At 56.2% G+C, this 57,671-nt stretch carries 46 protein-coding genes and 1 tRNA gene (1 of these 47 running past the window's edge); 24 read left to right on the forward strand and 23 right to left on the reverse strand.

Annotated elements, in window-relative coordinates:
• Positions 1 to 145: 145 nt before the first annotated feature.
• Together IGS16_RS12105 and IGS16_RS12110 are read right to left on the reverse strand one after the other, a co-directional pair.
• Positions 146 to 1,150, reverse strand: coding sequence for an HNH endonuclease (locus tag IGS16_RS12105; protein WP_297085753.1), 1,005 nt, complete (start codon positions 1,148 to 1,150; stop codon positions 146 to 148).
• A gap of 18 nt (positions 1,151 to 1,168) precedes the next feature.
• On the reverse strand, positions 1,169 to 2,107 hold the full coding sequence (locus tag IGS16_RS12110) for a site-specific DNA-methyltransferase (protein ID WP_297085755.1): 939 nt from the start codon (positions 2,105 to 2,107) through the stop codon (positions 1,169 to 1,171).
• 453 nt (positions 2,108 to 2,560) lie between these two features.
• On the opposite strand from IGS16_RS12110, the gene IGS16_RS12115 reads away from it, so the two are divergent.
• Complete coding sequence (locus IGS16_RS12115) at positions 2,561 to 3,448, forward strand: alpha/beta fold hydrolase (protein WP_297085757.1); 888 nt, start codon at positions 2,561 to 2,563, stop codon at positions 3,446 to 3,448.
• Between the two features lie 42 nt (positions 3,449 to 3,490).
• On the opposite strand, the gene IGS16_RS12120 is transcribed toward IGS16_RS12115, so the two are convergent.
• A complete protein-coding gene (locus IGS16_RS12120; protein ID WP_297085758.1) occupies positions 3,491 to 4,480 on the reverse strand; it encodes a heme o synthase in 990 nt (329 codons plus the stop codon).
• Positions 4,481 to 4,700: 220 nt separating this feature from the next.
• Positions 4,701 to 5,702 carry a heme A synthase gene (locus tag IGS16_RS12125; protein WP_297085760.1) on the reverse strand — a complete coding sequence of 334 codons (1,002 nt, stop codon included), beginning with the start codon at positions 5,700 to 5,702 and terminating at the stop codon, positions 4,701 to 4,703.
• A 357-nt stretch (positions 5,703 to 6,059) separates the two neighbouring features.
• Between IGS16_RS12125 and larE the strand changes: the two genes are divergently transcribed.
• From larE to IGS16_RS12155, 6 genes are all read left to right on the forward strand, one after another.
• Positions 6,060 to 6,878 carry an ATP-dependent sacrificial sulfur transferase LarE gene (gene larE, locus IGS16_RS12130; protein ID WP_297085761.1) on the forward strand — a complete coding sequence of 273 codons (819 nt, stop codon included), beginning with the start codon at positions 6,060 to 6,062 and terminating at the stop codon, positions 6,876 to 6,878.
• Between the two features lie 187 nt (positions 6,879 to 7,065).
• Entirely contained in the window at positions 7,066 to 8,142 is a 1,077-nt protein-coding gene (gene acsF, locus IGS16_RS12135) for a magnesium-protoporphyrin IX monomethyl ester (oxidative) cyclase (RefSeq protein WP_297085763.1), read from the forward strand.
• 250 nt (positions 8,143 to 8,392) lie between these two features.
• Positions 8,393 to 8,737 carry an NAD(P)H-quinone oxidoreductase subunit M gene (locus tag IGS16_RS12140; protein WP_297085765.1) on the forward strand — a complete coding sequence of 115 codons (345 nt, stop codon included), beginning with the start codon at positions 8,393 to 8,395 and terminating at the stop codon, positions 8,735 to 8,737.
• Between the two features lie 229 nt (positions 8,738 to 8,966).
• The gene (locus tag IGS16_RS12145) at positions 8,967 to 11,591 is read left to right on the forward strand and encodes a protein phosphatase 2C domain-containing protein (protein ID WP_297085767.1); all 2,625 of its coding nucleotides are present in this window, start codon (positions 8,967 to 8,969) and stop codon (positions 11,589 to 11,591) included.
• Positions 11,592 to 11,966: 375 nt separating this feature from the next.
• Positions 11,967 to 13,583 carry a CHAT domain-containing protein gene (locus tag IGS16_RS12150; RefSeq protein ID WP_297085769.1) on the forward strand — a complete coding sequence of 539 codons (1,617 nt, stop codon included), beginning with the start codon at positions 11,967 to 11,969 and terminating at the stop codon, positions 13,581 to 13,583.
• Positions 13,584 to 13,834: 251 nt separating this feature from the next.
• Complete coding sequence (locus tag IGS16_RS12155; RefSeq protein WP_297085772.1) at positions 13,835 to 14,455, forward strand: hypothetical protein; 621 nt, start codon at positions 13,835 to 13,837, stop codon at positions 14,453 to 14,455.
• Between the two features lie 80 nt (positions 14,456 to 14,535).
• Here IGS16_RS12155 and IGS16_RS12160 read toward each other — a convergent pair whose 3' ends face one another.
• The 3 genes from IGS16_RS12160 to def form a co-directional block, all read right to left on the reverse strand.
• Positions 14,536 to 15,921: a PrsW family glutamic-type intramembrane protease gene (locus tag IGS16_RS12160; RefSeq protein ID WP_297085774.1), complete on the reverse strand. Its 1,386-nt coding sequence runs from the start codon at positions 15,919 to 15,921 to the stop codon at positions 14,536 to 14,538.
• A complete protein-coding gene (locus tag IGS16_RS12165; RefSeq protein WP_068516784.1) occupies positions 15,918 to 16,112 on the reverse strand; it encodes a hypothetical protein in 195 nt (64 codons plus the stop codon). Before IGS16_RS12165 ends, IGS16_RS12160 begins: the two co-directional genes overlap by 4 nt.
• 67 nt (positions 16,113 to 16,179) lie before the next feature.
• Entirely contained in the window at positions 16,180 to 16,755 is a 576-nt protein-coding gene (def, locus tag IGS16_RS12170) for a peptide deformylase (protein WP_297085776.1), read from the reverse strand.
• 418 nt (positions 16,756 to 17,173) lie between these two features.
• Here def and IGS16_RS12175 point away from each other — a divergent pair, with 418 nt between their 5' ends.
• The gene (locus IGS16_RS12175) at positions 17,174 to 17,362 is read left to right on the forward strand and encodes a hypothetical protein (RefSeq protein WP_297085778.1); all 189 of its coding nucleotides are present in this window, start codon (positions 17,174 to 17,176) and stop codon (positions 17,360 to 17,362) included.
• A 104-nt stretch (positions 17,363 to 17,466) separates the two neighbouring features.
• On the opposite strand, the gene pth is transcribed toward IGS16_RS12175, so the two are convergent.
• Both pth and IGS16_RS12185 read right to left on the reverse strand, forming a co-directional pair.
• Positions 17,467 to 18,096, reverse strand: a complete 630-nt coding sequence (pth, locus tag IGS16_RS12180; protein ID WP_297085780.1) for an aminoacyl-tRNA hydrolase — start codon at positions 18,094 to 18,096, stop codon at positions 17,467 to 17,469.
• Positions 18,097 to 18,099: 3 nt separating this feature from the next.
• Positions 18,100 to 18,423 carry a TatA/E family twin arginine-targeting protein translocase gene (locus IGS16_RS12185; protein ID WP_297085781.1) on the reverse strand — a complete coding sequence of 108 codons (324 nt, stop codon included), beginning with the start codon at positions 18,421 to 18,423 and terminating at the stop codon, positions 18,100 to 18,102.
• A 590-nt stretch (positions 18,424 to 19,013) separates the two neighbouring features.
• Here IGS16_RS12185 and IGS16_RS12190 point away from each other — a divergent pair.
• On the forward strand, positions 19,014 to 20,243 hold the full coding sequence (locus IGS16_RS12190; protein WP_297085783.1) for a hypothetical protein: 1,230 nt from the start codon (positions 19,014 to 19,016) through the stop codon (positions 20,241 to 20,243).
• A 170-nt stretch (positions 20,244 to 20,413) separates the two neighbouring features.
• Here the strand turns inward: IGS16_RS12190 and IGS16_RS12195 are convergent, their stop codons facing one another.
• Positions 20,414 to 21,832, reverse strand: coding sequence for an NADP-dependent isocitrate dehydrogenase (locus IGS16_RS12195; protein ID WP_297085785.1), 1,419 nt, complete (start codon positions 21,830 to 21,832; stop codon positions 20,414 to 20,416).
• A 698-nt stretch (positions 21,833 to 22,530) separates the two neighbouring features.
• On the opposite strand from IGS16_RS12195, the gene IGS16_RS12200 reads away from it, so the two are divergent.
• Positions 22,531 to 23,199, forward strand: a complete 669-nt coding sequence (locus IGS16_RS12200; protein ID WP_297085788.1) for a response regulator transcription factor — start codon at positions 22,531 to 22,533, stop codon at positions 23,197 to 23,199.
• A gap of 70 nt (positions 23,200 to 23,269) precedes the next feature.
• Here the strand turns inward: IGS16_RS12200 and IGS16_RS12205 are convergent, their stop codons facing one another.
• A complete protein-coding gene (locus IGS16_RS12205) occupies positions 23,270 to 24,124 on the reverse strand; it encodes an LPS biosynthesis glycosyltransferase (RefSeq protein ID WP_297085790.1) in 855 nt (284 codons plus the stop codon).
• 196 nt (positions 24,125 to 24,320) lie between these two features.
• Between IGS16_RS12205 and IGS16_RS12210 the strand changes: the two genes are divergently transcribed.
• On the forward strand, positions 24,321 to 25,631 hold the full coding sequence (locus tag IGS16_RS12210; protein WP_297085791.1) for an FAD-binding oxidoreductase: 1,311 nt from the start codon (positions 24,321 to 24,323) through the stop codon (positions 25,629 to 25,631).
• A 12-nt stretch (positions 25,632 to 25,643) separates the two neighbouring features.
• On the opposite strand, the gene IGS16_RS12215 is transcribed toward IGS16_RS12210, so the two are convergent.
• Complete coding sequence (locus tag IGS16_RS12215) at positions 25,644 to 27,851, reverse strand: CHASE2 domain-containing protein (RefSeq protein ID WP_297085793.1); 2,208 nt, start codon at positions 27,849 to 27,851, stop codon at positions 25,644 to 25,646.
• A gap of 607 nt (positions 27,852 to 28,458) precedes the next feature.
• On the opposite strand from IGS16_RS12215, the gene IGS16_RS12220 reads away from it, so the two are divergent.
• Together IGS16_RS12220 and IGS16_RS12225 are read left to right on the forward strand one after the other, a co-directional pair.
• Positions 28,459 to 31,131 carry a M1 family metallopeptidase gene (locus IGS16_RS12220; RefSeq protein WP_297085795.1) on the forward strand — a complete coding sequence of 891 codons (2,673 nt, stop codon included), beginning with the start codon at positions 28,459 to 28,461 and terminating at the stop codon, positions 31,129 to 31,131.
• A gap of 144 nt (positions 31,132 to 31,275) precedes the next feature.
• Positions 31,276 to 31,422 carry a hypothetical protein gene (locus IGS16_RS12225; protein ID WP_297085796.1) on the forward strand — a complete coding sequence of 49 codons (147 nt, stop codon included), beginning with the start codon at positions 31,276 to 31,278 and terminating at the stop codon, positions 31,420 to 31,422.
• A gap of 166 nt (positions 31,423 to 31,588) precedes the next feature.
• Here the strand turns inward: IGS16_RS12225 and IGS16_RS12230 are convergent, their stop codons facing one another.
• From IGS16_RS12230 to IGS16_RS12240, 3 genes are all read right to left on the reverse strand, one after another.
• Positions 31,589 to 33,352 (reverse strand): ribonuclease J, encoded by a 1,764-nt coding sequence (locus IGS16_RS12230; RefSeq protein WP_297085797.1) that lies wholly within the window; start codon positions 33,350 to 33,352, stop codon positions 31,589 to 31,591.
• An 818-nt stretch (positions 33,353 to 34,170) separates the two neighbouring features.
• Positions 34,171 to 35,064, reverse strand: coding sequence for a 4-hydroxy-tetrahydrodipicolinate synthase (dapA, locus tag IGS16_RS12235; protein WP_297085799.1), 894 nt, complete (start codon positions 35,062 to 35,064; stop codon positions 34,171 to 34,173).
• 32 nt (positions 35,065 to 35,096) lie between these two features.
• A complete protein-coding gene (locus IGS16_RS12240; RefSeq protein WP_297085883.1) occupies positions 35,097 to 36,149 on the reverse strand; it encodes an aspartate-semialdehyde dehydrogenase in 1,053 nt (350 codons plus the stop codon).
• A gap of 362 nt (positions 36,150 to 36,511) precedes the next feature.
• On the opposite strand from IGS16_RS12240, the gene tig reads away from it, so the two are divergent.
• From tig to IGS16_RS12260, 4 genes are all read left to right on the forward strand, one after another.
• On the forward strand, positions 36,512 to 38,200 hold the full coding sequence (gene tig, locus IGS16_RS12245; protein ID WP_297085801.1) for a trigger factor: 1,689 nt from the start codon (positions 36,512 to 36,514) through the stop codon (positions 38,198 to 38,200).
• Between the two features lie 653 nt (positions 38,201 to 38,853).
• Positions 38,854 to 39,561 carry an ATP-dependent Clp endopeptidase proteolytic subunit ClpP gene (gene clpP, locus IGS16_RS12250; protein ID WP_172354756.1) on the forward strand — a complete coding sequence of 236 codons (708 nt, stop codon included), beginning with the start codon at positions 38,854 to 38,856 and terminating at the stop codon, positions 39,559 to 39,561.
• Positions 39,562 to 39,570: 9 nt separating this feature from the next.
• The gene (clpX, locus tag IGS16_RS12255) at positions 39,571 to 40,917 is read left to right on the forward strand and encodes an ATP-dependent protease ATP-binding subunit ClpX (RefSeq protein WP_297085803.1); all 1,347 of its coding nucleotides are present in this window, start codon (positions 39,571 to 39,573) and stop codon (positions 40,915 to 40,917) included.
• A 40-nt stretch (positions 40,918 to 40,957) separates the two neighbouring features.
• A complete protein-coding gene (locus tag IGS16_RS12260) occupies positions 40,958 to 41,830 on the forward strand; it encodes an alpha/beta hydrolase (RefSeq protein WP_297085805.1) in 873 nt (290 codons plus the stop codon).
• A 22-nt stretch (positions 41,831 to 41,852) separates the two neighbouring features.
• Here the strand turns inward: IGS16_RS12260 and IGS16_RS12265 are convergent, their stop codons facing one another.
• Entirely contained in the window at positions 41,853 to 42,695 is an 843-nt protein-coding gene (locus IGS16_RS12265; protein WP_068513183.1) for an SWIM zinc finger family protein, read from the reverse strand.
• Positions 42,696 to 42,797: 102 nt separating this feature from the next.
• On the opposite strand from IGS16_RS12265, the gene IGS16_RS12270 reads away from it, so the two are divergent.
• Complete coding sequence (locus tag IGS16_RS12270) at positions 42,798 to 43,163, forward strand: DUF760 domain-containing protein (RefSeq protein WP_297085885.1); 366 nt, start codon at positions 42,798 to 42,800, stop codon at positions 43,161 to 43,163.
• Positions 43,164 to 43,197: 34 nt separating this feature from the next.
• Here the strand turns inward: IGS16_RS12270 and IGS16_RS12275 are convergent, their stop codons facing one another.
• Positions 43,198 to 44,442 carry an HhoA/HhoB/HtrA family serine endopeptidase gene (locus tag IGS16_RS12275; RefSeq protein WP_297085808.1) on the reverse strand — a complete coding sequence of 415 codons (1,245 nt, stop codon included), beginning with the start codon at positions 44,440 to 44,442 and terminating at the stop codon, positions 43,198 to 43,200.
• A 393-nt stretch (positions 44,443 to 44,835) separates the two neighbouring features.
• On the opposite strand from IGS16_RS12275, the gene IGS16_RS12280 reads away from it, so the two are divergent.
• The 3 genes from IGS16_RS12280 (at position 44,836) to IGS16_RS12290 (ending at position 47,864) form a co-directional block, all read left to right on the forward strand.
• Entirely contained in the window at positions 44,836 to 45,852 is a 1,017-nt protein-coding gene (locus tag IGS16_RS12280) for a M23 family metallopeptidase (RefSeq protein ID WP_297085810.1), read from the forward strand.
• Between the two features lie 148 nt (positions 45,853 to 46,000).
• On the forward strand, positions 46,001 to 46,999 hold the full coding sequence (locus IGS16_RS12285) for a Sll0314/Alr1548 family TPR repeat-containing protein (protein ID WP_297085812.1): 999 nt from the start codon (positions 46,001 to 46,003) through the stop codon (positions 46,997 to 46,999).
• A 109-nt stretch (positions 47,000 to 47,108) separates the two neighbouring features.
• Positions 47,109 to 47,864 (forward strand): class I SAM-dependent methyltransferase, encoded by a 756-nt coding sequence (locus tag IGS16_RS12290; RefSeq protein ID WP_297085814.1) that lies wholly within the window; start codon positions 47,109 to 47,111, stop codon positions 47,862 to 47,864.
• 89 nt (positions 47,865 to 47,953) lie between these two features.
• Here IGS16_RS12290 and IGS16_RS12295 read toward each other — a convergent pair whose 3' ends face one another.
• From IGS16_RS12295 to moaC, 3 genes are all read right to left on the reverse strand, one after another.
• Positions 47,954 to 48,262, reverse strand: coding sequence for a DUF3181 family protein (locus IGS16_RS12295; RefSeq protein WP_297085816.1), 309 nt, complete (start codon positions 48,260 to 48,262; stop codon positions 47,954 to 47,956).
• 81 nt (positions 48,263 to 48,343) lie between these two features.
• On the reverse strand, positions 48,344 to 48,613 hold the full coding sequence (locus IGS16_RS12300; RefSeq protein WP_297085817.1) for a 2TM domain-containing protein: 270 nt from the start codon (positions 48,611 to 48,613) through the stop codon (positions 48,344 to 48,346).
• A gap of 160 nt (positions 48,614 to 48,773) precedes the next feature.
• Positions 48,774 to 49,280: a cyclic pyranopterin monophosphate synthase MoaC gene (moaC, locus tag IGS16_RS12305; protein WP_297085819.1), complete on the reverse strand. Its 507-nt coding sequence runs from the start codon at positions 49,278 to 49,280 to the stop codon at positions 48,774 to 48,776.
• A 47-nt stretch (positions 49,281 to 49,327) separates the two neighbouring features.
• Between moaC and IGS16_RS12310 the strand changes: the two genes are divergently transcribed.
• A tRNA-Arg gene (locus tag IGS16_RS12310) sits at positions 49,328 to 49,401 on the forward strand.
• Between the two features lie 162 nt (positions 49,402 to 49,563).
• On the opposite strand, the gene IGS16_RS12315 is transcribed toward IGS16_RS12310, so the two are convergent.
• The 3 genes from IGS16_RS12315 to IGS16_RS12325 form a co-directional block, all read right to left on the reverse strand.
• Positions 49,564 to 51,240 (reverse strand): hypothetical protein, encoded by a 1,677-nt coding sequence (locus tag IGS16_RS12315; RefSeq protein ID WP_297085822.1) that lies wholly within the window; start codon positions 51,238 to 51,240, stop codon positions 49,564 to 49,566.
• A gap of 167 nt (positions 51,241 to 51,407) precedes the next feature.
• Positions 51,408 to 52,652 (reverse strand): HetZ-related protein 2, encoded by a 1,245-nt coding sequence (locus IGS16_RS12320; protein WP_297085823.1) that lies wholly within the window; start codon positions 52,650 to 52,652, stop codon positions 51,408 to 51,410.
• A gap of 293 nt (positions 52,653 to 52,945) precedes the next feature.
• Entirely contained in the window at positions 52,946 to 53,215 is a 270-nt protein-coding gene (locus tag IGS16_RS12325; protein WP_084782807.1) for a hypothetical protein, read from the reverse strand.
• Positions 53,216 to 53,595: 380 nt separating this feature from the next.
• On the opposite strand from IGS16_RS12325, the gene gatB reads away from it, so the two are divergent.
• Entirely contained in the window at positions 53,596 to 55,074 is a 1,479-nt protein-coding gene (gene gatB, locus IGS16_RS12330) for an Asp-tRNA(Asn)/Glu-tRNA(Gln) amidotransferase subunit GatB (protein WP_297085827.1), read from the forward strand.
• A gap of 52 nt (positions 55,075 to 55,126) precedes the next feature.
• Positions 55,127 to 57,671 carry the 5' portion of a chloride channel protein gene (locus IGS16_RS12335; protein WP_297085829.1) on the forward strand. It continues 65 nt past the right edge of the window, so 2,545 of the gene's 2,610 nt are visible here — the first part of the coding sequence; its start codon is at positions 55,127 to 55,129; its stop codon lies beyond the right edge, outside the window.

Below are 57,671 nucleotides of genomic sequence, written 5' to 3' on the forward strand. Positions count from 1 at the left end.
CTACATTCTGCCCCCATTTTTTGTATGTTGAGCTATCTTTCAACACCTCTGCCTCGAACCCTTACTGATAATCTTTACTCTATCCCCCTCAAGGCAGAGGATTAGCCGGCCGACTGACATCAGATTTATGAACTTAAATTTTGTGCTACGAGGCTGCAAGACGTAAAAAATTAGCAATAGATAAATAATCTCTATGCGGACGATCTGAAGTAGCTGGAGGTAGAAGAATTATGGCTCTTAAAGCTTCAGTAAACTCTTCTAGTCCTTCATCGCGGGATATTACTCGAAGCTTATCGAGCTTACTTTGATTAAGTTCAATTGAGTAATCTTCATCTACGAATACAAGACCACGATCATAAGCATAGTGATGCAATGCACATAAAGCTATTCCGTTAGAGGTTTCATCAGTTCCATTCTCATGGCTTACGGGTACAATATGCGCTGCCTGTACTAGATCGAGCTGTACGCCGCACATAGCACATCGGTAGTTATAAGCGGTTAAAACTCGATCTTGGAAACTAGAATCCCTTAATCTCTTTTTGACAGACTGAATCACCGTTTGACGAGTCCAGCTTGTTGACTCAATCTCTCCATCGTTTACTGCATAAGGATTCTCAGCCACAGTTTCAAGCACACTAAGATCATATTCAGATTCACCAAAACCATGTAAAGATTCCAAGTTTTTGATATATTCAATGAAGAAACTAGGCTTGAAAGCGATCGCTATTTCCTCATTGCCTTTGTCGCAAGCAGAAAACCCGTTAATGTGAGCATTTCGAAGAAATTGCTCGCGAATTTGAATCGAAGGCGAAGAGCCTAATGTTCCAGAATGCTTGTTATAATCAAAGCCCGCAAAAACGCCGACTTCATCCCACCAGCCAAGAATTAGAGTTTTGCCCCCAATCTCAGGCTCAAAATAGCTGGTGGATAAACCCGTGATTTGAATACGGTATTCGCTTCTGGGTCTTGCTGACCCTCCCCCGTGAGTCAAATTCCAAATGTAAATGCGAACCCGATAGCTTTCATCATCCCTATAGACCTGCAACCTAAATGGATGATTATCTGGGCTTTCTAAATAAAGAACGTTCCACCTGCACTCCAAAATGGAGCGTGTTACAAGGTCGAGAAGGGCACGTTTACGCAGAACCACAATTCAAGTGCGTCCAGGTTATTCCTCAAAACGATACTGGCTTCCGATCAAGTATTCCTCGTTCAACTCAAAGGCTATCCACCTTCTATGTAAATTCTCTGCGACAAAACCCGTCGTGTTGGAACCAGCGAAAGGATCTAGTACAAGATCATTTTCATCCGTCAAAAAATTGATGAAAAAATCAGCAAAAGAAGCGGGAAACCGTGCCGGATGAGGTTTCTTTCCTGCTTCCTTGCACCTCCGCAAATAGGAACTGTTTGATTCTGTGTTGGCTGCTTCTATGAGATTTGGTGGAATTGCCCCTGCATTATCCTTTTGAAATTTAGTAGAAATATCATGTCCGCTAGGACGTAATTTAGCTTTGTATCCATTCTTTAGAAGCTGTTTCATGCTTTCGCTATAAGGCTTCAAAACCTTTTTATTATCAGCCTTTGGATGTTCAGTTTTGGACAACCACCAAACTACATTGACTGAATCTTTTACTCGAATACGTCTAACAGTAACCCATTCGGCAGGGGTTGGGAGCCTAGCAGGATTATAGTGAAAGAAATCTTGAGCCAAGAAAAATCCGACTTCTTTGCATAATCGAACAAGCAATTCATATTGATAGATGCTCCGCACTGGATTTCCAGGAAGATAGGCACCCCCTAAATCAATTACAAATGACCCATCTTCAGTGAGTACCCTCTTAAATTCATGTGCGAAGGGAAGGAACCAACTAACATAAGTTTCTGCACTTTCATTCCCGTATTCTTTTTTGCGGGTAAGTGCAAAGGGAGGTGATGTCAAAATCAGGTTAACGCTGCAATCCTTCAGATCTTGTATAAGCTCAAGACTATCTCCCAAGTATGCTGCTCCATATCCCTGAGTGTAATAAGGCTGCCTATTGACTTCTGATTGCTTAGTTATTTTTTTCTTTTGAAACAATCCTAGTTGCTTAGAGCCTGCTTGAGCCATACTCAGTTAATAGTAAACGCGTACTCTTTTTTCGCCTTAGGAGCCAAGGATAGCACGGATCGAGCTTTTTTCTCATTTAGTGCTATCCAAAAGAAACTCTCTTAACTCCCTTAGTCCAGAAACTCAAGCTCTTCTTGCCACGTTACCTAATGCCTTGCTTGGCCAACAACCCTTTAGCTACCAATCCTAACCAGGAGTTAAAGCAAGCTATACGAGAGCTTTCGGGGTTCCCAATCTTCCTGGCCCCTCTTCAACTGATATATGATCAGGACAGCATTTACAAAAATTCACAGTCCGCCGCCTCAAACAAAGCCAACGCTCAACCCTACGGCCACAACACAACCGCAAGCCTACCCCAGAGCATTTCTTCCCTCTTCGTTCTTCCCTCTTCATTCCTCCCCCTTCGTTCTTCCCCCTTCGTTCTTCCCCCTTCATTCCTCCCCCTTCCCCACCATGCCCCTCACCCAAACCCACCCTATCTCCATCCACACCTGGCACTGGCGCGGCTTCCCGATCCGCTATCAGCAAGCGGGCAAAATGGGTGTCCCGATGCTGCTGGTGCATGGCTTTGGCGCGTCCAGCGACCACTGGCGCAAAAATCTCCCGGTTCTGGCTGACACGAACCGGGTGTTTGCCATCGACCTGATTGGCTTTGGCTATTCTGCCAAGCCCGCGCCGGGAGAGACCATTCAATACACCTTTGACACCTGGGGACAGCAGTTGCTCGATTTTTGCCGCGAGGTGATTGGGGAACCCGTGCTGCTGGTGGGCAATTCGATTGGCTGTGTGGCGGCGCTTCAGGCGGCTGTGCTGGAGCCAGAATGGGTGCGCGGCGTGGCCATGCTCGACTGTTCGCTGCGGATGCTGCACGACCGCAAGCGGGCGACCCTGCCCTGGTATCGGCGGTTTGGCTCGGTGTGGCTTCAGCAAGTGCTGGCCAACCGGGCGATCGGGCAGTTCTTCTTTTCGCAAATTGCCCAGCCCAAGACGGTTCGCAAGGTGTTGCTGCAAGCCTATGGCCGCAAGGATGCCGTGACCGATGAACTGGTGGACTTGCTGCTGAAGCCAGCCTTTGAACCAGGTGCAGTGGATGTGTTCCTGGCGTTTATCCGCTATTCTCAGGGGCCGCTGGCGGAAGATTTGCTTCCCCAAGTGACCTGCCCAGTGCTGGTGCTGTGGGGCACTGAAGACCCGTGGGAGCCGATCGCTCTCGGTCGCGAATTTGCCAACTACCCCTGCGTCCAGGATTTTATTCCTCTGGAAGGGTTGGGACATTGCCCCCAGGATGAAGCTCCGGAGATGGTAAACCCGATTTTGCAGCGGTGGGCAGCGGTTTTTTAGAAACCCGGTTCAAGGGGATGAACCGGGCTAAGCGACTCGTCGCTATAGCGGCACAATCTCGCTTAGAAACGAGGCGTGCTGGGCGATCGCCCCTGAAATTTGCCCAGTAATCTGGTGTGTAATCGGCAGGCTGTCTACTGCCATGCCCGCGCAGAGCAGCATCATATAAAAGATGGAGTACTTAAAGAGCGATCGCGCAGAGTCATAGTCCATCGGGTTTTTGAGCAGGGCCCAGGCTTTTTTCAGGAAAACCGCAGCCAGTCCCAGCGCCGCCACCAGATACACTACCCCCATCACGCCGAGGGGAAACACCAGCAGCAGCGTCACCGGAATCATAATTAGCGTGTAGATCCAAATTTGCTTGGCGGTAGCCACCTGTCCGGCGACCACGGGCAGCATCGGCACGCCGACCTTTTCGTAATCCTTTTGAATCATCATCGCCAACGCCCAGAAGTGGGGCGGTGTCCAGAAAAAGATGATGGCAAAGAATACCCAGGCGGCCCAGCTTAGCTCACCTGTCACTGCTGCCCAGCCCACTAGCGGCGGAATTGCGCCCGCTGCACCACCGATGACGATGTTCTGTGTGCTGTGGCGCTTGAGCCAGTGCGTGTAGACCAGGACATAGGTCACAATGCCCGACATGGCCAGGCAAGCGCTCAGCAGGTTGGCAAACACCGTCAGCAGCGTGAAGGAGAGGAGCGCGAGGGCGATCGCAAAAATCAGGGCATCTCGCGGCTGGATGCGGCCCGACGGCAGTGGTCGATGGCGGGTGCGCTCCATGTCGTAGTCAATATCGCGGTCGTAGAGACAGTTAATCGTATTGGCAGAGGCGGCGGCCAGGGCCCCGCTGAGCAGCGTCACCAGCGCCAGCACAGGGTCTACTTCACCGTGGGCGGCGATCCACATGCTGCCTGCGGTGGTGATTAGCAGCAGGATGATGATGCGGGGCTTGGTGAGTTGCCAGTAGCTCTGAACGACTTGCCAAACATTTTGATGATGGCGGATGGAATTGGTGCAAACGGTATCTTGCATTAGCAGCATCCTAAAAAAGCAGCGGGTCTAACCTGACCAGAGCGAATATCGCGGGAAGTATTAAGTGCAGAAATTAAATTTGCGGAATTTGCGAAATCTGCGGACGAAATCTGCGGAAAAATGAGTTGCTTTGTCGCAAAGCCCCAGCTACGTTAGACGCTTTGAGGCAAGCCAGACCAAAATCGGAAATCCAAAATCTAAAGTCGAACGGCAGTCCTCCCTACACGGGCACTGCGCCAGACGGCGGTGGCTCAGGGGAATCGGTCGAAGCCTGAGCAGCCACACTCTTGACCTCAGAGACGGGGCGATCGCGCCATCCCAAGGCTGTAAAGCAAACTAGCGTTCCCAGCAGACACGCGCCAATCATCTGGTGTGCTACCGTCAGCGGCTCGACCTGTAAGTGCAGGCGATAAGTAGCCACACCCAGCAGCACTTGCAGCCCCAAAAAAACCAGCGCCAAGTTTGCCAGCCGCCGCAGGCTGGGATGCAGCGCCGGAGTGCGCCAGGCCAGCCCCACGAGAATCAACACCGACAGACTAGCCGGAACCACCCCTAGCAGGTGTGTATTCATCACGACACAAAGCTGCGACCCGCCCAGACATTGGTGCAGCGCCCAGCGCGATCCCACCAGCGCCCCAGAAAGGCTCTGAGCATAAACCAGCAGCGCAGCGGCCAGGCTAAACCAGGGCAACTTGCCAACGGTTCCCGTCCCCTCGTGCGGCAAGAGCGCTACGCCCATCACCAGCAGCGTCACGAAAAACGCCAGCGCCGTGCCCAGGTGCGCGGTCACGATGTCGAATCGCAACAGTTCAATAACTGTCAGCCCACCCAGCACGCCCTGAAACACCACGAGGAACAGAGCGAACGCCGAGGCCCAGGGCACCCAGCGGGGAATCGAGCGACGATACCACAGGCTCATGCCCACCAGCAGCATGGTCAACAGCCCAATCAGCGAGGCATCCAGCCGATGAAACCATTCCAGAAATACCTGCAAATTCATCTGCTGGGTGGGCACTAGCGTGCCGTAGCAGAGGGGCCAATCGGGACAGGCCAGTCCTGCATTCATGACGCGGGTGGCGCTGCCGATTGCCATGAGGATCAGCGTGGCGATCGCCAATTTCCACACCAACCGCCGAATCCGCTGCACCGCCAAGGGATGACGGAGGTTGGGTTTCAGTTCCTCCAAATCACTCGACGCTACGGGCAAAGCCGCATCTGCCATGTTCATCCCTCCCGAAGTTCCAGAAGCCAGTTTGAGTGGCACAGATTTTCGACATTCGACACCTGTTTTCGACACCTGTTTTTGACGAATGGCTTTCAACCCATCTCGACAACCGTTCGACCAGTGCCAATCGCAACTAGGGGTTACGCATAGGTACTACTTTAGAGACTGCTTCCCGAAATCGAGGGTAGCTTTAGGCATTTCTTTGGAATCCAGATGACATCTGCCTTTCCACCCGCTGTAAATGTTGTCCAAACTACACTTTCCGCTCCCGCCATCCCCCTATCCCCCATGACTCCCCCTCAAATTCGCTAGTCTGGAAACAGACGACAGCGTTGGGAGGATAACGCGAGATTCATGCTGGCAGAAAAGCTGGAACAGTTGCGATCGCTCTTTGCAGAGATGGATCGAGCGCTAATTGCCTACTCAGGCGGCATCGATAGTACGCTGGTGGCCAAGGTGGCGTGGGACGTGTTGGGCGATCGCGCCCTAGCCATCACCGCCGAGTCGCCCTCGCTCTTGCCCGAAGACCTAGAAGACGCACGGGTGCAGGCGGCGGAAATCGGCATCGCCCATGAAGTGGTGCAAACCCACGAAATGGACAACCCCAACTACACTGCCAACCCGGTCAACCGCTGCTACTTTTGCAAGAGCGAACTGCACGACACGCTGAAGCCCCTCGCCCTAGAGCGCGGCTATCCCTACGTGGTCGATGGTGTGAATGCCGATGATTTGCAGGACTATCGACCGGGCATTCAGGCGGCAAAAGAACGAGGAGCGCGATCGCCCCTCGCCGAAGTCGGCATCACCAAGCTAGAAGTCCGCGAACTCTCCCGAATGCTAGGTCTGCCCTGGTGGGACAAACCCGCCCAGCCCTGCCTTAGCTCCCGCTTTCCCTACGGCGAAGAAATCACCGTCGCCAAGCTCCAGCGCGTCGGCCGCGCCGAACGCTATCTGCGAAGCTTGGGGCTAAAAACCCTGCGCGTCCGATCCGAAGGCGACACCGCCCGCATCGAACTCCCCGCCGAAGACATCAAAACCTTCATTAGCACCCTCGACCTGCCCACTCTGGTTGCAGAGTTCCAGCGCTACGGTTTTGTCTACGTGACGCTGGATCTGGAAGGCTTCCGCAGCGGCAAGCTAAATCAGATCTTGGGCGTGGGGGCGTTGGGATAATGGCTCCCCACACTCCAACATCTTCTGTTGCAACTCTTAACACGCTCTCCGCATTTCCGTTACGTCGTCCTGATAGACTGAAAGACACGCAGCACAATGCGTTGCACTGTTTGCGTACCGTTCGCGTACCGTCATTCGTGCCGTCATTATTAAAGCTTCGAGTTATCCAATCTGATAAGACCTGGCAATGGTAGATTCCCTCAAGAAACCTGGCTTTGAAGAACTTCGTCCGGGCGTGAAAGTCCCGGCGAAAGAGACGATTCTCACCCCCCGTTTCTATACCACCGACTTCGACGAGATGGCTAAGATGGACATCTCCGTGAACGAGGATGAACTGAGGGCAATCCTGGAAGAGTTCCGCACAGACTACAACCGTCACCACTTTGTGCGGAGCGAAGAATTTAATCAGTCCTGGGATCACATCGACGGCGAGAGTCGTCAACTGTTTATCGAGTTTTTGGAGCGCTCTTGCACAGCGGAATTCTCTGGCTTTTTGCTTTACAAAGAGTTGGGCCGCCGCCTCAAGGACAAGAACCCAGTGCTGGCAGAGTGCTTTACGCTGATGTCGCGGGATGAAGCGCGGCACGCAGGCTTTTTGAACAAAGCCCTGTCAGACTTTAATATGTCGCTGGATCTGGGCTTTTTGACCAAGAGCCGCAGCTACACCTTCTTTAAGCCCAAGTTCATTTTCTACGCCACCTACCTGTCAGAGAAAATTGGCTACTGGCGGTACATCAAGATTTTCCGCCACCTGCAAGCCCACCCCGAAAATCGCATCTACCCGATCTTCAGCTTCTTTGAAAACTGGTGCCAAGACGAGAATCGCCACGGCGACTTCTTTGACGCGATTATGAAGGCGCAGCCCAGCATTCTGAATGACTGGAAAGCGCGGCTGTGGTGTCGCTTCTTCCTGCTGTCGGTGTTTGCGACGATGTATCTCAACGACTTGCAGCGGGCTGACTTTTACAAGGCGCTGGGCATCAACGCGCGGGACTACGACATCGACGTAATCCGCGAGACGAACGCCACGGCTGGCCGCGTGTTTCCGCTGGTGCTGAATGTGGATCATCCCGACTTCTTCCGGCTGATGGACGAAGCCGCCGCCAGCTACCTGAAGATTGTCAACGCGCCCGCATCGAACGAGCCGAAGCCGCTGAAAACGCTGAAGCGCTTGCCTCACATCCTATCCATTGGCGTGAAGATGCTCCAGCTTTATCTAATGAAGCCGATTGATACGGCTCACCTGGAAGGGACGGTGCGCTAGCGCCCGGCTTGATGTTGGTTTGACAAATTGACAGGTTGCGCCGGGTTTTCGTACCCCCTCAGCAAGCGGTTCTGCAATTTGCGGGGCCGCTTGCTGCGTTGGAGTATGGCAGGCGAATTTACGAATCTCAATTGAGCCTATCGAGAATTTAAAAGTGAGAGCGCTAGGGAAACCTGCTTTGGCTGGGGTGCGACCTGTACAATGTCTGAAGACCTTTGAGTAGCGAACTTTTTGGGGCGGCGATCGCACTATGTTAATCAAGTCCACCACGCGGCACATTCGGATTTTCTCAGCAGAGGTTCAAGACAACGAGCTGGTTCCCAGCACCGACAAGCTGACGCTGGACGTTGACCCAGACAACGAACTGAACTGGAACGACGAAGCTCTGCAAGCCGTGTATAAGAAATTTGAAGAACTGACCGCGCAGTATGACGGAGCAGATCTAACGGACTACAACGTGCGGCGGATTGGTTCAGATCTGGAGCATTTCGTGCGATCGCTCCTCTACGACGGCAAGATATCCTACAACCTGCAAAGCCGCGTGCGGAACTATAGCCTGGGTTTGCCCAGAGTTTCTGCTGATATCAACGTCTAGGTGACTCAGTTTAGATGGCTTAGGCGTTCTCAGCAGGTTTGCAATCGATACGGCTGGTCTGACCTGAGTTGACTTAAATCCTGATGGAAATTGGTTTGCTGGGTCGATGCTTGCGACAGGGCGTTAGGCGGAGCGTTGGGCGGCGAAATGATGTGTTCGGCTGGGGTCTACGTTATCCTAGTAAAGCCGAATCTTGTTTTTCATTGGCTGCTGGTGGCACACTCCGCGAATGCTCTACTGCTCCAACTATTCCTGTCAGGCTCCCAATTCAGAGCGCAGCAAGTTTTGCCAGAAGTGTAGAACGCCGCTGACCAAGCGATACCTCTGGGCGATTGGCCCAGGGGCGGAGTCTTGTCGGAGTGGTGAACTGTTGGCTAATCGCTACTTAGTCAAGGGCGGGCGGGTGCTGCTAGATACCAAGCCAGGGCTATTGCCAGGAATCTCGACCGAGCAAGTTCCCGATGATCTGCTGCCCTACCTGCGGCTGTCGCCCTACGCGCTGCATGTGCCCCAGGTGTATGACTGGGTGCGGCTGGAATCGGCGGGCGGCCCAGAAAAGCTGGCGCTACTGGAGCGATCGCCCCTTTACCTGCCCAACACGCCGTCCGATGCTGACCCTGCTGCCAGCGACCCCCAGCTTTTCCCCTCGCTGACAGACCTCTGGCCCCGATCCTCTGCGCTGCGCCAGCTCAACTGGCTCTGGCAAATCGCGCACCTGTGGCAGCCCTTCGCCACAGAACAAGTCGTCTCCTCTTTGCTGATGCCGGATCTGCTGCGCGTGGAAGGGGCACTGGTGCGCCTGATGGAACTTCAACTGGATGCATCGGGCATTGAACCGACGCTGGCAGACCTGGGCAGCCTGTGGCAGCAGTGGTTGCCCTCTGCCCATGCGAAAGTGTCGCCCCATCTCGATGCGCTCTGCCAGGAGATGGTTCGGGGGCAACTTCATGCTTCAGAACAGGTAATCGAACGACTGGACAAAGCGCTGTGGACAGTGGCCCAAGAGTCCCCCCGCCAGGTATCGCTGGCTACCCGCACCGACCAAGGCCCCAGCCGCCAGCGCAATGAAGATGCGTGCTATCCCCCCAGCGGCACGGCCCAGACGCTTGCTTTGACCCCAACGGTCACCCCGCTGCTGATTGTGTGCGACGGCATTGGCGGGCATCAGGGGGGAGATGTGGCCTCTAATCTGGCGATCGCCGCCGTGCAGCAACACCTCCAGTCCAGCGACCTCAGCCGCCTCAGTCCCTTGGCTTTGATGCAGGAACTAGAAGCTGCCGCATGCGCCGCCAATGACCTGATTAGCCAGCGCAATGACGAAGAGCATCGCCAGGATCGGCAGCGCATGGGCACCACGCTGGTCATGGCGCTGGTGCGCGGGCACGAGCTATATCTGGCCCACGTGGGGGACAGTCGCGCCTACTGGATTACCCCGTGGAACTGTCACCAGATTACGCAGGATGACGACGTGGCCTCGCGCGAAGTCCGCATGGGCTATAGCTTCTATCGGGAGGCGCTGCAACACGCCAGTTCTGGCTCTCTGGTGCAGGCGCTGGGCATGAGCAGTTCGTCTTTGCTCCATGCCAACGTGCAGCGGTTTGTGCTGGATGACGACAGCCTGTTTTTGCTGTGTTCTGACGGGCTGAGCGACAATGATCGGGTGGAACAGTATTGGGATTTGGAACTGCTCCCGGTGCTGGGCGGACGTGCCAATTTGGAAATCGTCACCCAGCGACTCGTCGATCTGGCGAACTCCCAAAATGGTCATGACAATGTAACCGTTGGCATTGTTCATGTCCAGCTTCCCAGCCTGTCGCCTACCAAGCTTGCACCGACGCAGCTTCCTGGTGCAGAGGTCGCCCCAGTCCCGACGGCGATCGCCTCTACTGCCGTCGTTTCTCCCGTCGGCTCTCCCTCCGCCCAAGCCGCGCAAGCCTCCAACCCATTCCCCAATCTCTCACCGCAGCCCAGCGAACCCGCTTTGCCCAAAACGCAGGTCGTGTCGCCCGTTGCCGCCAAGCCAAGAACCCTACCGCTGTTGCTGACCCTCCTGGCGCTGCTGGGGGCGGGGGCGCTGGGCTACTGGCTGATGCGCGATCGCCTGGCCAGTTTGACGGGGTTTCCCCCTGCGCCTACCCTATCCCCCCCTGCCGAAGAAGACCCAGCGATCGCCCTTCAGCCCGGCGCGTTTATTCTGATTGGACGAGCAGCTGATGGCGCACCCAGCGAAGCCTCTGGGCTAGTGCTGCTGTCCTCACCCCCCACAGTCGAGGGCAGTCCCACGGCATCCCCCTCCCCTGCAACCCCTGCAACGACAGGTCTGGCGATCGCCCCTGGTAGCGTGTTGATGGTGCTGGAGCGCCGGCCGCCCGATAACCCCACCGAGATCAAACTCAGGGTTTGTTCTATGGAGCAAGCCGTAGCCCCTACACCAGCGGCTTCGACGACTTCCAGTTCCCCTGCCCCGCCCATCGCGCCCGACAATGGCTCCGCTTCGAGTGCAAACCCGGCGCTCTCGGCATCCCCCGCTGGCGAGTTGCCAGCCCCACCTCCGGTGGATACGCCCAATGCCCTGCCGCCTGAGCAAAGCGCGATCGCCACTCCGGGCAAAGAAGGCTGGGTAGCGCTAAGCGATCTCCGTCCGCTGATGATGCCCAACCCCACGCCGACCAATGCCCAGCGCGGGGTCTGCAATCCTGCTTCGACTACACCACCTGCAACTCTAACGCCTGCAACCCCAACGCCTGCGACCCCAACGCCCGATTTGCCCGCTCCACCCCCAGCCCTGCCGCCTGTGGGGCCTGCAACGCCTCCCAGCGCCCCACCCGGCGCATCTCCTCGTGGCGTTGGTTAGCGTCTGAGCTTTAGCCTCCTAAGATTGAGCCAGACTTAGGCTCTATTGAGCCTCTAAAGATCTAGCCTTCTGGAGGCAAAGAGGAAAAACCCGGTGAATTACTCGATACACTGGATAAGCGTCGGCAGTGTGACGATCGATCATGCAGGATAGCAATGACTGAATGGGGATCGCATAGTGTTAGAGGCGCAGAAGACTGGAACAGGTTTGGGAATACTATATTCGAGAGATTCGAGAGTACTTGTTTGAGGTCTGAGTTTCGCTTCAGGCTTCAGCCCATTCACAGTTCACGTTCACACGCACAGTGCTGGGTTGGGTGCATTTCGATTTCGAGCCATGAATTTTGTTGAATTAGCCGTTTAAACTCCCGGTTTCATGCTTTCGTCTGATCATCCCTGCCTGCGGCTTGCGATTCGCCGCCTTACCGCTGCTGACGCAGACCACTATGCGATTTGGGTGCTACAGGCCCCATCGCAGGCAGGCTACGTGCATCACGACCGAGCTTGGCCAGCGGAGCTAACCGAAATTTGGCAAGCATGGCAGTCGATGTTTTCCTTGCGGGATTTGCCCGCAGTTCCCCGGATTCCGGCAGTAGTGTTGCCACCGCCCCAGCCCGACGACCCAACACCGGGCTACGCGGGCCGCCTGATGCAGCATTTGGGCGTGAGCCTCTGGCAGTGGTTGTTTGACGGTTCCATCCAAAATAGCCTGGCCCAGAGCCAGGGCATTGCTCAGGGCCAGGGGCGATCGCTCCGACTGCGACTAGAGATTCGTGACCCTGAGCTAATGGCGCTGCCCTGGGAAATCATGCAGCCCCAGCCCGGACGACAGGCGATCGCCCTCAGTCAGCAGCTTTTGTTTAGCCGCACCACCAACGAAGTCGATCCGCTGCCGGCCTTGCGCGAAGAAAACTCCCTGCGGATCTTGCTAGTGCAGGGACAGGACGCTGAACCCGATCGCAGCCTCTCCACCAGCGACTTTCGACTCCAGTTGCAGCAAGAGGCCGACGCGCTGACGGCGCTGCTTCAGGACGTGTCTCAGGGAGAAGCGTTTCATCGCTTTGTGCCGCCTGTGCCCTGCGAGGTGACGACGCTGGTGCAGCCGACTGCCGCCGAACTCACGTCTCACCTAGAAACCAAGCAGTACAACGTGCTGTTTTACTCTGGCCACGGGATGCCTGGCCCAGACGGCGGGATGCTCTTCCTCCGTCCTGATGCAACGATGAATGGGACGGAACTGGCGCAGGTGCTGACCCGCTGCCGCATCAAGCTGGCCGTGTTTAACGCCTGCTGGGGCGCACAGCCCGAAATGCAGGGCGATCGCCCCATTCCCCGCAGCAGCCTGGCCGAAGTGCTGATTCATCACGGCGTACCGGCGGTGCTGGGGATGCGCGATCGCATTGCCGAACACGAAGCCCACAGCTTTATCCAGCGGTTTGCGCGGGCCCTGGCCGAGCGATCGCCCATCGACGAGGCGGTGGCGATCGCCCGCCAGCATTTGCTAACGCTCTATCGCTTCAACCAGATCGCCTGGACCCTGCCCGTCCTCTACATGCATCCAGAATTTGACGGCGAATTGGTCAAACCGCTGACAGAAGGGGTTACCGAAATTCCCGAAAATCCCTCTAGCTGGGGTGAGGTGCCGTTTCCCTCTGCCTGCCTCCGCGCCGTCGAGCCACCCCACCAAACCTGGCCCATCTACGGCGGCATGGTGCGGGTTGGCTTTTTGGAGGGCAATGACCTGGTGATTAAATCTCCTGGCGTTTCTCGTCGCCACGCTGAGATTTTCTATCGCGGGTCGGTCGGGGCAGCCAGCGCAGAGCAGGTTTATGTCCTGCGCGACTTTTCTCGCTTTGGCACGTTTCTGCTGGAGCCGCAAGGCCAGTGGCGCAAGGTGCATCAAGAAGAGGTCGCCCTCAAGCCCCACAGCCGCCTCCGATTTGGCACATTTCAGCTAGAATTTGTGCCCAATGACCTCACCCCGCCCCTGTGATGCTTGGCTTCTGGCTGCGCTTTGGCCGGAGCAGGTACGGTTTTCTGGGTTTATTGTGCTTATATTTGTCTGGATAATACTCTTTCAAAATTTCCACTTTACCCCGCTGCCAAAATTTTCAAATTCCTTATCAGCCAATTACGGAACTGACCCATCCGAGTCTGTAGCTAGTCCTATCGAACCCATTCGATACCCAGTTAACACAAGTAACCCTAGACAACACTCGTCCGGCGCATTCAGGAGCAAGAACCATGGCAAGCGATTCAACCCGTCCCTGCTTTTCTGCCTTTCGGTCTCAGGCTGAGCTAGAACTCCTCCAGGTCGTATTAGATGATGCGGATGCATCTTACCCCTGGAATCCGGCAGATCCCGCCGCATCTAGCTATTTTGAACAGCTTGAGCAGGAAGTAGCAGCGGGTTGGCCGACTGACATGCTCGATTCCTATGCCCAGTCCCTTTCCACACAATTTGACCAACTGTGGGCCACGGTGGATTCTGCTCAAGATGCGGCTCAACCCGTGCTGACGACCGCTTCCTTCGGCGGCCTATTTCAGCGGTTTGCTGACCGGATGCCGCAAGGACTGCTGGAGCGGCTGGTGCAGCAGGCGCAGATGGCGATCGCCTCTTCCAATTCTCTGGCCGATCAGCTGGTTGCCAGCGTCCGCGACGTGCTGCCCGAGTGGGGCGACGATGACCTATACGTGCTGGCGCGTCCCTTCGCCTATGCCATGCGCGACCAAGGCGAAACCGACCTGCTAGAGGGAGCGCTGCGCTCCGTGCGCTCCGAAGCCTGGGAAGACCTCTCCAGCATTGAGCAGGCTCGCCTCAGTTTGGCGATCGCCCGCCATATTATTGACCAATCCAAGGCTTGATCCATCCAAAGCGGAGGGTGGGTCGGAGTAGCAGAGCGACGGGGGTAGCCCGCTCCAGCGCCCCAACCCGCAAACTCCTCCTACCCCCGCCGCCTCAGTTGCGTGGCAAAGTTCTCATGGCGCGTGGGCGAGAGTTTGCGGGCTTTGAGAATGGCTGCCATCAGAAATGCATAGGACACGCTGCCGACAATGGCCAGCGCCGACAAATTCAAAATGCCGCAGACGTTCCAGAGCGCATGCAGCACAGAAGCCGTCAGATAGCCCGTTCCTAGAGTCCGCCAGCGGTGGGCCGGCTTCAACATGCTGAGGCCGATGAAATAGCCCAAATAACCGCTATAGGCGATGTGTCCGGCGATCGACCCCAGCACGCGGGCAATTAAAATTTGCAGCCCCGATACTTCCCCTAGCCCGATTCCTCCCTGCATGTTCACGTTCTGAATCACGCTGGGCACGTATTGTCCAAGCGTTTCCAGCAGCGTGAAGCCGACGGCCGAAGCAGTGCCCAGCAGGATACCGTCCAGCGGCTCCCACACGCCCAGTCGCTCTCGCCAGGGCGATCGCAGCGCCAGCCCCACCGCGCAGGCCACCAACACTGGAATCGCCTTCAGCAGTTCCTCCATCAGCCCCGCCCCGATAAACATCTGCCCCAGCAGCACCAACAAGTTGCCAGAAAACTGAGTGGGAATGTCTCCGGGCAGCAGGTCTTGGAACACATAAATAAACAGGTTCAGCACCGGGCTGAGCAGCAGCACCACCATCATCAGCGCCGCCCCCAGCAGCCACCACAAGGGCTTGGGCTTGCCGCAAAGCTGATAGACCACGTAATAGGCGGCGATCGCCAGATAGGTCGCCAGCGTGACATTAAACACGGGGGGATTGCCCACTGCAATAAACAGCAGCACTACAAAGCTGATGGTGATGATTCCTGGCACCAGGTAAGCCCGCTGGAGCAGATCGGTTCCAGTGGAAAGAATGGGAAACAACTGGCTGACGGTGATGCCTTCATCGGTAAGCCCTGCATCTTCCGGCGGGTCTAGCAAATCGGCCTCTGCCTGCAAATCGCTCGACACGGTGGGAATTAGGCGGGCATCGGTGATCGAAGCATCATCCGCCGACTGAACCGGGCGCAGCTCAAACACAAACTGCGGCCCGCGCTGGCCCAAGGAGAGGCGATCGCCCGCCCGCAGCCGCTCTGCCTGATGCAGGAGTCGCCCATTCAGGTAAGTCCCGTTCGTGCTTTCCAGGTCGCGGAGTTGCCAGCCCACTCGGTCAGGCGTGGCTTCGATACAGGCATGAAACCGGGAAACCCCGCTGTAGGCCGCCGAATCCACCACAATTTGGCAGTCTGGATCGCGCCCCAGCCGCACCTCTCGCGTCAGCGGGAGAGGATACACCACATCTGCCGGGGCTGCGCCCGTCGGGGCACATAGCCGCAGATAGGCGACCTGGGGCACAAAGTCCGTCACTGGTTTGCTCGGGCATCGCGGACGGCCGCCAAAAACAGCAGCACCGTTAGGGGAATGCTAAGCGCCAGAATAATGCCCGTGGGCGCTGTCCCCAGTTGGGGCGTTTGGGAGGTTAGCTCAAAGATAGAGCCGATGGCGGCGATCGCCGCAATGCAGGAGCCTGCCAGAAACAGGCCGCTTTTGGGAGTCATCATAGGGCGGAGGGATGGGCGGACGGTTGCAGCGGTCAATAGAGAAAGGACTCAGGCGAGAAAGGACTCAGGCAATAGGCTTCACAGCCTGCACCGAAAAGCCATTCTTGCTTAGCTCTTGGTTCAGCGCCAGGGCGTTGTCCACCCGGTCTACAAACATCACGCCATTCAGGTGATCCATTTCGTGCAAAATGACCCGCGCCAATAGATCATTTGCTACCAGCTTTTGCGGGCGGCCCACCTCGTCTTTGTAAGACACCTCAATCTCTTCTGGGCGCGTCACGTCCAGAAATACACCCGGAATGCTCAGACAGCCCTCCTGAATCACGCAGGTTTTGCTGCTCTGGCGCGTGATACTTGGGTTGATCAGCACCAGCGGCGGGGTCTTGGGTTCATCCAGGTGAATGTCAATCACAATGAGCTGCTTGTGAACCCCGACTTGGGGAGCCGCCAGCCCAATGCCGTCTTCGCTGTACATGGTTTGCAGCATTTGCCGCGCCAGTTGGCGCACCTCGTCGTCCACTTTGGTAATGCGCTTGGCAGGCTGCCTCAGCACGCGATCGCCCAGGTAGTGTAGCTCCAGCGGCGGCTTCGACAGCTTTTTCTTTTCGACAAAAATAGACGAGGTGGTTTGAGAAGGCATGGCAGAGAATGACGAGGCGGCATCGGCATAAATTTATCTTTCTCTATATTAGACCCCCTGTGCCAGTCGTTAAACGGCACAGATAACGAGCATGGTTGACAGACGCAAGCTGAATCGACCAGTCAAACCACAAGCACACCACCGTCTGGGTGAACCTCCCTGGGTGATTTTCCCTAAAAGCATTGTTTTGTATCTAAGGACACAGTATTATTTTCTCAGTGAAATCAGTTGGCTAGCACCTGTGGGGCGATCGCCTCTTCCCTAAGGGTGATTTGCCAACGGGTTAGTTTTTGCTTTGGTTGGGTTCTTTGCCCATTGCGGGTGCAACCTGCGCCTGTCCAGACGCAACGCTGCCCCTTCACCCACGCTGCATCTTGATTTCATAATCCGTTTTTGATTTCCGAAGGACTGCTGTTTCATGAACATTAAATGGACTGCGCCCAGCGCTGAATCCCTCGCCTCGCTCCAACCCCGCGTCTGGCAAGACTGCGATCGCACCACCCAAAAGGTGCAGTGGCACGTCTATGACCCGATTTCTGGCGAAGCAGGTTCCCTAGAGTCTCAAGCTGACGTGGAAGAATGGCTGGCCCACCGCGCCTACTCATAGCGGAATGCAGAGGTCAGGTTTCGGGACGTAGCGCGTCTTGCGTGAGCGTTTTGCGTGAGCGTCTTGCATCTAGTCCCATCCCCTGATCTCTGCTGTCCTCAACGCTAGCTACCCGCAACCCGGTTGTTATAAAGGCTCATGGCTTTTTCGGTGCTTTGCTTGAGACTGAGGGCGATCGCCTCTTCGCACAGCCGCAGCACTTCGTTCAGAACCGCTGTTTCCGATTTAGAAAACTGCCCTAACACATGAGAAACCGTGTCTTGGTCTGCGGGGGTCGCTGTTTTGGGCTTGCCAATGCCGATGCGGAGGCGCGGAAAATTCTGCGTGCCCAGGTGCGAAATGGTGGACTTCATGCCGTTGTGTCCGCCTGCGGAACCCGATAGCCGCAGGCGAAGGCGGCCCAGCGGCAGATCCATATCGTCATATACCACCAGCACCGACTCAGGCGAGAGCTTGTACCAATCCACCACCGCACGAATCGACTGCCCCGACAGGTTCATATAGGTCTGGGGCTTGAGCAGACGAATCTTGTCGCGGTGCGGGCCAAGGCCTTCCCCAAAAATGCCCTGAAATTTTTTGTGGTCTGCCAGGCTGATCTGCCAAGAGCGGGCTAGCTCGTCCACCAGCATAAATCCGACGTTGTGCCGGGTGCGGTCATACTTAGCGCCCGGATTGCCCAGACCCACGATGAGCTGAGGCGTAGGGGCGATCGCCACATCACGAGACTCCCCCATCGTCTAGCCGGGTTGGGAGGGGCTAGCAGCGTCTTCTTCGACGGGCGTGATCACTTCAGCATCCGTCGGCTCAGCCGTCTCCGTTGCCGAGAGAACCTTTTGTGCGGGCGGCTCTAGCTTGGCTTCCATCGGTTGGCTGATGGTTTTCTCGATTTGCTCTGCTTCTTTCTTAAACTCTTCCTGAAACTCGCGAGACGCATCCTGAAAGCCCTTGATCGCCTTGCCCAAGCTGCGCCCAATCTCTGGCAGTTTTTTCGGGCCAAAGATCAGCAGCGCTAGAATCATAATCACCGCCATTTCTGGCAGACCAATCCCAAAGATGTTCACAGCCGTTTCTCCTGTCGGTCAGCGCTGGATGCCTTAGATAGCCTGTAGACAGCCTGTAGATAGCCACGTTGCGCCTTTGCATGGCAGCAATCAGACGGCTTCAAACACTTGACTTTCGTCTGACTTTAGAGACTGCCGCAATGTCCACAGATCCTACGAATACTTCCTACAGATACTAAGGATATATGTTCACGTCTTTTAAGAATAGCGCTTCCAGAAAGTGCTGCCTTCTTCCCATAGGCATTCTGGAATGACTGGGCACGGGTCACAATTCACCGATTCTTTGCAAAACCCGTAAATTTTTTAAGGAAATGATTTTCAGGATGCCTTATGTGAAGGAACTACAAAGCTCTGGTTAAGTTTATGGCGGTTTTGGGGGGCGTTGATAGAATCGGAGGGTCTTTTATGACTTTTACGGGTGGTTTTGCTTGGTTCTCTAGCCTATGTGATGTCACACCGATCGGACAATCTGCTGGCATATTTTTATCTTCAGAATTTTAAGCTTCCGACTTGTGGGAACATCAGCCTCCGTTAAAGCCCACCGTTAAATTGAGCCATTTCTCATTGCCGTTTTTATTGTCTTTTGGGTTATGCCTTCGCCCATTCGGTTTTCTCGAACCCATCGCTACTCTCGTAGCCGAGTACGCTTGCTCCTGCGCCCCAGAGTTTGGCTGTCGGCAGCAGTGCCGGTGTTGGCGCTGGCGTTGGCTTGGGCCTATTGGCAACGTCCTGCGCTGTTGACAGGTTGGTTAGGCGATCGCCCGCTAGAATTCGGTGCTGACTCGTCTGGAGACAGTGCCCTGCCGCCAGGTCTCTTTGAGTCAAACCCAACGGGGCAAGGTCGATCCCTGGGCGATCGCGCTCAAATCGACATTGACAACCTGCCCGTGCTGGGAGCGCGTCGATTTCCAACGGGAGCGCCTCTAGTGCTAGAGGCGCCGCTCGTTTCTCCTAGCAGCCTGCCCGATGCGCTCAAGTCGCCGAGCCAAGCAGGTTCCTCCTCTAGTCTGCCTGCATCGTCGGCGATCGCCCCCACAGACCTTCTGTTGCTGAACCCTGCCCCTACAGCCAGCCGCTCGTCCAGCGGTTCAGCCAAGCCAGACCCAATCCTGAACACAATCACTGTTGCGCCCACGACCAGTCCTATTACGGCCAGTCCTATATTGCCCAGTCCGGCGATCGCCCCTGCTGGCACAGTGGGTACAGTGGGCAGCCCTATTCCCGGCTCTACGCCATCTCAACCAGTTCTCCCCGTTAGCCCACTGGAATCAGCGCTCCAGCGTCAGACAAGCTCCAGCAGCCCACCTTCTACGGTCGAGCCGTCTCCAGCAGGTTCATCTGGCACTCTCCCCAGAGTTCCCAGCGCAGTTCCCAGCGGTTCTGTCCTGCAACCTATTCCTGGAGAACCCGCCCAACCTCTCAGCCAACCCTCCCTCACTCCTGCCTTTTCTACGCCCACGCTACCGGGCCCCTATCTGCCCCGCACCTCGCCGCCACCGGGCAGCACAGGCTACCTGCCGCCATTAGGGGTTCAGCCCCTGCCGACGGGCACACTGGGTCAGCCGATGGGTGCGCCTGCGTCCCTTCCCTCCGGTTTGCCCGTGCCTGATTCCTCTATTTCAGGCTCAGGGATTTCAGGGGCAGGAGCAACGGGCTTACCAGGAGGCAACTCTGCGGTCTCGCCACAACCCCAGTTTGACGGGCGCGACTTCTACACGGCTCCCACGCAGTCTGCTCAGCCCACCACGGTTGAGGCGGCTCCGTTTTCGGCTCCGCCTCGTCCCCGAAATGGCGAGTTCAACACGTTCTCAAATCCGTAAGTGCCCATACTAGCAGCGATTTTCAAGTCTCCCAAACTATCGACGCTGTTTAACCTGTTCATCAAACTGAGTGGAAATGGTGTGTGGCAAACGGACAGCTACACACCATTTCGTTGCGTTAGTCGGCAGTTCCTGGCGAAGCAGTTGTAAAAGCACGCTCATGAACGCTGTTAGAAATGGCGGATGATGGCATCGGCAAACTCAGAACACTTTAGCGGTTCGACAGGTGGCTCCATCAGTCGGGCCAGGTCGTAAGTGACTTCGCCGGCCGAAATCGCGCCGCCGATGCCTTGCTTAATCAGGTCGGCCGCTTCCTGCCAGCCCATATACTCCAGCATCATTACGCCGGAGAGGATGACGGAGCCGGGGTTGATGCGGTCTAGCCCTGCGTGCTTGGGCGCAGTGCCGTGGGTCGCCTCGAAGATGGCAGCAGAGTCGCCAATGTTTGCGCCAGGGCCCATGCCCAGCCCGCCAACGACAGCCGCTGCCGCGTCAGAGAGATAGTCGCCGTTCAGGTTCATCGTCGCCAGGATGGAATATTCATCGGGGCGCGTCTGGATTTGCTGAAAGATGCTGTCGGCGATGCGGTCGTTGACCATAATTTTGTCTTTCCACTGGCCGCTGCCGTGGGTGTCCCAGATGGCATCGAGGACGGATTGTACCTCGTCGCAGATTTGCGCTTTTTTCTCCGCCGTCAGCGCGTCATAGCCCGGATCGATCATGCGGGCGTTGTCTTCGATGCTGAGGTCGGGATTTTTCTCCTTATTGCCCAAAATCCAGGATTCGCGTTCTGTAATGCACTCGGCCCGAAACTCGCTGGTCGCCAGTTCATAGCCCCAGTCGCGGAATGCGCCTTCGGTGTATTTCATGATGTTGCCCTTGTGAACCAGCGTCACCATCTGCTTATTTTTGGGCAGGCGCAGGGCGTGGCGAATAGCGCGGCGCACGAGTCGCTGGGAACCCGTTTTGCTGATGGGCTTGATGCCAATGCCCGAATCCAGGGGGATGCGTTTTTTGCCGTGTTCGGGGGTGGCGGGAATCAGGTCTTCATTGAGGATTTTGATAAGGCGATCGCCCACCTCACTGCCCTGCTTCCATTCAATGCCCAGGTAGATATCTTCGGTGTTTTCCCGATAGATAATCACATCCAGCTTTTCCGGCGTTTTGTGGGGCGAGGGCGTGCCCGCATAGTATTTACACGGGCGAATGCAGGCATACAGGTCAAAAATTTGTCGCAGGGCGACGTTTAGCGAACGAATGCCGCCGCCGACGGGCGTAGTCAGCGGCCCCTTGATCGCCACGCCATATTCTCGAATTGCCGCCAGCGTGTCTTCTGGCAGGTATTGATACGTGCCGTAGAGTTCGCAAGCTTCGTCGCCTGCATACACCTTGAACCAGACGATCTGGCGCTGCCCACCATAGGCTTTTGCCACGGCCGCGTCAAATACCTTCTGAGCCGCAGGCCAAATGTCTACGCCTGTGCCGTCGCCTCGAATAAAGGGAATGATAGGGTTGTCAGGAACCTGTGGCTCACCGTTCTCAAACGTGATGCGTGAACCCTCGGTTGGGGGAATAATCTTTTCATACATAGAGCGTTGCCGACTCCTAAGTGATAAATCAACGATTCTTGGCTAGTTTAGTGGAGGAGAGAAGAGCCAGAATGCCCAAGAGTGAGCAGCTTTCGGATCAGTTTCTCCAAAGTTTCTCGACAAGAGTGCTTCCTTGAGGCAGCGTGCCAGGTTTTTTGAGCCAGGGGCATGATATCTCAAACTTGCAATTGCTCAATTTCTCAAAGATGAATCGGAGGAACTGTTCATTTAAGACAATCAACGGTGGGGCAACTGCAAAAAAAGGCGAAAAAATCCTAAAGATGAGGATGTCTTTGGGTGATGTCACTGTTTTGTCAGATTTATCTGATAATTTTGCTGAATGTCCGCTGATTTGAAAAATGATTTGGAAAACTTAGGAAACTCGACCGTCCCCAAAACTCATCCTTAACTCGTCCTTAAAGGTTTATTCCGTTGAACGGGATTGCTTAAGAAGATAGGGCTTACGCAGTTGGACAATTTCTCGAGGCACAGCCCGCGAGAAATTGTCCAAAATCCAAAGGGCTTATCGCAAGTGCGTCAGTTCTGGAAGAATTAGCAGGTTAGTTCGGGAGCTAGGGAGTGCGATCGCACCCTGTCTCAATTCAAGTCTCAGCCGCTATGATGGCTCGATAGAAGATCTCGATGTATGCAAAAGGAACCTGTGATGCTGTTGGCAGGGTTGGAACTGGGTAGCTGATATGAAACGCATTTTGATCGTAGATGACGACGCAACGTTGCGGACAGCACTCACCCGATACTTGCAAAATCAGGGCTACTTGGTGCAAGAAGCCCGATCTGGGCTGGAAGGGTTAACCTTGTTTGAGCAACATCCGCCCGATCTGGTGGTGTCCGATGTGCTAATGCCAGAAATGGACGGGCTGGAGTTTTGCCGCCGCTTGCGGGCCAGCCGCACGGGTCAACTTGTTCCTTTTATCTTTCTCTCTAGCCGCAAGGAAGTGGACGACCGGGTGCAGGGTCACCAGATGGGCGCAGACGACTATCTGGCAAAACCCTTTGAGCCGAAGGAGCTAGTCGCAAAGATTGAGGCGCAACTGGAGCGATCGCGCCGGATTCACTCCGAAATTGTGCGGCTGATGCAGCAGTCGGTCAGTGTTAGCGCTGCGGGGGGCGATCGCCCTGCCACGCCGACCCCCCTTCCCCTCACGCCAGCGGAGGAAAAGGTGTTTGCCGAAGTGATCCAGGGCTATACCAACAAGCAAATTGGCGAGCGCCTCTTTGTCAGCCCGCGCACGGTGCAAACTCATCTCAGCAATATTCTCAGCAAGCTGGAGCTAGAAAACCGTTCGCAGCTCATCCGCTATGCCTACGAGCGGGGGTATCGGCCGCCGGAGTCCGCAGAGGAGTGATGGAGTTAGTCCTGAGAGCCATCCTGCGAAGCCAGTTGCTCTATCGCCTCATTCCTGAATCACGTCTTGCTCACAGCCGTAACACGATTTGACGGGCGATCGCCCATTGCAGCATTCGCCTGGGAGTGCTGGCTTTGCGGAGGATCTTGGGTCGGAGGAAGCGTCCCAGTAGGAGTCGCCCAATCCCTTTGAGGCGGGCCTTGAGGCGAATCCCAAAATAGCGCGATCGCCAGAGGTGTCCGGTTCTCGCGTAGAGGGGGCGAAAGGCCAGGGGCCCCGCCAGCACATCGGCGCGGTGGATGCCGCTGATACCGTGCTGGCGATGCTCTGGGTTGGGGATACCGCCGTGTTCGCCGTAGTTGCGAAAGCTGATGTAGTTTTTGAAGCCGTGCGATCGCAGGTATTTATCCACCTCAGAGTCGAAATTGAAATAGCCCGTGCCGTGATGCTTGTGCACCCAGTCAGCCAGGCCACAAAGGCAGCGGGCGGCAGCAGGCGTGACGACGTAGGCCACTAGCGAGGTCGAAAATCCCTCGGCAAAGCCGTCAGGACTGAGGCTATAGATTTGTGCCGCGCAGGTGTAAAGCCAGCAGAGTCCGGTGGAGGGCTGAGACAGATCCATCGGCAGCGGCAGAGACGACATCCCAACCACGGGCACAAAATCTGCTTCCACAATCAAGGTCGGGTGGGGTTCCGCTGCTGCCTGCACCCACGCCCGACGGTGGTTCATCATGCAGCAATAGATGGCGGCACAGGAGGAGTCGGGCGATCGCTCATTGCGAAATAGCTTGACCTGCCAGCCTTCATTGGCCAGCGCTTGCTCTAGCAGCTCAGTCTCTTCCCGATACGCAATAATAAAAGCTTGCTGAATCTCATCTTTGAGCAGGGGCGGCTGAGTCACTGGGCTGGCAACATCATGAGTCATGGCACGAGTCATAGTCAGAATTACGCTCTCAGTCCTGGATGGCAAACCTGTAGACGCAATTCATGAGAAAAGGAGCGGGGTTAGAGTTGCCCTAAAAAACCAACGCTGCAAAAACGACCCCTCATGGGAGGATGGTCAGCGGGTCGTTTGCATGGCCTGATCATGAAGCATTTCCTGGATCTGTTACCTGGATTTTATGAGCAAATTTGTCCCCAGTCTCCAATCTCTGGTCGGCGCTGAGCAACTCTCGGTTTGGGAAACGGTCGCGCCAGCACTGAAGGCGCAACTGTCTCAGGCGATCGCCCCTGGTAGCATACCCGAATGCATTGTGGAGCCAGATTCGCCCGCCCAGCTTGCCGCTGTGGTGAAAGCATTGCACGCGCAAAAAGGGCGATCGCTCCCCTTCGGCGCGGGCACCAAGCTGCACTGGGGCGGCGTATCAGATAGCATACAGGTCGGCATCAGCACGGCCCGGATGAGCCAGCTCATCGACCACGCCGCCGGAGATCTCACCGTCACTGCACAGGCTGGAATGCGGCTGTCCGACTTGCAGGCGCACCTGGCGCAGCAAAATCAGTTTTTGCCACTCAACCCGTCTTACAGCGACGCAGCCACCCTCGGCGGCATCATCGCTACTGCCGACAGCGGCTCCCTGCGCCATCGCTACGGCGGCGTGCGAGATTTGCTAATCGGCGTGACCTTTGTGCGGGCGGATGGCGAAATCGCCAGGGCCGGCGGGCGCGTGGTCAAAAACGTGGCGGGCTATGACCTGATGAAGCTGTTTACCGGTTCCTGGGGCACGCTGGGCATCCTTACAGAAGTCACCTTTCGCGTCTATCCCTTGCCCGAAGCCTCGAAAACGCTGGTGCTGACCGGAGAACGAGAGGCGATCGCTCGCGTTGCCCAGGCGCTCCTCTCCTCAGCGCTTGCCCCAGTTGCGGTGGAACTGGTCGCCCCAGCCACGATGCAGCACCTGGGTCACACCGGGCTGGGACTGGTCGTGCAGTTTCAGGGACTCGCTGTTTCGCTGGATGCTCAGGCCGCGCAACTGCGACAGTTTGCCCAGGCGGCTGGCCTCGTCGAGTCCACCTACACTGACTCCGCCGAAGCGTCCCTATGGCAAAAATTGCAAGACCTGTGGGAGGCGATCGCCCCAGACCCTTACCTCACCTGCAAAATCGGAGTCTTACCCAACCAGGCCGCTGCAACCCTGGCAAAAATTGCCGACCAATTCCCCTCGCTAACCTCCGGCACGATTCATGCAGGCAGCGGACTGGGGCTGCTGCGGTTCGCCGACCCACCCAGCACCGGCCACCTGCTCGACCTGCGCCGCCTCTGTGAGGCTCAGGGCGGCTTCTTCTCCCTCCTGGCCGCCCCCGTTGACCTGAAACAGCAGATCGACGGGTGGGGCTATCCCGGCAACGCCCTTGGGCTGATGCGCGGCATTAAGCAGCAGTTCGATCCAGACAGGCTGCTGAGTCCGGGGCGGTTTGTCGGCGGTATTTGATTTCTCACAACCTTACGACGCTCTCTTCTCCACCTCTACAGGCAGCGCATACTGCCGCTTGCCAGCCTGTTTAGCCTGATACATAGCCAGGTCTGCTTGCTTGAGCAGGGTTTCGGGGTCGTCGCCGTGGGTGGGATAGAGGCTGATGCCAATGCTCGTGGTGACTGGAATTGACTCGCCTTCTAGCGCAAAGCTTTGGGATAGCGTATCGAGAATCTTTTCGGCAACGCGGGTCACGTCTTGCACATGGGGAATGGCCGGTAGCAGCACCACAAATTCGTCGCCGCCAAACCGGGCTACGGTGTCGCTATTTCGCAGGCAGCGAGAGAGGCGCTGAGCGACGGCTTTGAGCAGCAGATTGCCCATTGCGTGGCCGTAGGTGTCGTTGATGTGTTTGAAGCCATCCAGATCCAGGAACAGAACTGCCACAAGCTGGTCATGTTCTTGGGCCCAGAGGAGCGATTGTAAGAGGCGATCGCACAGTAGTTGGCGATTGGGCAATCCTGTCAGGCTATCGTGGTAAGCCAGATGTTGCAGGTGATATTGCGCCTGCTTTAGCTCGGCGTTGGAGCGCACCAATTCCGCAGCGGTGCGGCGCAGTTCCTCTTCCATCTGCTTGCGCTGGGTGATATCGCGAATTACACCCACCAGGAAGGTATTGCCCGCAGCGTCTTTGTGGAGCGATCGCTTCGTCGCTGTCAGATAATGCGCCCCGTCAGCGCTGGTAAATTCTTCCTCGCTCTCGCTGTCCATGCCCGTTTCAAATACCCGCTCATCGTGCTGCCGCAGGAAATTGGCCTGGTGGGGCGGAAAAATATCGTGGTCGGTTTTGTCGAGCAGCGTCTCAAGCGGATAGCCCACAAAGCGGCAGAAGGCCTCGTTTAGCACAATCCACCGCCCTTGGCGATCTTTGACAAACACCGGGTCGGGAATCGTGTGGATAACAGAACTGAGAAACTCTTTGGATTTTTTGAGTTCCTCTTTGAGGTAGGCAATGTAGCTGGTCATCACACTGCCAGACCCGACCAGCGCCAGCAGCGGCGGCACCAGCGGAATCCACCAGCCCTGAAGAAATGCAAGGTAGCAGCTGCCTAATAGAAGGCTGCTTGCGCCCAGTAAGGAAATGGCTAGCTTTGCCGGGTGGCGAAATCGCCAGCTCACTACCGCACCCACCAGCGACCAGCCCAAAATCCAGAGCCATTCCACTGGGGAGATCCAGACCTGCAAGGGCGATCGCCCATACAGCGCCGCATCCAGCAGTTGGCTGATGAAGTTGGCGTGGAGCGCTACTCCAGGAATACGCTGCACGGTGCCGTTCATTTCCCGGCTGTAGGAGTTGAAAAAGAAATCATTCAGGCTTTCGGCGGTGGAGCCAATCAAAACGATGCGATCGCGCATCAGCGCCGGATCGACCTCGCCATTTAGCACTTCAGTCAGCGACACCGTGCGGTAGCTAGAGCTGCGCGTGTTCGCCAGAATTTGATAACCGCCATCGTCTGCCCGCACATAGCCCCCATCGTTGCGCCCCAGCCGCCGCAACACCGACTGCCCCAACTTCACCTCGGCAGGATTGTCGGGCGCAGGCTGGGTGCTGATGCCCCAGTCTTGCAGATACAAAAGCGCCAGCTTCAGCGCAAAGCTGCGGCGCAGTTCACCGTTCACGCCCCAATACAAAATCACCCGCCGCACCCGGTTGTCGCTGTCGGTTACGACATTGTTAAACCCTACTTGCCCCGCTTGCTTTAGCAGTTTGGGCGGCTCTACACCCGGACTCGTCGAGTCAGCGATTTTCTCGATGCCGATGAGATTTGGCGTGGTGCGAAACACCGCCTTGAGTTCGTCGCCGCCTTCGCCAACCGAAAATTCGCGGTAGATGTCCAGCCCAATGGCGCGGGGCTGGTAAGACTGAATTTGCCGCAGCAGATTGGCCATGACTCGATCGGAAATGGGCCAGTCGCGCAGGTTTTGAATGTCGATGTCATTAATACCGACGATGACGATGCGCTCATCCACGGGATCGGCTGGACGCAGGCGAAAGGCGCGATCCAGCGCTGCCAGTTCCAAAAATTGCAGCCCACCCAGCCAGCGCAGCCCCAATACGCCACCTGCCACGGCGATCGCCGTCAGCCAGATACGCCGCTCTCGCCACAGCCGATGGCTGCCCCGCTGGAGGTTAGACAACGATTTTGACTTCAGACGGTTTGCTTGACGCAGCAACATTGCACTTAGATCAGCAGATGGGGCAGAATGCAGGCTGATTGCGGGGGATGCACCATTCCAGACTTTAAAGTGCCCTGCGATCCCCTGGAAATCGCCAGAATTTTGGTAAAAAATTTGTCAGCATTCGCAGAAAAATGTGAAGGAGTAATGAAGGGCGATCGCCCCCTTGACAAACGAACGGCGACATTCTGTGGCAAGAAACAATCTCATCACTGGTTTCCCGCGTTAATCTAAGCAATAGACTGGATTAAGCCTGCTGAGATGTGGGGTCAGGGCTAGCGCGTGGAAACCACTGACGCTGTGGGCTGCCAGCCTTTGCCGCTGGCGTTCGCCGATTTCCGTATCCACACTTACAGACTCCACGTCTGCGTAGGGTTGGTGTGCAGGCTCTGTCTTCCAGATTGGTTCTCAGGGCTGCGATCGCTCGTCTCGGTGGCAGAGCGTCAGCAGAGGGCTAGCAGAGGGCTGCAAGATGGAGCGATCCCAAGCGCTTCTGCTCCTCCCATTGCCGCCTCAGATGCCATCCCGATGGTCTGTCTCAAATTTGCCCTGTCCTTGCCCAGTCCTGATTCCCTCACACCCTCGTTGCATTTTCCAGGTTGATTGCATGTCTCAGTCCTTTCGCCGCACAGTCCATCAGTCTGTCTACCAATCTGTCTACGCTACCGCTCTAGATAATAATGGCTACCGCTCTTTCGAGTTGCCCGGTGCCCGACCCCACTACAACCCCGATCGCCCTGGTCAGGTCGAGCATATTGCGCTAGATCTGGATCTCGATCTCGCCCACCAGCGCTACAGCGGCACCTGCGCCATTCGGCTCAACCCAGTGCGAAACGGCATTGAGCGGCTGACGCTGGATGCGGTCAAGCTAGACATTCATTCCGTCAAAGCAGGCAAGCACAAGCTGCACTTTGATTACGATGGCGAACAACTCCAAGTCTCCCTCAAAGACTCCACTCGCTCCGGCAAACCCATCACGCTAGAAATCACCTACAGCAACGACCACCCCCAGCGTGGACTCTACTTCATCGCACCCGACCAGCACTACCCCCAAAAGCCTGTGCAGGTGTGGACTCAGGGCGAAGACGAAGACTCACGCTTCTGGTTTCCCTGTTTCGACTATCCGGGGCAACTCGCCACCAGCGAAATCCGCGTGCGTGTACCAAAACACCTGTTGGCAATTTCCAACGGCGAACTGCTGGAGACCATCGAGGATGGAGACCACAAGATCTACCACTGGTTCCAAAAGGAGGTGCATCCCACCTACCTGATGACGCTGGCGGTGGGTGACTTTGCCGAACTGCGCGACGAGTGGCACGGCAAACCCGTTACCTATTACGTCGAAAAAGGACGGGAGGACGATGCCCGCCGCAGCATGGGCAAAACGCCCCAAATGATCGAGTTCTTTAGCCAGACCTTTGGCTATGCCTACCCCTTTCCCAAATACGCCCAGGTCTGCGTCGATGACTTCATCTTTGGCGGCATGGAAAATACATCCACCACGCTGCTGACCGACCGCTGCCTGATCGACGAACGTGCCGCCCTAGACAACCGCAGCACCGAGGCGCTTGTGGCGCACGAACTGGCGCACCAGTGGTTTGGCGATTTGGTGGTGATTAAGCACTGGAGCCACGCCTGGATCAAAGAGGGCATGGCCTCCTATTCCGAAGTGCTGTGGACGGAGCATGAATACACCGCTGACGATGCCGCCTACTATCGGCTGAATGAGGCCCGCAGCTATATTTCTGAAGACAGCGGCCGCTATCGTCGTCCGATTGTGACCCACGTTTATCGGGAGGCGATCGAGCTATACGATCGCCACCTGTATGAAAAAGGCTCCTGCGTGTATCACATGATCCGCCGGGAGTTGGGCGACGAAGAATTCTTCGACGCGGTGCATACCTTTGTCAACGACAATGCCCACAAGACAGTGGAAACGGTTGACCTGCTGCGGGCGATCGAAAAGGCAACCGGGCGGAATTTGCAATTTTTGTTTGATCAATATGTCTATCGCGGCGGACATCCCGACTACAAGGTGTCCTATAGCTGGGATGGCGACAGCAAGCTGGCAAAGGTGACGGTGGTGCAAACCCAGGCAACCGACGGCGACACCGATCTTAGAAGTGACCTGTTTGACCTGAAAATTCCCATTGGCTTTGGCTATGCCAAAGAGGAAGAGGACAAAGGTAAGGACAAGGCGGCCAAACCCTTGGCGACGCTCAAAACCTTCACCGTGCGGATTCATGAGCGGGAACAGTCCTTCTATTTTCCGCTCGACGAAAAGCCGCAGTTCGTCAGCTTTGATGTCGGCAACCACGTTTTGAAAGAGGTGACGCTGGACTATGGCGTGGCAGAGCTAAAGGCGCAGTTGAAGCATGATCCTGACCCGGTTTCTCGGATCTATGCGGCGATCGCCCTTGCCAAAAAAGGCAATCTGGAAGCCGTGAAAGCCCTGGGTCACGCCTTGGCGCACGATCCGTTTTGGGGCGTGCGGGCAGAGGTGGCCGCAGAACTGGCTTCAATCAAGCTGGATCAATCGCTAGAGGCACTGCTAGAAGGGCTAAAGGATGCCGATGCGCGAGTGCGACGGTCGGTCGTCGAAGCGCTAGCCCAGATAAAAACCCAGGAGAGCTATAAGGCAATTAAAACCGTAGCCGAAAAGGGCGACCCCAGCTACTACGTAGAGGCCGCAGCGTTGCGATCGCTCGGCACGGTGGCTGCCAGCCCGCTCAACGGCAAGTCAAAAGAAGAAAAGGTCATCAAGCTGTTTCGAGAGGTGCTGGACACCCGCGCTGGGTGGAACGAAACGGTTCGCAGTGGGGCAATCGGCGGCTTGAGCAAGCTGAAAGAATCGGCAGCGGCGCTGGAGCTAATTTTGGACTACACGGCGATGGGCACACCCCAGGCGCTCCGACTGGCCGCAATTCGGGCGCTGGGGCAGGTATCCCTTGGGCAAGAAAAGCCCCAGGTCGAGCGCATTCTCGATCGGCTGCGGGAGTTATCGGATGAGTCGTTCTTTTTGACTCAGGTGTCCGTAGTCATGGCCCTGGGACAGATGCAAACCACCCGCGCCGCCACAGTGCTGCAATCACTGGCAGACCGCACCCCCGATGGTCGCGTCCGCCGCATGGCCGAAGAAGCGGTGCAGCGGGTGATGAAAAATGCGGGTCAGGATCAGGCTGTCAAGAAACTTCAACAAGAGCTGGATCAGCTCAAGAAGGACAACCAAACGCTCAAGAGCCGTTTGGAAAGTTTGGAGGCAAAGGCGGCGAAGGGATAGTCTCGGTTTTCACTCTGAAGCCACTGTCCGGAGTTTCAAAAGTATGGGGTTTTCCCCTGCTTCCACCTGCAAAATTGGCTGCCTATAATGGCGTTTATCTAGGTTTAGAGTCCCACCTAAATAAGCCTTCTGGGGTGCGTCGTTATGGAGAACCAGAACCCACCGTTTGCACAGCCTGCTACATTGATTGAGCCGTCGGGCGATCGCCCAAAAAGCCTGAAAACCAACCCGTTCACAACCTACCGCGATCCACAGACGGGTCGCTGGATCGTCGTTAAACCCACTGGCTAGAGCGCTCAAGATTTTTGAGTTGAGCGCATCTGCCTAAGTCACTGGGGTCGATCTCTGTCAAGCAAAAGAGGGACACAGTTGATAGGCTGTGTCCCTCTTCGTCTTGCTTGATCTATGAACTTATCGAACTGATCCGCCGTCTAGTCGCTTGTCGTCTAAGAAGCCACTAAGAAGCCACCTTTTCTGCCTCTAGCCGGCGAGTGCCGTTGGACACCGAAACGGGCTTAATTGGCGTTTGCATTAAAAACACCAGTAGCGGACTCCGTTGAAACTCGCGGCGCAACTGTCGGCGCAGTTCGGCTTCCAGTGTCGCCTGTAGCTTCGTCCAATCCACGTCAATTTCTCCGTCGCCAAAATTGTGAGTCACCTCTTTCCAGCGATCGCTCAGCACGGTTTCCAGGGTTTCCACCACAGAGCGCTCCAGTCGAGATTTCTCGACGGAGGTCACCACCCCCCGCAAGTGGATTGCAGGCACAGACACCAGCTCGCCATTCCAGCCAATTGTCGCGGCGATGGTCACCACGCCATCTTCCGCAAGCTGCTGCCGCTCCTTCAGCACGCGCTGATGCACCACACCAGAGCGTGAAGAATCCACCAGTTCGACTCCCGACGGCACTTTACCTGCTACTCGAATGCTGTCCTGGGTCAATTCCACCACGTCCCCATTGTCAATAATCACCATATTCTCGGCGGGAATGCCCATGCTCTGAGCGGTTTCCGCGTGCTTGACGAGCATTCGATGTTCGCCATGAACGGGCAGGAAGAATTTCGGTCGGGTCAGCGCCAGCATGAGCTTCTGGTCTTCCTGTGCGCCGTGTCCCGAAACGTGGATGCCCTTGTCACGGCCATAAATCACGTTTGCCCCCTGCATCATCAGCTTGTCAATCGTGTTGACGACAGCGATGGTGTTGCCAGGAATCGGGTTCGCCGAAAAGATCACCGTATCCCCTTTTCGGATCTGGATCTGCTTGTGCTCCCGATTAGCAATCCGGGTCATCGCAGCCATCGGCTCACCTTGGGAACCCGTACTCAAAATCAGCACGTTCTCATCGGGCATTTTGTTGGCCATATTGAGCGGCACAAACAAATCGTCCTCACACTTGATATAGCCCAGTTTTCGGGCGTGGGCAATGACGTTGAGCATCGAGCGTCCCAGCACCGACACGACGCGCCCGTGCTTTTTCGCCAATTCCAAAATCATGTTGACCCGATGCACCGACGAAGCAAAGGTGGTGACAATCAGCCGTCCCTTTGCCTGACTAAAGTGGCGATCGAGATTAGGAAAAACGGAGCGCTCAGATGGCGTGTGTCCGGGTACTTCTGAGTTGGTCGAGTCGCTAATGAGGCACAGGACACCCTTCTCGCCATGCTCTGCAAGACGCTGAATATCGAAGTATTCGCCATCCACAGGCGTATGGTCAAATTTGAAATCTCCGGTATGAATCACAACGCCCAAGGGGGTGTGAATTGCCACGCTGAAACTATCCGCAATGGAGTGGGTATTGCGGATATACTCTACCAGGAAATATTTGCCAATCCGCACCATTTCACGGGGGCGAACGGTGCGTAGTTCCGTGCGATCGGCAACCCCTGCTTCTTCCAGCTTGTCTTCTAGCAGTGCCATTGCCAGACGTGGCCCGTACATTACCGGAATGTCAAACTGCTTGAGATGAAAGGGAATGCCGCCGATGTGATCTTCGTGTCCATGCGTGACAATCATGCCCTTGATTTTCTGGCGATTTTCGCGCAGGTAAGTGGTGTCAGGTAGCACGATATTTACGCCGTGCATCCCGTCTGTGGGAAACGCTAGACCCGCATCTAGCAGCACAATTTCATCGGCATACTCAAACACACAGGTGTTTTTACCAATTTCATGAAGCCCTCCCAAAGGAATAATTTTGAGGGCGGAGTTTTGGTCGTTTTGACTCATGTAGGTCCTTGATCTAGATTTGGATTTGAAACTTTGAAAAGTTGACGAAAGAGCAGCAGCAGTCAATGTATTTGTCTTTGGTGTGTCCCTTTTTTGAGGGGTTCCTTAAGTTCTGAGATTTTCTGAAACCAAAAGTGAGGCTGCGCTTGGGCGATCGCACGTCACTGAACGGGCGCTTTAGCCTTTTTCAAGAAGGGCAAAAAGGTGGGTAGAAATATCGAAAAGATTGGAACATTTCGAGGCTAGAGGCATTTTCTTTTTCGACTGGAGCTTTTATCAAAGTAGCTTTTAATGATCGTTTCAATGCGGTTTCTTGACTTAATCTTTAACCTGAATAGCTGAAGCGAGAAAATCTAATTTGAGATAGCAAAAGGCACTAGTGGGGGCACCTAATAAGCCTGCAAGCTATCAATAGAGAGCCTTGTTAGGGCTTCTCCTGAAAGAGATTAATTTCAGCAGCTATAGCCTGATGTTAGAGGCATGGGACAATCCTCAGCTTGTGAGACTGTAAAGCTCTTACTAATCGATATTCAGTTTTCAAGAAATCTGAGGAAAATGGCTTGGGCGATCGCCCACAAGTCAAGGCTGACTAGGTGCGGTTGCAAGGGTTAATCGGACTATCAATCAATGGCAGAATCCTGCTGCAAGTTCTGTCTCAGTTTCCTAGCCCCACATCTCTACTTAAGCCTAGATTCGTCCTTAAACCCTTTGCCTAGGTGCCGCCCTGTAATAAGAATCTGCGATTAGTCGGGCAATGCCAATTCGCTACTATCAACTGTCTCGACTATCACTCGCCTACAACCCACTTCTCGCAATGGTTATGCTTTTGGAACTAGATGCAAGTCTGCCATCACTTGGCTCAGCAAAAACTCCGTTGCTTTTAGGTCATCCGCCAATGGTAACCGAGCATCGCCAACTTCCCAACCCTGGAGCCTGAGTGCAGCCTTGATTGGAATTGGGTTCGTAGTCACAAACAGCGCCTTAAACAGTGGGAAGAGCTTGAGATGAATCTGGATTGCGTGCTGAACCTGCCCCTGCTCGTAGAATTGAATCATCTCTTGAAGACTCAGACCCACCAGATGGCTGGCAACACTCACTACGCCCTGCGCCCCTATTGCCAGCATAGGCAACGTCAGAGAGTCATCGCCAGCGTAAATACCGAAGGACATCGGAGTGGAACGCCGAATCTGGCTCACTTGGTCAAGATTACCACTGGCTTCCTTGACTGCGACCACGTTGGGCAGTTCGGAAAGCCGAATAATGGTTTCCGCAGTGAGGTTTTGCCCTGTCCGTCCCGGAATGTTGTACAACATGATTGCCAAGTCAGGGCAGGCCTCGGCGATCGCCCGAAAGTGTTGATATAACCCTTCCTGGGGCGGCTTGTTGTAGTACGGGACGACCTGAAGCGATCCATCCAAACCGAGCTTTTCAGCTTTTCGAGTCGCGGCGATCGCCTCTTTGGTAGAGTTCGATCCGGTTCCCGCTAATATCTTAGCGCGTCCAGCCGCCGCTTTCTGCACGACTTGAAACAGTTGATACTCTTCATCCCAGCTTAATGTTGGCGATTCGCCCGTGGTGCCGCACACAACCAGCCCATCGCTGCCGTGGGTGACGAGGTAATCAGTCAGGGCTTCGGCGGCGGCATAGTCTACCTCGTCATCCGAGGTAAAGGGGGTCACCATGGCCGTAATGACTCGTCCAAACATGGTCATAATCGGGTGTCTAGCTCCAGGATTCAGAAATGCTAGCTCTGTGGCGTGGCGATCGCCCGTTCCGCCGGACGCAGCCAGTTTTTCTCAATCAGCAACTCGGCAATTTGCACCGCATTGAGCGCCGCTCCTTTGCGGATCTGGTCGCCACAGATCCAGAGTTCTAGCCCGTTGGGATGGGAAATATCCTGACGGATGCGTCCGACCAGCACCTCATCTCGCCCAGTTGCGTCCATCGGCATCGGGAAATAGTTTGCCTGCCAGTCTTCCACCAGCTTCACGCCAGGAGCCTGGGATAGAATTTCTCGTGCCTGATCGGGGCTGAAAGGTGCGGCAAACTCTAAGTTGATTGCTTCGGAATGGGCCCGCAAGACCGGCACTCGCACGCAGGTCGCAGAAATCCGCAACCCTGGCTCTGAAAAGATCTTGCGGGTTTCGTTTACCATTTTCATTTCCTCCTCGCAGTACCCGTTTTGGGTCATGGGCGAGTTGTGAGGAAACAGATTAAACGCCAGCGGATAGGGCAAAACTTCTGGCACAGGCGCTTTGCCGTCTAAAATGGCCTGGCTCTGAAGCCGCACCTCTTCCATCGCCCGCGCTCCGGCTCCACTGGCGGATTGGTAGGTCGCCGCTATGATGCGCTGGACGGGCTGCACACGATGCAGTGGGTAGACCGCCACATTCATCAAGATGGTCGTGCAGTTGGGATTGGCAATGATGCCAGAATGCTCGGCCGCAGCACCGGGGTTGACCTCTGGTACCACAAGGGGAACCGTTGGGTGCATCCGAAAGGCGCTGGAGTTGTCGATCATCACTGCGCCAGCAGCCACAATCCGATCTGCCCAAGCTTTGGAGGTGGAGCCGCCGGCCGAGGCCAGCACGATGTCGATATTGTCGAACGCGCGATCGCCCACCGCTTCTACAATCAGAGGCTCTCCCTGAAACGTGAGCGTCTGCCCAGCCGAACGGGGAGATGCCAGCAGCTTCAAATCAGCCAGCGGAAAGCGGCGCTCCTCTAGCAGGCTCAGCAGTTCTGTTCCGACGGCTCCTGTCGCCCCCAAAATGGCAACTCGATAGGATTGCGACAAACTCATTTCCTCCAGTCTTCGGTCGTGTAAACCATCTCAAAAAGCGCACCTGGTTCAGTGAGTGCAATTGCTCAGTTCGTGCAAATTAGAAGATTCACTGTTGAGTATGCCTTAAGCCAATGCCCTAGCGATAGACGCTTATAGAATTTCAAGACAATTCACAGCAAGAAAAGCAACCATTTTAACCTAATCTGCTTTTTCAGCTTGCTCAAGACAAGGCACTCCAGCATGACCTGAGAGACTGGTGTGAATGTCAAGGGGGTGTCAACAGCAAGATGCAGATTGAGACAGAATCCGCTACGATAGCTAATTGCGACGATGCCGAACGGGCTGCTCTGAACAACGCTGCGAGAAATTATCGAATGAAAGTTACCCAGGAAAAACTCCCGGCCAGTCGGCTTGGGCTAGAAATTGAAATTCCCTCCGAGTCTACTTCGCAGGCCTACGAAAAGACCCTGCAACAGCTGATCCGCAATGCCAATATTCCTGGGTTCCGCAAGGGGAAAGTGCCGCGTCAGGTTGTTTTGCAGCGCTATGGCAGCCGCAGCATCAAGGCGACTGCCATCGATGAGCTGATTGAAGATGCGCTTCGTCAGGTGATTGAGCAAGAGAAAATCGATGCATTGGGAAATGCTGAGCTGCGATCGCCCATCGAAGACCTGGTAGAGCAATATGAACCGGGTCAACCGCTGACGGTTTCGCTGGCAATTGACGTTGCACCAACCGCAAAGCTAGAGAATTACAAAGGGCTAACGACTCAAGCCGAAGAAATCCTCTACAAACCGGAAAAAGTTGACGAGGTTCTTGAAAGCTATCGAGAGCGATCGGCAACGCGAGTGCCTGTCGAAGGTCGTCCGGCCCAAGCGCAAGACATCGCCGTGATTGACTTTACAGGTCAACTTGTGGGCGATGAGCCTAAGGAGATTCCAGGCGGCAGCGCTACCGATTTTGAATTAGAACTGTCTGAAGGACGCTTCATTCCTGGATTTGTGGAAGGCATCATCGGAATGTCGGTCGGAGAGACCAAGGAAATCGAGACGACGTTTCCTGAAGACTATTCGCAGGCAGAACTGTCTGGCCAGCCTGCGGTGTTTACAGTGACGCTGAAGGACTTGAAAGAAAAGGAACTGCCGGAACTAGATGACGATTTCGCGCAGGACATCAGCGAGTTTGAGACCTTGGCGGAACTGCGGGAGTCGCTGGAAAAGCGCTTCCAGGACGAGGCCAATGACAAAACCAAGGCAAACAAACAAGAAGCATTGCTCGAAGCGCTGGTTGCCAATCTAGAGGTTGAATTACCAGAAACCCTGATTCGCCGCGAGGTGGATCACATGATTACCCAGACCGCAATGCGCTTCAGCGAACAGGGCATGGACATTAAGCAAATGTTTACACCCGAAGTGGTAAACATGATGCGACAGCGATCCCGCCCTGAGGCGATCGCCCGTCTCCGGCGCACGATGGCCCTGGGCGAGGTAGCCAAGCAAGAGTCCATCACAGTAGACGCTGCTGAAGTCGAAGCAAAAGTTGAAGAAATCTTAAAGGATCTGGACGGACAGTCTATCGACCGCGATCGCCTGCGGGAAGTAATTGAGGAAGACCTGATTCGCGACAAAATCTTTGAGTTTTTGGAAGCCAATTGCACCGTGGAACTGGTTCCTGAAGGAACGCTGGTGAAAGAAGAATCAGTGGAAATGGAACCCACGCAAGACGACGCAACCGACACAGCCACTCCATCTAGCACAGAGGATGCTGTAGATGTTGGCGCTAAAGCCGAACCCGCCCTGGCAGACGAACCCGCTAGCACAGAGGCAGCGGTAGAAGTCGTGGCAGAAGTCGTGGCAGAAGTCGTGGCAGAAGTTGATGCTCCCGCTACACCCGCCGAGAAGACGGCCAAATCGCCTCGCTCAAAATCAGCCAAGTCGGCAGCAGAATCCCCAGAAAGTGCTGAATCAGAGGCGATCGCCGAGGTTGAAGTGACGGAGGAAGCAGCCGCCAAGCCCGCTGCCCGCAAGCGAAGCACTCCCAAGTCAAAAAAAGATGAGGGTTGATTGAGCAATACTAAGCATTGTGTCGATTTCTCGCTTTAGTCGCCGTTGAGTTTCAGCTTCATGCGGTTTTGAGGATTTCGGCACTTTTACAGAAAGTAACAGTCCCCATCCATAACGCCCCTAAATCTATAGATCCTCTGGAGATTGCCTACCCGTCTCCTGCGACTTAGGGCATAATGACGGGTATGTTACTCCCAATCTATGCGCTGCCAGGTTTAGCGTGTTTTTGTTGAGTTTAGCAAGGGCTATATCGCTGAAATCTATGGGTTCAATTTCTCAAAAGCTTGGGTGAATTTGACTCTTGATTTGACTCTTGAATAGCGTCTCAGGGTAAGTGTTCCTTGGCGGCACGCCTCTGGTCATTAGAACCTAAACGCAACGGTTAGCAGAGACAACGGGAGAAATTGATGGATGAAGCGACTATCCCTAGACTGATTCCGGGACAACACTGATCAAGCAGCTTTATGCGGTCAACCGTCGTCATTGGTGGCTACCCTGAATTAGAAGCTCAACAGCCTCTTCTTAACCTCTACCCTGTACCGCATAGCCCGCCCGTCCTGACTCAGCCCGCTTTGCAGAAGCCTCCTCAGACGCTCATTCTTTCCTAACCTTCTGGAATTCAAAAGTTCTTTTAAGTCGCTGAATGGTTTTGTATGGTTCTGCCTCATTTTTCTAGATCCGACGCTAGCAGCAATCTCGTTGGGGCTGTTTCGTCTCTGTCCCCACACCCCCTTGACGTGGTGAACACCATTCCGATGGTGGTTGAGCAGTCTGGTCGGGGTGAACGAGCGTTTGACCTCTATTCCCGGCTGCTTCGAGAGCGAATCATTTTTTTGGGCACTCCTATTGATGACAACGTTGCAGATTTGCTAGTTGCCCAGCTTCTTTTTCTAGATGCCGAAGATCCCGAAAAAGATGTGCAAATTTACATCAACTCCCCGGGTGGCTCAGTCACAGCAGGCATGGCCATCTACGACACGATGAAGCAAATTCGCCCCGATGTTGTTACGATTTGCTACGGTTTGGCCGCTAGCATGGGCGCGTTTCTGCTGTCGGGAGGCACCAAGGGCAAGCGTCTATCCCTGCCCAGTTCCCGGATCATGATTCATCAACCGCTGGGAGGTGCCCAGGGGCAAGCTGTGGATATTGAGATCCAGGCGAGAGAAATTTTGTATCATAAGCGAACGCTGAACGAGTTATTGGCACAGCATACGGGGCAGCCTCTTGAACGCATAGAAGCGGACACAGAGCGCGACTTCTTTATGTCTGCTGAAGAAGCGAAGGCCTACGGGTTAATTGATCAGGTTGTTTCTCGGCCGGGCATATCCGATGCTAGAGAGACCCTCTCCGCAGTGAATTAAGAGGCGACCATGTCAAAATACGACTCTCATCTGAAATGTTCGTTTTGTGGTAAGTCGCAAGAGCAAGTTCGCAAGCTCATCGCTGGCCCAGGGGTCTACATTTGCGATGAGTGCGTGGACTTGTGCAACGAAATCTTGGATGAGGAGCTGTTTGACTCTAGTTCCACCGTGCCCCAACCCTCGCCCCGCCGAGAGCAGCAGCCTGAAAAGCGGGCCGCCCGTGCGCCACGCCTCTCTCTCAACCAAATTCCCAAACCCCGCGAGATTAAGAAGCACCTGGATGAGCATGTCATTGGCCAGGACGAAGCCAAGAAGATCCTCTCGGTTGCGGTGTACAACCACTACAAGCGCCTCAGCTTTGTGCAGAGTAAGGCTGCTAACGGTGGGAAGGCAGACGATGCCGTTGAGCTGCAAAAGTCCAATATTTTGTTGATTGGCCCGACGGGCTGTGGCAAGACACTGCTGGCTCAAACCCTAGCGGAGATGCTGGACGTGCCCTTTGCGGTAGCTGATGCAACGACTTTGACCGAAGCAGGGTATGTCGGCGAAGATGTAGAGAATATCCTGCTGCGGCTGTTGCAGGTTGCAGATCTGGACGTAGAAGAGGCACAGCGTGGAATTATCTACATCGACGAAATTGATAAAATTGCTCGCAAGAGTGAAAATCCCTCGATTACGCGGGATGTGTCGGGTGAGGGCGTGCAGCAAGCCTTGCTGAAGATGCTGGAGGGGACGGTTGCCAATGTTCCTCCCCAGGGCGGGCGGAAGCATCCCTATCAGGACTGCATCCAGATAGACACGAGTAACATTCTATTCATCTGCGGCGGCGCGTTCGTGGGTCTGGAAAAGGCAGTAGAGCAGCGGATCGGGAAGAAGTCGATGGGCTTTGTGCAGCCGGGAGACGCGCAGCAGTCCAAAGACAAGCGCACGGCGGATGTGCTGAAGCATTTGGAGCCGGATGACCTGGTTAAGTTTGGGCTGATTCCGGAGTTTATCGGGCGCGTTCCGGTGATGGCGGTGGTGAACCCGCTGGACGAAGACGCGCTGGCTGCGATTTTGACGGAACCCCGCAGCGCTCTGGTGAAGCAGTACCAGAAGCTGATGAAGATGGACAACGTGCAGCTTGAGTTTAAGCCAGACGCGATTCGGGCGATCGCCAAGGAAGCCTACCGCCGCAAGACCGGGGCCCGCGCCCTCCGCAGCATTGTGGAAGAACTGATGCTGGACGTGATGTACGAGTTGCCGTCGCGCAAGGACGTGACGCGCTGCGCCATCACTCGCGAGATGGTCGAAAAGCGCTCGACCGCAGAGTTGCTGCTGCACCCATCTTCCCTACCCAAGCCCGAGTCTGCATAGATTTTTCAGGTTAAGGGGTTGCGAGGTCAGAATTTACCCGATGCCTTACTGCTCGATTCGCGGTGTTGATCACTATTACGAATGGGTTTGTGAATCCGGCTCAGCGCCGTCTGGAAGCAGGCCCGTGCTGGTGTTTTTGCATGGCTGGGCGGGGTCGGCCCGCTATTGGGAATCGACGGCTCGGCGGCTGGTGTCGCAATATGACTGTTTGCTGTACGATCTGCGGGGATTTGGGCGATCGCACTTGCCCCGCCCCATGCCAGAAGATGTAGCCGCCATCGGCTATGAGCTAGAAACCTATGCAGACGACCTAGCGCTGCTGCTCGACGAGTTCGGACTGGAGCGGGTGACGCTAAACGCCCATTCCACCGGAGCATCGATCGCCGTTTTTTTCTTGAACCAATACGCCGAGCGGGTTGATCGCGCCATTTTGACGTGCAGCGGCATTTTTGAATATAACCAGCAGGCGTTTGAAGCCTTCTACCGCTTTGGCAAGTACGTGGTGGATTTTCGCCCCGGCTGGCTGCGGCATATCCCGCTGGTAGACCAACTGTTTATGGCGAGGTTTTTGCGCCGCCCTATCTCGGCGGGCGATCGCCGGGCGTTTCTGGCCGACTATCTCGATGCCGACTACGAAGCTGCCCTGGGCACAATCTACACTGCCGTCAGCAAAAAGGCTGTGGACGTGATGCCGCAGGAATTTGCCCGCCTCACGGTTCCTACGCTGCTAATTTCCGGCGAATACGACCAGATTATCCCTGCCTCGATGGGGCAGCAGGCTGCCAGCCTGAGCGATCGCATCACCCACCGCATCATCGCCGAGACAGGACACTTCCCCATGCTGGAAGATGCAGAAGCCTATATGGAAACCATCGAGGCATTCCTGAACCAGACGCTCGAACCCGTTGCTTAGCGTTGTGTCTCGGCTTGCAGACTTAACTCTCTTCTGGCTGGGTTCCGGCCGTCATCGCAGACAGCACGGCCTGCTGCGCCACCTGGCTATAGAGGCTGCGGAGATACTCATTCACCGCATGGGCAGAAACCGACCCCGACGTGCCGCCATCAGAACGTAGCGGCATCTGCCCCAGCAGATCGAGGACAGTTTCAGAACTAGGCGGCGGCGCGATGACCACCAGCGATGGCTCTAGCTGATGATCATACTGCCAGAAGGTTTGCAGGGCGATCGCCGAAGATGTAACCACTGGTGGACTGGGCGTTTCTTCTGGCGGTGGCACATCGGGACTGGCGCTACGAAGCCGACGCAGTTCGCTGATAATCTGCTCCTTGGTGCGTCCCCGCAGTTGAAACAGCACAAAGGGATCTTCACTGAAGCGATCGCCCAACACGTAATACACCGCCCCAATGTGCTTGCAGGGATTCGCCGGGTCCGGGCAAGAACAGCGGCTGTGGATATCAAACTTGGTAAACGGGAACAGGCTCAGCCCATTAGCCGTGAAAACTTCTTCAATATTCTGCGGCATCTCGCCCGCCAGCAGCTTGGCAGAAAAAATCGCCTGCTGAGACAGCGATTCAATCACATACTGCCACTGCTCATCATCAAACGGATCGAGGGACAGCGTGACTTTGTATGGCTCTGGCGCAGTGCCCTGAACTCGCGCATGAACCTTCGCGCCGCGAAATTCAATGGATAACACATGGCCTTCGCGAGCATAGTTACGGGCGCGGGCCAGGCGGCGCACCCAGCCAAATGACTCCAGCACATCAATCCAGCGCTGGGCCCACCATTCCCGACTTGGCTGCGCGTCATACTGAGTCATGGTCTAATGTAAGTTCCGTAATTTCCCTTAAGGAGCATTGTCACAGGCGCAAATATAAATGTAACAATAGGATTCAATCTTATCGTGACTTCCTGGGTTCCTATGAACTTTGACCCCGACAGCACCGAACTGTTTGGCAGTAGCGCCGAAGAGATGCAAGCCAACGAACTGTTGAAGTATCTCCAGCACCAGTCGCCAGAGGTGCTGGCGCGAGTGGCCCGGTCTGTCAGCCCAGAAATCAAAGACATCATTTCGCAAAACGTGCAGGGGCTTGTCGGGATGTTGCCCTCAGAGACCTTCACGATGCAAATCACAACTGATCGCGACAATCTGGCGGGGCTGCTCGCCTCTGCCATGATGACAGGATATTTCCTGCGGCGCATGGAGCAACGCATGGAGCTAGAAGTCAGCGTGGCTGATGCGTTTGGCTCGTTTCGCGATAGCGGCGATGAGTCGTCCGGCAGCTAGCATTTGGTGTTGCTCAGTGGGTTGAATCTGGGGGTTAATTCTGCCGATTCTGCGATCGCGGCAGGGTTGTGGGTCGCACGCCAATTTCCAAAACCTCACCCTCCCGGTTAATTTCTAGCGCCAACAGATCGCCGATTTTGCTACCATCCACCTGCTCCTGCACGTCGGATGCAGTGTTAACAGGAACGCCACCCACTTTCAGAATCACGTCTCCGGGCTGAAGTCCAGCCGTGGCAGCGGGAGTATTTTCCAATACCTGGAGAATGAGAACGCCCCGATCGACCGCGAGCTTTGACGGATCGAAGGGCGGGTCTTCGACGTTTTGCTGCAATTCTTCCTTGAGCGCCGGGGTGAGGTTGGTCATTTGAATGCCCAAAAACGGATGCGCGACCTGTCCCGTGGCAAAAAGCTGGTCGGCAATTCGCTTTACGGTTTCGATCGGGATGGCGAAACCCAGCCCCTGCGCGTTGGCGCGAATGGCCGTGTTCATACCAATGACCTCGCCTTGGTCGTTGAGCAGCGGGCCGCCGGAATTGCCGGGATTAATCGCTGCGTCGGTTTGGATGAAACGAACCCGCCGATCGGGGCTACCGACTTCGGAACTGGAGCGTCCCGTAGCGCTGATGATGCCCGCCGTCACCGTGTTGTCCAGTCCCAAAGGATTGCCGATGGCGATCGCCCATTGTCCCGGAACCAAGTTGGTCGAGCCGCCCAGCGTCACAGTTGGCAAATCGGTCGCATCGATGGCGATCGCCGCCACATCCGTCACCGGGTCTGCCCCCACCACCCGTCCCTCAAACTCGCGCCCGTCCCTCAGCGTCACACGCACCGTGTCGGCCCCCTCCACCACATGGGCATTGGTAATAATTTGCCCATTGGCCGAAATCACAAAGCCAGACCCCGTTCCCCGCCGCAGTCGCTCCGGAGCGCTCGGGCCCTCTTCGCCAAAAAATCGACGAAAGAAGGGACTGGCTCCTGGCGGAACCCGGCTCACTGTGCGGGATGCATCAATCCGCACCACGGCCGGGCCAACGCGCTCTGCGGCGGCCGCAATGAAGTTATAGGGCTGGGCACTTGGAACACTCGGCGGCGCAGGCGGCGATTCATTCGCCACAGGGGCCAGGGACGGCGGCGCAGCAGCGGGACTGGGATTGGGCAAAGGCTGAGGGGTGCGGACGGGGCTGAACGACTGCCAAGTCGCGTGTCCGGCCATGCCCAGACTCACACCCATCACCAGCACGGCGGCATACGTGCCCCAAGATTTCAAAAATTTAACCATGAGACGGAATTGAGAAGCAGTGACGAGGGAATCGGGCGGGCAGAGATTTAGGCGGAATGCTGTGGGGCGACTGCGTAAAGATTTAACGATATAGAGCGATTCTAAAGTAACCGTCAGACGGGCGCTTCGTCTTGCTCATTAGGGCGATCGCTTCCAGCGTAATCTTTCTTGGATTTTTTTGCAGGGAAGAATCCAGGAAATCTCTCGCAAGAGCGGTTTGTGGCTGGCTAGGATGGAGACATTTGAGCCGGTTTTTGAGCCAATCTGGGTTCGTCCTGAGGCAGTTGAACGATTTCTCGCGGGCTGCACCCACCAGAAATCGTCCAAAATCAGAAAACCGATCACAGGTGCTTAAGTCCTGCTGGTGAAACGTTGGTTAGAGAAGGGTTGTCCATGAGCGAGAAATTTCAGGCATATCGCAAGCGCCGGGGCGCTGATTTGGGTGGGATGGTTTTGCTGGGATTGGGGGTCGTCGGTATGAGCCAAGGGGCGATCGCCCAATCCAGCTTGCCAGCTCCGTCCCCAGCTCGTGCCCTATCGATTGCCCAGGCCGCCGATGCACCCACCGACTCGCTCTGTCCTGCGCCCGTGCTGTCCCGGGTGACCCGCTACCAGACCCGCGCCGGAGACACGATCGCCAGCCTAGCCCAGCGCCACAACCTGACGGCAGAAACCCTGATCGGCATGAACCCCGTGCTGCGGCAGGGCAATCCGCCCGTGGGAACCAGTCTGCTGATTCCGCCGATCAACGGGCTGCGGGTAGAGGTTCCAGCCGGACGCACCTGGCGCGACCTGGCACAGCAATATCGCGTGCGGGCAGATGTGCTGTTTGAGGCAAACGGCTGTCGCCCGCCGGGTCGGGTTGCTTTCGTCCCCGGTGCAACGCTATCTTCGGCGAACCCAGCGGCCGGAGGTACGGCAGCGGGGACTGCGGCCGATCCTAACAACCGCCCCAGAATTACCAGCCCCGATCGGGCGGCGGCGATTCTGAGAACCCATCCCCTGGGTAGCCCAACGGTGGCGCTGGTGATCAAGGGCTATGGCTGGCAAATCGATCCGCGATCGGGGCAGGTCGTGTTTAACAGCGGCGTAGACCTGGCAGCCAGTGAAGGAAACCCGGTGGTGTCAGCGGGTGAGGGCACAGTCGCCTTTGCGGCCAATCAAGGAAACTACGGCAATCTAGTCGTCGTCAACCATCCCGAAGGGTTGCAAACGCGATACGCCCAGTTGGGGACGATTCAGGTGCAGGTGGGGCAGCGAGTGCAGGCGGGCGATCGCCTCGGCACGGTTGGTCGCAGCGCCCCCGATCAGGAACCCCTGCTGCGGTTTGAGGTCCGCTCCAATTCTGACCTGGGCTGGGTCGCCCAAGATCCAAGCCTCTATTTTCAGGACATGCGAGTAGGACAGTAGGGAACGCTCTGGCATCTGCCCAAAACAGTTCGTACACTAGAGCAGGGTTCGACTGTAGTGGTTTTAACACTTTAGTAAGCTTCGCAAGTATCTTTGCAAGTAGCTTTTGCAATTAGTGGTTTTCACAATTTCTGGAGATAGGTAAGCTATGTCGATTGCAGCGGTTCTCGTCTCGCGCCAGAGTGGCGGTGTCCGCAGTCCCCAGTCGGGTCATCAAACGGGGCGATCGCCCTCAAAGCAGTTTTGGCGATCGCTCGGTTCGGTGGCCGGAGGACTGGCGATCGCGCTTCACAGTCTGGCCCTACCCGCCCTAGCTGACCCGTTTCGCAGCACCAACCCCCGCAACATCGACCGCACCACCGAAGCCGCCTTCACCGCCATGTTTGCCGAGGGTAACTACACTCAAGCAGCCAGTTTGCTGGAAAATGCCTCGCGCAATGAGCCGCTGGCCCACGCCTTGGTCGCATCGCTGGCCTACCTGAACCGGGATTGGGATACCTTGCGCGATCGCGCTACCCAGACTCGGCGATCGGCAGAACGGCTGATGCAAAGCGATCCGCTGCGGGGCAACATTTACCGAGCGGTGGGACACTTCCTGGAAGGCGGGTATGCCGTCTCCACCCAAAGCACCGTTGCTGCCACCCCCACCGTCCTCCGCGAACTTCAGCGAGCCTTTAGCGCCCTGGGAGAGGCCGAACGCATTGCCCCCGACGACCCAGAGCTAAATTTGGTGAAGGGGTACATCGAACTGTTCCTGGCGACGAACTTGCCCTTCAGCAGCCCAGAACAGGCTTTGGAAAAGTTGGAAAATTTTGCCGGGCCCGAATATCTGGCGCAGCGGGGAATCGCCATCGGCTATCGGGATCTGGAACAGTTTGAACCCGCGATGGCAGCGGTTGACCAGGCCCTCGCAGAAACCCCGAATAATCCCGACCTGTACTACCTCAAAGCGCAAATCCTAGTCCGCCAAGAAAAGCACCGGGAAAGCCTAGAGTTTTTCAAGCGAGCGCTAGAAAAAGAGAATCAGTTTCCTCGGCGTTATGCCAACCAGATTGCCTGGGAGGCCTGTCGTGCCGAGAGCGTAGTCGAAGGGTTGCGAGATGGCGTAAGCCGTCAGCGCTGCAACCCGCTGCTGCGTCGTCGCTAGCCGGGGTTTGGGTTAAGATTGGGCTGGTTCGTGGCTTAGGGCGATCGCCCATCCACTAGATTTTCCTGAGCGCCATCGGTCTAAACCCCTTATCCTTTGCCATTGACTCGTGGCTCTTATTTTCAAAGACTATTTCTCGCGTCAGGCGAGCCGCTACGCTAAGTATCGTCCGGGCTATCCCGACGAGCTATATGCCTATCTGGTGGAAACGGCAACAAGACGCGAGGCTGCCTGGGATTGCGCCACTGGCAATGGGCAAGTTGCGATCGGGTTGGTGCCCTACTTTAAAACCATCTACGCGACGGATGCCAGCGCCAGCCAAATCGCCAACGCCTTTCCCCACGAGCGAATTCAGTATTCGGTTGCGCCCGCAGAGGCCAGCGGCCTGCCCGACCAATGCGTAGACCTGATCACGGTCGGGCTGGCGCTGCACTGGCTGCCGCTAGACGGGTTCTATGCCGAGGTGAATCGCGTGGGCCGGCCGGGCGGCGTGATTGCGGCCTGGTGCAGCGATTTATTTCGGGTCGCCGAGGCCACACCCGCCGTGGCCGCGCTGATCGACGAACTCTACGCACTCATCCTGCCCATGCAGCCGCCCGAAGTGCAACTGGTGCATGACCACTATCAAACTGTTCCATTTCCGTTTGAGGAACTGCCCGCGCCCACCTTTCGCCAGACCGTGCAGTGGACTCCGGAGATCATTTTGGGCTGCGTTTCTACCTGGTCTGCGGTGCAGCGCTATGCCGACGCAGAGGGCTGGGACGGGTTGCAAGAGTGGGGCGATCGCCTTTCGGCTGCCTGGGGCGACCCGACCCTGCCCAAAACCGTCTGCTGGGATATTTTTCTGCGAGTCGGGCGGATATAGAACCGGGGCAAGACCTTTAGACAGGTAATAGACAGACAAGGTGCCAGACAGGCAAGGTGCAGAGCCTACAGCCTGTTTATTCAGATGATTCAGAGCTTTTGCTGAAACGCTTCCACAATGTCCATCAATTGGATTTGGGACTGCACGGGCAGCAGATCTAGCAGAGAAACTTCGTGCTTGCCGCCACCCAGCTTGACGGGAATGCCGCGCAGAATCCCCAGCACCTCGTCCTCAGTCGGCACGCCTTTTTCAAGCAAGGGATAAAGCTGCTCTGCCAAGGGGGTGTTGAGGTGAGCATCGCGGAGATACAAATGCCACTTAGCTACGTCGATGTACACCTCTTTGCCCAGTTCTGCGGCCAGGGCCTCGATGGCTTCGGAAGAATTGGAATACGCCATGTCTACGCCGTATTGATGAATGGAATGAAAAGTTCGGTCAGGGTCGTAATCCGTTTGGAAGTGCCTGTTTCAAGACACACCTCAAGGGGACTTTGCGTTGGGCTTGCTCACCGGGCTAGAGTAGTCAGCGATCGCAAAGATATAGACTCCATGCGCCACCAAGGCCGCCAGCCACAGCCCGCTGAACCACACGGTCCAGGGCCAGGCTTGAGCTTGTACGAGTCGAAAAAACCACACGCCAGAGTTGCCCGCAATAAACGCTGCAACGTGGGTGGCAAAGGTCATGCGGTCGTCCAGCTTACGAAAGGCGGGGTCGTTGCGGTCGGGTTCGCGGGGCCAGCGGGGAGGCATATAGTCATCCGAGTGAACATCCAGCTTTTATTGTACTGGTGTGACTGTCTACTACAGCGGTTTTGCAGCGAGTGAAGGACGCAGGGAACCGAAACTCTGGTCTCGTTGGGAGAGTGCGTGTCTCACCCCGTCCAAAACTACTGCATTTCCCCAATCCAGGCTATTGCGCCGCCTGGTAATCGCCCGATTTGCCGCCCGTCTTGCTGAGCAGGCGAATGTTTGTGATTTGCATGGATTTTTCTAGGGCTTTGGCCATGTCGTAGAGCGTCAGTGCCGCAATCGAAACAGCGGTCAGCGCTTCCATTTCTACGCCAGTTTCGGCTTTGAGGCGCACCTCAGCGCGGATATCGTAACCCGGCAGGTCTAGATTGGGCGTGATCTGAACGTCTACTTTTTGCAGGGGCAGTGGGTGGCACAGGGGAATCAGGTTGGCGGTTTGCTTGGCAGCCATAATGCCTGCCAGCCTGGCCGTGCCTAGCACATCGCCCTTGGGCGCATTGCCCGATTCAATTGCTGCAAGGGTTTCGGGCTGCATCTGGATTTGCCCTAGGGCGATCGCCGTCCGCACGGTTGTTGCTTTGGCAGACACATCCACCATGTTTGCTTGCCCGGTTGCGTCCAGATGGGTCAGGTTGGGCAGAGATTTTTCAGCAGAATTTTGTTCCATGAGCCTAACTCTGTTGATGTCGTGTGATAGTATAGAGTTTCTGGCAGGGGCCTGTAGCTCAGTGGACTAGAGCACGTGGCTACGGACCACGGTGTCGGGGGTTCGAATCCCTCCTGGCCCGTCAGCAAGTGGAGTGAGCCAAAGCAGCTCACTCCATTTTGCTTTCTTTGGCTTTCTTCAATTGCCAATTTTGAAGAAAAGCGCAGAAAAACGCACGCAAAAGTTTACCCTTTGGGTTTGCTTCATCTACGCCCTACCTTAATGCCCTGCTGCCTGCGTTTACTCAAGGGGGCGCATCTTCTGACGAATCAACAGGTTCCGGTTTCAGGCTGTCTACCTGTTCCTCAATGGTTTTAATAATTTGGCTGAGGGCGGGCAGCACCTCCAGCTTCGCGGCGACCATGCCCGACTCTAGACGAGCGCGATCGCGGATTTCGTTTAGCTTGGTCTGGAGTTGTCGGGCAATTCGCAGGGCATCTCGTTCTAGCGTGGCAATTTGCTGCTGCTGATAAAACTTCAGCGCGGCCCCGCGCAAAATTTGCAGCGTCGCCTCTTCGCCCTGTTCGGTAGGGATAAAGCGGAATCGCAGTAGTAGGCGCGTCCGCTCGTGCAGTCGCTCGATTTCGACCTGGCGGGGCTGTTCGACTGGCACTAGCGGCAGCCCAGCAAGCTGCTTCAGTTCAGCAATAATGCCTCGAAAATGACGCAAATCCAAGCGGTCAATGACGGATTGCAGCACCCCGTTTTGGCTCCAGAGGATGCGCCCATAGCGGGGCTGATGCTCGAAATAGAGCCGCCCAATGCCGCCGATCAGGACTCGTCCCAGCAGTTCTTGCAACAGTTCTGGCGGCGGCAAGGTGGCCAAGGTTTCTGCCGGACGGCTGAGATGGTTTAACTGGACAACGAGCGGCGGAATCGGGGTCATGAGTTGCGTGGGCACCTGGGGCGGCTGCTCGACGTTGATGAAGGTTGCGAGATAGTCTTGCAGGGTTTCTAGAGGAATATCGGGGGCGATCGCCGGGGTGGGCAACGGCTCTTCCTGCCTTTGAATCGCAGAGATGGATTCTGCTAACTCGTCTTCATCCAAAAATACCGCCTCGGAGGGTGGAGCTTCGGCACTCCGCTTTGCCGTGGGTGGGGACGAAACCGGATTCTCTTCGGCAGAATCGCGGCTTAGCGTAACCTTGGGTTCACCATGAATTGGCTCTGGTCTTGCGTCAGCCCATGATGCACTGGCTACATCGGAAAGCGAGTCCAGATCCGGAGATGGCTCAAAGGGATTGTCGGGCGATCGCCCTTCTGGCTCTGCTGCAAGAGCAGGCTGAACGGGTTCCGGCTGAACGGGTTCCGGCGCTGGCTCTGGTGCGGCGGGTGGCGTGTCTGAGGGGGCATAGATCGGCCGAAACCGGGGCGGCGCAAGCTCCTGGCTCAAATCTTCTGGGCTATCCACCACCAGCGTTGGCTGGGTGTTGCGGTCTAGCTTTTGCTCGGTGCGGATGCGGGGGGCAACTCGTGGACGACGATCGGCTTCGGCTTTATCCCTGGTATTGGCGCGATCGCCCGAACGGTCTATCTCTTCTACGCCAGCGGGTGGGCTGGGCTGGGCGGTGCGGCTGCCCGTGTAGTGCAAATAGGCAGAAAGGGCTGCCTGGAGCGCATCGGACGAAATCGCCTGGGGCTGGGGATAGTAGTTGTGGTAGGCGATGATGCGGCGCACATAGTCTGCGGCCGGATTGTCTTCGGGGTTGACCATGCCCAGCAGCAGGCAGTTGTCTTCCAGCTTTAGCGGCAGCACTTGATAATACAAACACGCCTCAAAGGGCAAGATGCCGTCAATCAAGACAAACATTTGCTGGAGGTCTAGCGACTGCGCGAGGTTGCCTGGAAAATGAGACAAAACCGACCGATACTGAGCGTCGGCAGATGTTGCCCCGACTTTTTTGTTGAGCGGGGGGGTCATAAAATCGCACCGTTCCCAATTTTTAGGGATTGACCATGATTGACCATGATGGAAGCGAGCCGCTTCCAGCACCCTGGGCGGTTTGTTCACTCAAGCATACCCAGTCTTGCTGCAAATCGCCATCCGCAAGCCGCCAGCCTGCCCTGCTTGCGTTTGCGGCGGATGGCTTAGGCCGATTCTGAGTTGTCGGAGTCGCTAGACTGGGACGAGTTTCGCAGGTTATGGGCAGACAGGTAGACCTTGACCCATTCTCCAGTAATTTGGTTCACCTTGACATTGCGATGCTGGGCGATCGCCTCGGCGGTTTTCCAGGTTTTGAAATCCTGCACCAACTGCTGCTGTTCTGGGCTGAGGGCGTTATAGAACTCATCCCACTGATCAGGCGCAAGCCCCAGGTTATTGTCTACTGAGGTTCCCAGCCAGGTCATGACCAATTCGGACTCGGCCTTAATGGCAAACACGCGCAGGGCATGATAGCTAATTTTTTCCCGCAGTCGATAAACCTGCTTGACCGGAACCCCCAGCGCCGTGGCGATCGCCTCCTGCGACTTGCCTTGGAGATGCAGCCGGAGCCATTGCGCTGCCAGCGGATCTACTTCCTGAGCGAGATAGTCTAGAAAAGATTGCTTTACTTCGTCGCGCAGGGCTTGCTGTTCTTCCCAGTCGCGCTGCTGTTCATACTGGCTCAGCGCTTGAGAATCGAGCAGGCTCATAGCACTGTCACTGTCATCAGGAGAAATTTCCTCCGATACCAGCCGAATCAGTTCACCCGTCGGAACCTGGGTCATGCCGCCGCGCTGGGTGCGCCGCAGATAGTTGACAAACCGATAGACCAGCAGCGGCTGATTGCGAATCGGGCGCAGGCAATATTCCTCAATGCTGGCCAGCATTAGCCCGTCCCGCAGGCGGGGCTGATTGGTGCAGCAGGCGATCCACTGCACCTGCTGGCGAATGTAGGTATCGTTTTGGATGAGTTCCTGAATCACTTCTTGCAGCACGTCCATGACGCTGCGATGGCGATCGCGCGACAGCGCTACCCAGGTGCGGACTTTGCTGCGAATCAGGAATAGGCTGCTGAGGCGCTGTAGCAGGTTTTTGTAAGCCTGATTTGGCCGGACTCCTAAATAGCGCTGCTGCAAGATGCGATAGCGATAGTCCATCGCCTGCCGCGCCACCATAACTTGCACTGGGGTCATCTCATCAAAGCGCTCCGGCGCATCACCCAGCAGCCAGTGCAAGATTGCGTCCTGAAGGGTCGTGGGCTGGTCAGGATGGTCTTGCTGGAGCCGCGCCTGCCACTCGCGTTTTAGTTCCTCCGACCTCGACTCAGCCGTCGTCATAGCAATGTAGTCCTCAGTGCTGGCTTTCGTGCAAGCTTCGGTGCTGGCTTCCATGCTACTAGCTTTGACCATATATCTTGCGCTCCCTCGCTGATTGCTGGGTAGTTCGATCGGCTCCGCCGACCGGGTGTGTGACGATTCAACCTTTTCGCAACCATTTCATATTTGTCGGGTCAGTGTCATCACCCATTTAGGTACTCCAGACTCACCCAGGGCGATCGCCCTGTAGGATTTTTGTCAAGTTTCTGGCGTCTTTTTGACATATCCCTGACGCATCCCTGACGCATCCCTGACGCATCCCTGACACACCCTTGGCATGTTCCCAGTACGTTCCTGGCATCACTGGGACAATCCAGCAAGATCGCTCAAGTCGATTCGGGGTCTTCTTCAATTGCTGCCACCAGCCGTTGCAGCGTATCCGTCAACTGAGCCAGTCGCTCTAGCGTAGCATCCTGATTTTCTGCCAAGGTTTGTACCGTATCGCTCAAGGCGAAAATCTGATAGCCCTGCTGCTGCACCTGCTTGGACAACGTATCCATGTGTCCCGTTAGCTGATCAACTGTTTCCGTCGTTGCCAGGACGGCTTCTCCAATTTCCCGCACCAGCGCTTCCAATGATGACGATTCAGTACTCACGTCCCTCTCCAAACACACGCCACAAACACAAAATCATTCGACAAGACCATTTGACTGACCGTTGAAGCTTGAACCTGAAGCTCGGACAATCAGCTTAGACGACAAGCCCCTTGCCTAATCAGCTTGGACAACAATATATACCATCCTTATCGCCTCCCCCACCTCCTATTCCGCATTCTGCCCCGCCTTTTCTCGCTTTTGCAAGGGACACAACCAGGCATTGGCTCAAACCTCGAACCTGATGAAGTATAGCTATCCTAAATGTCTTATCTGATTCCTAGTACACGTGAAGTGCCGATTTCTGAAATGGCTTGAGAGAGTGAGGCGCAACGATACAATAAATCATCAGAGGATTGGAACTGGATTTTCCAGGATTTTCTATGACCACCACCGCCACTAAGACCCAGTACGAAGCCGTCATCGGGCTGGAAACACACTGCCAACTCAGCACCGAAACCAAGATTTTTTCCAGCAGTTCGACTGCCTTTGGCGCTGATCCCAACACAAATATCGATCCGGTGTGTATGGGGCTACCGGGGACGCTGCCGGTGCTGAATCAGAAAGTGCTGGAATACGCGGTGAAGGCAGGGCTGGCGCTGAACTGTCAAATTGCACCCTACAGCAAGTTTGACCGCAAGCAGTATTTCTACCCCGATTTGCCGAAAAACTACCAAATTTCGCAGTATGACCTGCCCATCGCCGAGCATGGCTGGCTAGAAATCGAGCTAGAAGAAGAGGGACAGCCTGTTCGCAAACGCATCGGCATTACGCGGCTGCACATGGAAGAAGATGCGGGCAAGCTGGTTCACGGCGGGAGCGATCGCCTCTCTGGGTCTACCTTTTCGCTGGTGGACTACAACCGGGCGGGCGTGCCGCTGATCGAAATCGTGTCGGAACCCGACCTGCGCTCTGGAGCAGAGGCGGCAGAATATGCCCGCGAACTGCGCCGGATCATGCGCTATCTGGGCGTATCAGACGGCAACATGCAGGAGGGTTCTTTGCGCTGCGACGTGAACATTTCCATCCGTCCCGTGGGATCGGAAAAATTTGGCACGAAGGTGGAAATCAAAAATATGAACTCCTTCAATGCCATCGAGCGGGCAATTAACTACGAAATTGAGCGGCAGATCGAGGTGCTAGAGGCGGGCGATCGCCTCGTCCAAGAAACGCGCCTCTGGGAAGAAGGCAGCCAGCGCACTATCAGTATGCGGGTCAAAGAAGGCTCCAGCGACTATCGCTATTTCCCCGAACCCGACCTCGGCCCCATCGAAGTCTCTGCCGAACAGCTTGCCGCTTGGAAGAGCGAACTGCCGGAACTGCCCGCCGCCAAGCGCCGTCGCTACGAAGAAGACCTGGGGCTATCGCCCTATGATGCTCGTGTGCTGACGGACGATCGCGCGATGGCAGAATACTTTGAGGCGACGTTGGCCGCAGGCGCACCCGCCAAACAAGCCGCCAACTGGCTGATGGGCGATATCAGCGGCTATCTGAACACCGAAAAGAAAACCCTGGCTGACCTGCCCCTGACTCCCGAAACGCTGGCGGAAATGATCGGGCTGATCGAATCCAACACCATCAGCACCAAAATTGCCAAAGATATTCTGCCAGACCTGCTGACCCAGGGCGGCTCCGCTAAGGCACTGGTGGAAAAGAAGGGGCTGATCCAGATTTCTGACCCGGCTGCAATCGAAGCGGCGATCGCCAAAGTGCTGGAAGCTCATCCCGCCGAACTGGAAAAATATCGCAGCGGCAAGAAAAATATGCTGGGCTTCTTCGTCGGTCAGGTGATGAAGCAAACCGGCGGCCGCGCCGACCCGAAGCTGACGAATCAGCTTTTGGTGAAGCAGTTGGACGGGTAGCCCGGCGGCTATCACCGCTATTCCGCGCTCTCCCTCATTCCCAATTCTTCAAATGCGCTGGATCAATGTGCGCTGGATCAATGGCTCCAAACAGTTTGCGATCGCGGAAGCCTGCGTCATTGGTCTAGTTTCGGGGCTAGCAGCGGTCATGCTCAAACAGAGCGTGGGCTGGCTGGGCGGGTGGCGGGTGCAATGGTCGCACCAGTTTACAGACTGGCTGGTGCTGCCGCTGTTAGGGCTGCTGGGCGGCGGGCTGGCGGGGTTCCTGGTGGAGCGGCTGGCTCCGGAGGCGGCAGGCAGCGGCATTCCCCAGGTGAAGGCGGTGCTGGCCAATGTGGCGATCGCCCTCAACATGCGGGTTGCCCTGGTGAAACTGGTCAGCGTCATTCTCACCCTGGGTGCGGGGCTGAACCTGGGTCGCCAGGGCCCGACGGTGCAGATTGGCGCAGCGCTGGCCGCCCAACTCAGCCAGTGGATTCCTACCTCGCCGGAATATCGTCGCCAGTTGATTGCTTCGGGCGCGGCGGCAGGGTTAGCAGCGGGCTTTAATGCCCCCATCGCGGGCGTGTTGTTCGTAGTAGAAGAGTTTTTGCAAGATTTCTCTGGCATCACGCTGGGCACGGCGATTCTGGCTTCCTTCATAGGCGCAGTCGTGTCGCGGGTGCTGGGCGGCCGCAGCCTCAGCCTGGATCTGGGCATGACCGCCTACGAGGCCACGTTTTCGCTCTACGATGTGCCGTTCTTCCTGATTTTGGGGCTGCTGGCGGGGCTGCTGGGGTCGCTGTTTAGCCGGGGCATTTTCGTCAGCCTGGCCCTCAACCGTCGGCTTCCGCTGGGGCTGCCGGGGCGGATTGGGCTGGCGGGGCTGCTGTCTGGGCTGGTGGTATCGCAACTGCCCGACAGCTTTCGGGACAACACGGGGCTGCAAGATCTGCTCAGCGGCGGCAATGCTGCCTGGTACCTGCTGCTGCTGGCCTTTGGCGCAAAGTTTTTGCTGACGCTGGTGGCCTACGGGTCGGGTGCGCCGGGGGGAATTTTCGCGCCGTCGCTGATTTTGGGGTCAGCGCTGGGGGCCCTGGTGGGTATCACGGGCAGCGGATTGGAGTCGCTGCTGGGGTTAGCGCCGCATGTCAGTCCGGCCAGTACCTATGCGCTGGCGGGGATGGGCGCATTTTTTAGCGCGGTGACGCGGGGCCCGGTCACGGCGATCGTCATCGTGTTTGAGATTACAGCCAATTTCAACCTGGTGCTGCCGCTGATGATCGGCTCAGGCATTGCCTATCTGGTGGCGCAGCGGCTGGTGGGCAGTTCGTTTTATACTCGACTGCTGGAGTGGAACGGCATCCAGATTCAGTCGCCAGGAACCCAGCCCGCGCCCTGGCAAAAGCTAACGGCAGCGGCGGTGATGCAGCGGCGGGTGGAAACGCTGTCGAGCAGTTTGTCGCTGGATGAGGCAAAACAGGCGTTTGCGCGATCGCACCATCGCGGCTTTCCGGTCGTAGACAACGGGCGACTGGTGGGCATCGTCACCCAGAGCGATTTGTCGGCTCCAGAGCGGCAGCCCGCCAATCCTGCGGCCGCTACCCTGTCGGACGTGATGACGGCCCAGCCCGTAACCGTCCGCCCGTCCGACTCGCTCACCCACGTCCTGTTTCTGCTAAATCGGTTTAAGGTGAGCCGCTTACCCGTTACGGATGGACAAAAGCTGGTGGGCATTATCACTCGTGCCGACATTATTCGCGCCGAGTCTGATCAGCTCACGGGCGAGTCTCTGCAACTGGGGCCACAACCTGCGCCCTCTTACGAAGTTTATCGGACGCGATCGCCCGCCACGGGTCGGGGTCGGCTGCTTCTGCCCGTCAGCAATCCCCAGACGGCTCCGATTTTGGTGAAACTGGCGGGGGCGATCGCCCAGGAGCGGGGCTATGAGCTAGAAGTGCTGCACGTCATCCTGGTGTCGCGGGCCCATCCACCCTCAGAAACCACCGTCCGCACCACCCAGGCGCGGCGCTTGCTGCGGCAGATTGAGCATCTGGGACAAGACTGGCAGGTGCCCGTGCATACGCAAATCCGCGTGGCACACGATGCGGCGCAGGCGATGCTGGAAACCATTAAAGAGCGGCATATTAACCTGGTGCTGATGGGCTGGAAGGGCAGCACCAGCACGCCAGGACGTGTGTTTGGCACGGCAGTGGACACGCTGATTCGGCAGGCCCCTTGCGACGTGGTGCTGGTGAAGTTGGGCGAAGAGACGCGGTTCAATCACTGGCTGCTGCCGCTGTCGGGCGGGCCCAATGCTCAATATGCCCTGACGCTGCTGCCTGCATTGACAAGCCTCAGCCCGGAACCCAGCATTAAGCTCTGTCAGGTGTTGCCTGTAGACGAGCCGCTGGCGGATCTGTCCGTGATGGCGGCGGCGATGGACGAACTGCGCCAGCGGGTCAACTGCTCGATTACTACCCGCCCGATTCGGGGACATTCCGTGCCGGGGGCGATTTTGCGGCTGGCGTGGCAGGAACCCTGCGACGTGATTGTGCTGGGGGCTAGTCGCGAAAGTCTGCTGCAACAGGCGCTCACGGGCAATATCCCAGAAGCGA

The sequence above is a fragment of the Thermoleptolyngbya sp. C42_A2020_037 genome (genome assembly GCF_015272455.1).
Taxonomy (GTDB): domain Bacteria; phylum Cyanobacteriota; class Cyanobacteriia; order Elainellales; family Elainellaceae; genus Thermoleptolyngbya.

What these genes read in the sequence shown, in the direction of transcription:
- IGS16_RS12110 (WP_297085755.1), bottom strand. Translation starts at nt 2,107, where the DNA reads ATGGCTCAAGCAGGCTCTAAGCAACTAGGATTGTTTCAAAAGAAAAAA.
- IGS16_RS12115 (WP_297085757.1), top strand. Translation starts at nt 2,561, where the DNA reads ATGCCCCTCACCCAAACCCACCCTATCTCCATCCACACCTGGCACTGG.
- IGS16_RS12120 (WP_297085758.1), bottom strand. Translation starts at nt 4,480, where the DNA reads ATGCAAGATACCGTTTGCACCAATTCCATCCGCCATCATCAAAATGTT.
- IGS16_RS12125 (WP_297085760.1), bottom strand. Translation starts at nt 5,702, where the DNA reads ATGGCAGATGCGGCTTTGCCCGTAGCGTCGAGTGATTTGGAGGAACTG.
- larE (WP_297085761.1), top strand. Translation starts at nt 6,060, where the DNA reads ATGCTGGCAGAAAAGCTGGAACAGTTGCGATCGCTCTTTGCAGAGATG.
- acsF (WP_297085763.1), top strand. Translation starts at nt 7,066, where the DNA reads ATGGTAGATTCCCTCAAGAAACCTGGCTTTGAAGAACTTCGTCCGGGC.
- IGS16_RS12140 (WP_297085765.1), top strand. Translation starts at nt 8,393, where the DNA reads ATGTTAATCAAGTCCACCACGCGGCACATTCGGATTTTCTCAGCAGAG.
- IGS16_RS12145 (WP_297085767.1), top strand. Translation starts at nt 8,967, where the DNA reads ATGCTCTACTGCTCCAACTATTCCTGTCAGGCTCCCAATTCAGAGCGC.
- IGS16_RS12150 (WP_297085769.1), top strand. Translation starts at nt 11,967, where the DNA reads ATGCTTTCGTCTGATCATCCCTGCCTGCGGCTTGCGATTCGCCGCCTT.
- IGS16_RS12155 (WP_297085772.1), top strand. Translation starts at nt 13,835, where the DNA reads ATGGCAAGCGATTCAACCCGTCCCTGCTTTTCTGCCTTTCGGTCTCAG.
- IGS16_RS12165 (WP_068516784.1), bottom strand. Translation starts at nt 16,112, where the DNA reads ATGACTCCCAAAAGCGGCCTGTTTCTGGCAGGCTCCTGCATTGCGGCG.
- def (WP_297085776.1), bottom strand. Translation starts at nt 16,755, where the DNA reads ATGCCTTCTCAAACCACCTCGTCTATTTTTGTCGAAAAGAAAAAGCTG.
- IGS16_RS12175 (WP_297085778.1), top strand. Translation starts at nt 17,174, where the DNA reads ATGAACATTAAATGGACTGCGCCCAGCGCTGAATCCCTCGCCTCGCTC.
- pth (WP_297085780.1), bottom strand. Translation starts at nt 18,096, where the DNA reads ATGGGGGAGTCTCGTGATGTGGCGATCGCCCCTACGCCTCAGCTCATC.
- IGS16_RS12190 (WP_297085783.1), top strand. Translation starts at nt 19,014, where the DNA reads ATGCCTTCGCCCATTCGGTTTTCTCGAACCCATCGCTACTCTCGTAGC.
- IGS16_RS12195 (WP_297085785.1), bottom strand. Translation starts at nt 21,832, where the DNA reads ATGTATGAAAAGATTATTCCCCCAACCGAGGGTTCACGCATCACGTTT.
- IGS16_RS12200 (WP_297085788.1), top strand. Translation starts at nt 22,531, where the DNA reads ATGAAACGCATTTTGATCGTAGATGACGACGCAACGTTGCGGACAGCA.
- IGS16_RS12205 (WP_297085790.1), bottom strand. Translation starts at nt 24,124, where the DNA reads ATGACTCATGATGTTGCCAGCCCAGTGACTCAGCCGCCCCTGCTCAAA.
- IGS16_RS12210 (WP_297085791.1), top strand. Translation starts at nt 24,321, where the DNA reads ATGAGCAAATTTGTCCCCAGTCTCCAATCTCTGGTCGGCGCTGAGCAA.
- IGS16_RS12215 (WP_297085793.1), bottom strand. Translation starts at nt 27,851, where the DNA reads ATGTTGCTGCGTCAAGCAAACCGTCTGAAGTCAAAATCGTTGTCTAAC.
- IGS16_RS12220 (WP_297085795.1), top strand. Translation starts at nt 28,459, where the DNA reads ATGTCTCAGTCCTTTCGCCGCACAGTCCATCAGTCTGTCTACCAATCT.
- IGS16_RS12225 (WP_297085796.1), top strand. Translation starts at nt 31,276, where the DNA reads ATGGAGAACCAGAACCCACCGTTTGCACAGCCTGCTACATTGATTGAG.
- IGS16_RS12230 (WP_297085797.1), bottom strand. Translation starts at nt 33,352, where the DNA reads ATGAGTCAAAACGACCAAAACTCCGCCCTCAAAATTATTCCTTTGGGA.
- dapA (WP_297085799.1), bottom strand. Translation starts at nt 35,064, where the DNA reads ATGACCATGTTTGGACGAGTCATTACGGCCATGGTGACCCCCTTTACC.
- tig (WP_297085801.1), top strand. Translation starts at nt 36,512, where the DNA reads ATGAAAGTTACCCAGGAAAAACTCCCGGCCAGTCGGCTTGGGCTAGAA.
- clpP (WP_172354756.1), top strand. Translation starts at nt 38,854, where the DNA reads ATGGTTCTGCCTCATTTTTCTAGATCCGACGCTAGCAGCAATCTCGTT.
- clpX (WP_297085803.1), top strand. Translation starts at nt 39,571, where the DNA reads ATGTCAAAATACGACTCTCATCTGAAATGTTCGTTTTGTGGTAAGTCG.
- IGS16_RS12260 (WP_297085805.1), top strand. Translation starts at nt 40,958, where the DNA reads ATGCCTTACTGCTCGATTCGCGGTGTTGATCACTATTACGAATGGGTT.
- IGS16_RS12265 (WP_068513183.1), bottom strand. Translation starts at nt 42,695, where the DNA reads ATGACTCAGTATGACGCGCAGCCAAGTCGGGAATGGTGGGCCCAGCGC.
- IGS16_RS12270 (WP_297085885.1), top strand. Translation starts at nt 42,798, where the DNA reads ATGAACTTTGACCCCGACAGCACCGAACTGTTTGGCAGTAGCGCCGAA.
- IGS16_RS12275 (WP_297085808.1), bottom strand. Translation starts at nt 44,442, where the DNA reads ATGGTTAAATTTTTGAAATCTTGGGGCACGTATGCCGCCGTGCTGGTG.
- IGS16_RS12280 (WP_297085810.1), top strand. Translation starts at nt 44,836, where the DNA reads ATGAGCGAGAAATTTCAGGCATATCGCAAGCGCCGGGGCGCTGATTTG.
- IGS16_RS12285 (WP_297085812.1), top strand. Translation starts at nt 46,001, where the DNA reads ATGTCGATTGCAGCGGTTCTCGTCTCGCGCCAGAGTGGCGGTGTCCGC.
- IGS16_RS12295 (WP_297085816.1), bottom strand. Translation starts at nt 48,262, where the DNA reads ATGGCGTATTCCAATTCTTCCGAAGCCATCGAGGCCCTGGCCGCAGAA.
- IGS16_RS12300 (WP_297085817.1), bottom strand. Translation starts at nt 48,613, where the DNA reads ATGCCTCCCCGCTGGCCCCGCGAACCCGACCGCAACGACCCCGCCTTT.
- moaC (WP_297085819.1), bottom strand. Translation starts at nt 49,280, where the DNA reads ATGGAACAAAATTCTGCTGAAAAATCTCTGCCCAACCTGACCCATCTG.
- IGS16_RS12315 (WP_297085822.1), bottom strand. Translation starts at nt 51,240, where the DNA reads ATGACCCCCCCGCTCAACAAAAAAGTCGGGGCAACATCTGCCGACGCT.
- IGS16_RS12320 (WP_297085823.1), bottom strand. Translation starts at nt 52,652, where the DNA reads ATGGTCAAAGCTAGTAGCATGGAAGCCAGCACCGAAGCTTGCACGAAA.
- gatB (WP_297085827.1), top strand. Translation starts at nt 53,596, where the DNA reads ATGACCACCACCGCCACTAAGACCCAGTACGAAGCCGTCATCGGGCTG.